56 protein-coding genes (2 of these 56 cut by a window edge) are annotated in these 54,642 nt (G+C 72.4%); 22 read left to right on the top strand and 34 right to left on the bottom strand.

Translation table 11 applies throughout. The annotated features are described in order from the left end of the window. Positions 1–213, bottom strand: the beginning of a protein-coding gene (locus tag ACFYYW_RS30790) for a helix-turn-helix domain-containing protein (RefSeq protein ID WP_352323776.1). 450 nt of this gene lie to the left of the window's left edge; only the first 213 of its 663 coding nucleotides appear in the window; the start codon lies at positions 211–213; its stop codon lies beyond the left edge, outside the window. Between the two features lie 164 nt (positions 214–377). Here ACFYYW_RS30790 and ACFYYW_RS30785 point away from each other — a divergent pair, with 164 nt between their 5' ends. Together ACFYYW_RS30785 and ACFYYW_RS30780 are read left to right on the top strand one after the other, a co-directional pair. Continuing rightward, complete coding sequence (locus ACFYYW_RS30785; RefSeq protein WP_387653739.1) at positions 378–1,328, top strand: ATP-binding cassette domain-containing protein; 951 nt, start codon at positions 378–380, stop codon at positions 1,326–1,328. Beyond that, the gene (locus tag ACFYYW_RS30780; protein WP_387653736.1) at positions 1,325–2,083 is read left to right on the top strand and encodes an ABC transporter permease; all 759 of its coding nucleotides are present in this window, start codon (positions 1,325–1,327) and stop codon (positions 2,081–2,083) included. The genes ACFYYW_RS30785 and ACFYYW_RS30780 overlap by 4 nt, the downstream gene beginning before the upstream one ends. On the opposite strand, the gene ACFYYW_RS30775 is transcribed toward ACFYYW_RS30780, so the two are convergent. The 10 genes from ACFYYW_RS30775 to ACFYYW_RS30730 form a co-directional block, all read right to left on the bottom strand. Then, positions 2,071–2,409: a DUF1048 domain-containing protein gene (locus ACFYYW_RS30775; RefSeq protein WP_364418803.1), complete on the bottom strand. Its 339-nt coding sequence runs from the start codon at positions 2,407–2,409 to the stop codon at positions 2,071–2,073. The two genes, ACFYYW_RS30780 and ACFYYW_RS30775, sit on opposite strands and share 13 nt — an antisense overlap. Before the next feature lies 1 nt (position 2,410). Then, positions 2,411–2,767, bottom strand: coding sequence for a DUF1048 domain-containing protein (locus tag ACFYYW_RS30770; RefSeq protein WP_387653733.1), 357 nt, complete (start codon positions 2,765–2,767; stop codon positions 2,411–2,413). Continuing rightward, positions 2,764–3,090, bottom strand: a complete 327-nt coding sequence (locus ACFYYW_RS30765; RefSeq protein ID WP_352323780.1) for a PadR family transcriptional regulator — start codon at positions 3,088–3,090, stop codon at positions 2,764–2,766. Before ACFYYW_RS30765 ends, ACFYYW_RS30770 begins: the two co-directional genes overlap by 4 nt. Positions 3,091–3,172: 82 nt before the next feature. Then, positions 3,173–3,601 carry a YbaB/EbfC family nucleoid-associated protein gene (locus ACFYYW_RS30760; RefSeq protein ID WP_387653730.1) on the bottom strand — a complete coding sequence of 143 codons (429 nt, stop codon included), beginning with the start codon at positions 3,599–3,601 and terminating at the stop codon, positions 3,173–3,175. A gap of 5 nt (positions 3,602–3,606) precedes the next feature. Next, entirely contained in the window at positions 3,607–4,482 is an 876-nt protein-coding gene (locus ACFYYW_RS30755) for a hypothetical protein (protein ID WP_387653727.1), read from the bottom strand. Next, the gene (locus ACFYYW_RS30750; protein ID WP_387653725.1) at positions 4,476–4,799 is read right to left on the bottom strand and encodes a hypothetical protein; all 324 of its coding nucleotides are present in this window, start codon (positions 4,797–4,799) and stop codon (positions 4,476–4,478) included. The genes ACFYYW_RS30755 and ACFYYW_RS30750 overlap by 7 nt, the downstream gene beginning before the upstream one ends. 121 nt (positions 4,800–4,920) lie before the next feature. Continuing rightward, a complete protein-coding gene (locus ACFYYW_RS30745; protein WP_387653722.1) occupies positions 4,921–5,532 on the bottom strand; it encodes a DUF1707 domain-containing protein in 612 nt (203 codons plus the stop codon). A gap of 48 nt (positions 5,533–5,580) precedes the next feature. Then, entirely contained in the window at positions 5,581–6,789 is a 1,209-nt protein-coding gene (locus tag ACFYYW_RS30740) for a cytochrome P450 (protein WP_387653719.1), read from the bottom strand. Between the two features lie 10 nt (positions 6,790–6,799). Next, positions 6,800–7,561: an ABC transporter permease gene (locus tag ACFYYW_RS30735; protein WP_352323782.1), complete on the bottom strand. Its 762-nt coding sequence runs from the start codon at positions 7,559–7,561 to the stop codon at positions 6,800–6,802. 11 nt (positions 7,562–7,572) lie between these two features. Further along, positions 7,573–8,337 carry an ABC transporter ATP-binding protein gene (locus ACFYYW_RS30730; RefSeq protein WP_387653716.1) on the bottom strand — a complete coding sequence of 255 codons (765 nt, stop codon included), beginning with the start codon at positions 8,335–8,337 and terminating at the stop codon, positions 7,573–7,575. 370 nt (positions 8,338–8,707) lie between these two features. On the opposite strand from ACFYYW_RS30730, the gene ACFYYW_RS30725 reads away from it, so the two are divergent. Next, the gene (locus ACFYYW_RS30725) at positions 8,708–8,959 is read left to right on the top strand and encodes a hypothetical protein (protein ID WP_387653713.1); all 252 of its coding nucleotides are present in this window, start codon (positions 8,708–8,710) and stop codon (positions 8,957–8,959) included. A 102-nt stretch (positions 8,960–9,061) separates the two neighbouring features. Beyond that, entirely contained in the window at positions 9,062–10,501 is a 1,440-nt protein-coding gene (locus ACFYYW_RS30720) for an LCP family protein (RefSeq protein WP_387653710.1), read from the top strand. 1 nt (position 10,502) lies between these two features. Here ACFYYW_RS30720 and ACFYYW_RS30715 read toward each other — a convergent pair whose 3' ends face one another. After that, positions 10,503–11,690: a serine hydrolase domain-containing protein gene (locus tag ACFYYW_RS30715; RefSeq protein WP_387653708.1), complete on the bottom strand. Its 1,188-nt coding sequence runs from the start codon at positions 11,688–11,690 to the stop codon at positions 10,503–10,505. Between the two features lie 122 nt (positions 11,691–11,812). Between ACFYYW_RS30715 and ACFYYW_RS30710 the strand changes: the two genes are divergently transcribed. The 5 genes from ACFYYW_RS30710 to ACFYYW_RS30690 all read left to right on the top strand — a co-directional run bounded on the left by ACFYYW_RS30710 (position 11,813) and on the right by ACFYYW_RS30690 (position 16,758). Next, positions 11,813–12,100, top strand: a complete 288-nt coding sequence (locus tag ACFYYW_RS30710) for a helix-turn-helix transcriptional regulator (protein WP_387653705.1) — start codon at positions 11,813–11,815, stop codon at positions 12,098–12,100. A 43-nt stretch (positions 12,101–12,143) separates the two neighbouring features. Continuing rightward, positions 12,144–12,773 carry a TetR/AcrR family transcriptional regulator gene (locus ACFYYW_RS30705; protein ID WP_364418813.1) on the top strand — a complete coding sequence of 210 codons (630 nt, stop codon included), beginning with the start codon at positions 12,144–12,146 and terminating at the stop codon, positions 12,771–12,773. Next, positions 12,770–14,389: an AMP-binding protein gene (locus ACFYYW_RS30700; RefSeq protein ID WP_387653701.1), complete on the top strand. Its 1,620-nt coding sequence runs from the start codon at positions 12,770–12,772 to the stop codon at positions 14,387–14,389. The genes ACFYYW_RS30705 and ACFYYW_RS30700 overlap by 4 nt, the downstream gene beginning before the upstream one ends. Further along, positions 14,386–15,174 (top strand): enoyl-CoA hydratase/isomerase family protein, encoded by a 789-nt coding sequence (locus ACFYYW_RS30695; protein WP_387653698.1) that lies wholly within the window; start codon positions 14,386–14,388, stop codon positions 15,172–15,174. Before ACFYYW_RS30700 ends, ACFYYW_RS30695 begins: the two co-directional genes overlap by 4 nt. A 207-nt stretch (positions 15,175–15,381) precedes the next feature. Beyond that, on the top strand, positions 15,382–16,758 hold the full coding sequence (locus ACFYYW_RS30690) for an amino acid permease (protein WP_387653695.1): 1,377 nt from the start codon (positions 15,382–15,384) through the stop codon (positions 16,756–16,758). Here the strand turns inward: ACFYYW_RS30690 and ACFYYW_RS30685 are convergent. Beyond that, entirely contained in the window at positions 16,729–17,517 is a 789-nt protein-coding gene (locus ACFYYW_RS30685) for an SDR family oxidoreductase (RefSeq protein ID WP_387653692.1), read from the bottom strand. The genes ACFYYW_RS30690 and ACFYYW_RS30685 overlap by 30 nt on opposite strands. Before the next feature lie 23 nt (positions 17,518–17,540). Next, positions 17,541–18,143, bottom strand: a complete 603-nt coding sequence (locus ACFYYW_RS30680) for a TetR/AcrR family transcriptional regulator (protein WP_387653689.1) — start codon at positions 18,141–18,143, stop codon at positions 17,541–17,543. 29 nt (positions 18,144–18,172) lie between these two features. On the opposite strand from ACFYYW_RS30680, the gene ACFYYW_RS30675 reads away from it, so the two are divergent. From ACFYYW_RS30675 to ACFYYW_RS30665, 3 genes are read left to right on the top strand one after another with little or no spacing between them, the layout of a single operon-like run. Next, positions 18,173–18,496, top strand: coding sequence for a hypothetical protein (locus ACFYYW_RS30675; protein ID WP_387653686.1), 324 nt, complete (start codon positions 18,173–18,175; stop codon positions 18,494–18,496). Beyond that, entirely contained in the window at positions 18,496–18,837 is a 342-nt protein-coding gene (locus ACFYYW_RS30670; protein ID WP_352327141.1) for a metalloregulator ArsR/SmtB family transcription factor, read from the top strand. Before ACFYYW_RS30675 ends, ACFYYW_RS30670 begins: the two co-directional genes overlap by 1 nt. After that, complete coding sequence (locus tag ACFYYW_RS30665; protein WP_387653683.1) at positions 18,834–20,528, top strand: SulP family inorganic anion transporter; 1,695 nt, start codon at positions 18,834–18,836, stop codon at positions 20,526–20,528. Before ACFYYW_RS30670 ends, ACFYYW_RS30665 begins: the two co-directional genes overlap by 4 nt. A gap of 81 nt (positions 20,529–20,609) precedes the next feature. On the opposite strand, the gene ACFYYW_RS30660 is transcribed toward ACFYYW_RS30665, so the two are convergent. After that, complete coding sequence (locus tag ACFYYW_RS30660; protein ID WP_387653680.1) at positions 20,610–21,557, bottom strand: helix-turn-helix transcriptional regulator; 948 nt, start codon at positions 21,555–21,557, stop codon at positions 20,610–20,612. A gap of 82 nt (positions 21,558–21,639) precedes the next feature. Here ACFYYW_RS30660 and ACFYYW_RS30655 point away from each other — a divergent pair, with 82 nt between their 5' ends. Beyond that, complete coding sequence (locus ACFYYW_RS30655; protein WP_387653677.1) at positions 21,640–22,347, top strand: alpha/beta fold hydrolase; 708 nt, start codon at positions 21,640–21,642, stop codon at positions 22,345–22,347. Between the two features lie 26 nt (positions 22,348–22,373). Here the strand turns inward: ACFYYW_RS30655 and ACFYYW_RS30650 are convergent, their stop codons facing one another. Both ACFYYW_RS30650 and ACFYYW_RS30645 read right to left on the bottom strand, forming a co-directional pair. Further along, the gene (locus tag ACFYYW_RS30650; protein ID WP_387653674.1) at positions 22,374–23,060 is read right to left on the bottom strand and encodes a response regulator; all 687 of its coding nucleotides are present in this window, start codon (positions 23,058–23,060) and stop codon (positions 22,374–22,376) included. A 17-nt stretch (positions 23,061–23,077) separates the two neighbouring features. Next, positions 23,078–24,256, bottom strand: coding sequence for a histidine kinase (locus ACFYYW_RS30645; RefSeq protein ID WP_387653672.1), 1,179 nt, complete (start codon positions 24,254–24,256; stop codon positions 23,078–23,080). Between the two features lie 140 nt (positions 24,257–24,396). Between ACFYYW_RS30645 and ACFYYW_RS30640 the strand changes: the two genes are divergently transcribed. Then, positions 24,397–25,944: an alpha/beta hydrolase gene (locus ACFYYW_RS30640; protein ID WP_387653669.1), complete on the top strand. Its 1,548-nt coding sequence runs from the start codon at positions 24,397–24,399 to the stop codon at positions 25,942–25,944. Positions 25,945–25,995: 51 nt separating this feature from the next. On the opposite strand, the gene ACFYYW_RS30635 is transcribed toward ACFYYW_RS30640, so the two are convergent. From ACFYYW_RS30635 to ACFYYW_RS30580, 12 genes are all read right to left on the bottom strand, one after another. Then, positions 25,996–28,185, bottom strand: coding sequence for an alpha-L-fucosidase (locus tag ACFYYW_RS30635; protein ID WP_387653667.1), 2,190 nt, complete (start codon positions 28,183–28,185; stop codon positions 25,996–25,998). Between the two features lie 108 nt (positions 28,186–28,293). Continuing rightward, a complete protein-coding gene (locus ACFYYW_RS30630) occupies positions 28,294–29,151 on the bottom strand; it encodes a GNAT family N-acetyltransferase (RefSeq protein WP_387653664.1) in 858 nt (285 codons plus the stop codon). After that, positions 29,148–30,122, bottom strand: a complete 975-nt coding sequence (locus tag ACFYYW_RS30625; protein WP_352327132.1) for a hydroxyacid dehydrogenase — start codon at positions 30,120–30,122, stop codon at positions 29,148–29,150. The genes ACFYYW_RS30630 and ACFYYW_RS30625 overlap by 4 nt, the downstream gene beginning before the upstream one ends. Further along, a complete protein-coding gene (locus ACFYYW_RS30620; protein ID WP_387653661.1) occupies positions 30,106–31,152 on the bottom strand; it encodes a dihydrodipicolinate synthase family protein in 1,047 nt (348 codons plus the stop codon). The genes ACFYYW_RS30625 and ACFYYW_RS30620 overlap by 17 nt, the downstream gene beginning before the upstream one ends. Further along, positions 31,152–32,174, bottom strand: a complete 1,023-nt coding sequence (locus ACFYYW_RS30615) for an NAD-dependent epimerase/dehydratase family protein (protein ID WP_387653658.1) — start codon at positions 32,172–32,174, stop codon at positions 31,152–31,154. The genes ACFYYW_RS30620 and ACFYYW_RS30615 overlap by 1 nt, the downstream gene beginning before the upstream one ends. Further along, a complete protein-coding gene (locus tag ACFYYW_RS30610) occupies positions 32,174–33,019 on the bottom strand; it encodes a carbohydrate ABC transporter permease (protein ID WP_352328755.1) in 846 nt (281 codons plus the stop codon). The genes ACFYYW_RS30615 and ACFYYW_RS30610 overlap by 1 nt, the downstream gene beginning before the upstream one ends. Continuing rightward, a complete protein-coding gene (locus ACFYYW_RS30605) occupies positions 33,016–33,870 on the bottom strand; it encodes a sugar ABC transporter permease (protein WP_352328753.1) in 855 nt (284 codons plus the stop codon). Before ACFYYW_RS30605 ends, ACFYYW_RS30610 begins: the two co-directional genes overlap by 4 nt. Then, positions 33,870–35,093, bottom strand: a complete 1,224-nt coding sequence (locus tag ACFYYW_RS30600; RefSeq protein ID WP_387653653.1) for an ABC transporter substrate-binding protein — start codon at positions 35,091–35,093, stop codon at positions 33,870–33,872. The genes ACFYYW_RS30605 and ACFYYW_RS30600 overlap by 1 nt, the downstream gene beginning before the upstream one ends. Before the next feature lie 12 nt (positions 35,094–35,105). Then, positions 35,106–36,326, bottom strand: a complete 1,221-nt coding sequence (locus ACFYYW_RS30595) for a Gfo/Idh/MocA family protein (protein ID WP_387653650.1) — start codon at positions 36,324–36,326, stop codon at positions 35,106–35,108. Then, positions 36,327–38,393, bottom strand: a complete 2,067-nt coding sequence (locus tag ACFYYW_RS30590; RefSeq protein ID WP_387653647.1) for a hypothetical protein — start codon at positions 38,391–38,393, stop codon at positions 36,327–36,329. It abuts the gene before it with no gap. Positions 38,394–38,404: 11 nt separating this feature from the next. Then, the gene (locus ACFYYW_RS30585; RefSeq protein WP_387653644.1) at positions 38,405–40,354 is read right to left on the bottom strand and encodes a hypothetical protein; all 1,950 of its coding nucleotides are present in this window, start codon (positions 40,352–40,354) and stop codon (positions 38,405–38,407) included. Positions 40,355–40,530: 176 nt separating this feature from the next. Beyond that, positions 40,531–41,328, bottom strand: coding sequence for an IclR family transcriptional regulator (locus tag ACFYYW_RS30580; RefSeq protein WP_352329134.1), 798 nt, complete (start codon positions 41,326–41,328; stop codon positions 40,531–40,533). Positions 41,329–41,489: 161 nt separating this feature from the next. On the opposite strand from ACFYYW_RS30580, the gene ACFYYW_RS30575 reads away from it, so the two are divergent. The 4 genes from ACFYYW_RS30575 to ACFYYW_RS30560 are packed head-to-tail and all read left to right on the top strand — an operon-like array spanning position 41,490 to position 45,585. Next, on the top strand, positions 41,490–42,827 hold the full coding sequence (locus ACFYYW_RS30575; protein WP_387653641.1) for an aspartate aminotransferase family protein: 1,338 nt from the start codon (positions 41,490–41,492) through the stop codon (positions 42,825–42,827). Continuing rightward, positions 42,814–43,995 carry a mandelate racemase/muconate lactonizing enzyme family protein gene (locus ACFYYW_RS30570; RefSeq protein ID WP_352329130.1) on the top strand — a complete coding sequence of 394 codons (1,182 nt, stop codon included), beginning with the start codon at positions 42,814–42,816 and terminating at the stop codon, positions 43,993–43,995. Before ACFYYW_RS30575 ends, ACFYYW_RS30570 begins: the two co-directional genes overlap by 14 nt. Next, the gene (locus tag ACFYYW_RS30565) at positions 43,985–44,827 is read left to right on the top strand and encodes an amidohydrolase family protein (RefSeq protein ID WP_387653638.1); all 843 of its coding nucleotides are present in this window, start codon (positions 43,985–43,987) and stop codon (positions 44,825–44,827) included. The genes ACFYYW_RS30570 and ACFYYW_RS30565 overlap by 11 nt, the downstream gene beginning before the upstream one ends. Further along, positions 44,824–45,585, top strand: coding sequence for an SDR family NAD(P)-dependent oxidoreductase (locus ACFYYW_RS30560; protein ID WP_387653635.1), 762 nt, complete (start codon positions 44,824–44,826; stop codon positions 45,583–45,585). Before ACFYYW_RS30565 ends, ACFYYW_RS30560 begins: the two co-directional genes overlap by 4 nt. Positions 45,586–45,621: 36 nt before the next feature. Here the strand turns inward: ACFYYW_RS30560 and ACFYYW_RS30555 are convergent, their stop codons facing one another. Further along, entirely contained in the window at positions 45,622–46,203 is a 582-nt protein-coding gene (locus ACFYYW_RS30555; protein WP_387653633.1) for an HD domain-containing protein, read from the bottom strand. Positions 46,204–46,317: 114 nt separating this feature from the next. On the opposite strand from ACFYYW_RS30555, the gene ACFYYW_RS30550 reads away from it, so the two are divergent. Genes ACFYYW_RS30550 through ACFYYW_RS30535 form a run of 4 tightly spaced genes read left to right on the top strand, consistent with a single transcriptional unit; the run spans position 46,318 to position 50,074 of the window. Continuing rightward, on the top strand, positions 46,318–46,599 hold the full coding sequence (locus tag ACFYYW_RS30550; RefSeq protein ID WP_387653630.1) for a metal-sensitive transcriptional regulator: 282 nt from the start codon (positions 46,318–46,320) through the stop codon (positions 46,597–46,599). Between the two features lie 22 nt (positions 46,600–46,621). Next, positions 46,622–46,834, top strand: coding sequence for a copper ion binding protein (locus ACFYYW_RS30545; protein ID WP_352330522.1), 213 nt, complete (start codon positions 46,622–46,624; stop codon positions 46,832–46,834). Further along, entirely contained in the window at positions 46,831–47,805 is a 975-nt protein-coding gene (locus tag ACFYYW_RS30540; RefSeq protein ID WP_387653626.1) for a hypothetical protein, read from the top strand. Before ACFYYW_RS30545 ends, ACFYYW_RS30540 begins: the two co-directional genes overlap by 4 nt. Positions 47,806–47,833: 28 nt before the next feature. Then, positions 47,834–50,074: a heavy metal translocating P-type ATPase gene (locus ACFYYW_RS30535; protein ID WP_387653623.1), complete on the top strand. Its 2,241-nt coding sequence runs from the start codon at positions 47,834–47,836 to the stop codon at positions 50,072–50,074. A gap of 83 nt (positions 50,075–50,157) precedes the next feature. Here the strand turns inward: ACFYYW_RS30535 and ACFYYW_RS30530 are convergent, their stop codons facing one another. The 4 genes from ACFYYW_RS30530 to ACFYYW_RS30515 all read right to left on the bottom strand — a co-directional run. Next, the gene (locus tag ACFYYW_RS30530; RefSeq protein WP_352331469.1) at positions 50,158–51,105 is read right to left on the bottom strand and encodes an NlpC/P60 family protein; all 948 of its coding nucleotides are present in this window, start codon (positions 51,103–51,105) and stop codon (positions 50,158–50,160) included. Between the two features lie 233 nt (positions 51,106–51,338). Then, positions 51,339–51,827 (bottom strand): universal stress protein, encoded by a 489-nt coding sequence (locus ACFYYW_RS30525; RefSeq protein WP_387653620.1) that lies wholly within the window; start codon positions 51,825–51,827, stop codon positions 51,339–51,341. A 31-nt stretch (positions 51,828–51,858) separates the two neighbouring features. Next, the gene (locus tag ACFYYW_RS30520) at positions 51,859–53,298 is read right to left on the bottom strand and encodes an MFS transporter (RefSeq protein ID WP_387653617.1); all 1,440 of its coding nucleotides are present in this window, start codon (positions 53,296–53,298) and stop codon (positions 51,859–51,861) included. Positions 53,299–54,095: 797 nt separating this feature from the next. Then, positions 54,096–54,642, bottom strand: partial view of a DUF4396 domain-containing protein gene (locus ACFYYW_RS30515; RefSeq protein ID WP_387653614.1) — the 3' portion only. The gene runs 23 nt beyond the window's last position; 547 of the gene's 570 nt are visible here — the last part of the coding sequence; its start codon lies beyond the right edge, outside the window — the gene reads right to left on this strand; the stop codon is at positions 54,096–54,098.

Below are 54,642 nucleotides of genomic sequence, written 5' to 3'. Positions count from 1 at the left end.
CCGGGGCTCGGCCGGACGCGCCGGGGCGCCGCGCCGCGCCCGCCGCGCCGTCGCCTGGTGCGCCCGCTCGGGACGGTAGTCGCCGGGGCCGCCGTTGCGGCTCACCTCGCGGCTGATCGTCGAGGTCGGCCGGTCGAGCCGCCTGGCGATCTCGGCGTAGGAGCGGCCTTCGGCGAGACCGGTCGCGATGCGCCGGCGGTCGTGCAGGGTCAACCTTCCTTGTGCCACGACCTCACTATTGCGTTCGTCTCCACACAATGCAACGTTTCATTGCATTCAGCTTCAGCGTCAATGTATCAGTTTATCCACTGTGAGCTGGGCTTATGTGTTTCCATTGATTGACATATTTTCTGAAAGCAACGTAGCTTTCAATTGTGATGAACACGTACTATCGCGACGGGTCGCGCGCTTTCGTGTCGGTGGCGGGGCTGCGCAAGTCCTACGGTCCCCACCGCGTCCTGGACGGCATCGACCTGTCCATCCCCCAGGGCACCGTCTTCTCGCTGCTCGGCCCCAACGGCGCGGGCAAGACCACCACGGTGCAGATCCTGTCCACCCTGATCAAGGCCGACGCCGGCGAGATCCGGGTCGCCGGGCACGACCTGTCCAGGGAGCCCGACAAGGTGCGGGCCGCGATCGGCGTCACCGGCCAGTTCTCCGCGGTCGACGGCCTGCTGACCGGCGAGGAGAACCTGCGGCTCATGGCCGACCTGCTGCACCTCGGCCGCGCCGAGGGCCGCCGCCGAGCCGGCGAACTGCTGGAGCGCTTCGACCTCACCGGCGCCGCGCGCACGCCCGCGGCCGCCTACTCGGGCGGCATGCGCCGCCGGCTGGACCTGGCCATGACCATGGTCGGCACGCCCAGGCTCATCTTCCTCGACGAGCCCACCACGGGACTGGACCCGCGCAGCCGCCGCACGATGTGGCAGTTCGTCCGGGACCTCGTCCGGCAGGACGGCGTGACCATCTTCCTGACCACCCAGTACCTGGAGGAGGCCGACGAGCTCGCCGACCGCATCGCGCTGCTCAGCCAGGGCCGGCTGGTGGCCGAGGGCAGCCCCGAAGAGCTCAAGCGCCTGGTCCCCGGCGGCCACGTCGTCGTGCGCTTCGCCGACCTCGACGGCTACCGCAGGGCGGTCTCCCTGGTGGGCGCGACCTCGTGCGACGAGGAGTCCCTCACGGTGCAGATCCCCGACACCGGCGTAGGCGCGTTACGCGAGCTCCTGGAACTGCTGGACGCGCAGGCCGTCGAGGTCGCCGAGCTGTCGATGCACACCCCCGGCCTGGACGACGTCTTCCTGGCCCTGACCGAGGAGTCCGCCCGATGAGAGCGATCACCGACTCGGCGACGATGTTGCGCCGCCAGATCAGGCACATGTGGCGGTACCCCACGCTGATCCTCACCTACGCGGGCGTACCGGTGGTGTTCCTGCTGCTGTTCGTCTACGTCCTCGGCGGCATCATGGGGGCCGGGATCGGCGGCGACCGCGCCGCCTACGTCGCCTACATCACCCCCGGCATCCTGATCATGACGATCGCCAGCGCCGCGCAGGGGACCGCGATCGCGGTGGCGATGGACATGACCGAGGGCATCGTCGCCAGGTTCAAGACCATGGCGATCGCCCGCGTCTCGGTCCTGACCGGGCACGTGCTCGGCGCGCTCGTGCAGAACTTCACCGCGATCGCGGCCGTGACGCTGACGGCCCTGTTGATCGGCTTCCGCCCCGCCGCCTCGGCGCTGGACTGGCTCGGGGTGGTGGGCGTGCTGGCGATGTTCACCTTCGCCATCACCTGGCTGTCGGCGGCGCTGGGCATGGTCACCAAGAACGTGGCCACGGCCAGCAACCTGCCGATGCCGCTGATGTTGCTGCCGTTCCTGGGCAGCGGCGTGGTCCCGCCGGAGTCGATGCCGGGCCCGTTGCGCTGGTTCGCCGAACACCAGCCGTTCACGCCGGTCATCGAGACCCTGCGCGCGCTGCTGGCCGGGCGGCCGGCGGGGCCCAGCCTCGCGGCGGCGGCACTCTGGAGCGCGGCCATCGCGCTGGGCGGGTACCTGTGGGCCCGCCGGCTCTACGACCGGTGAGGTTTGCCGGTGCCGCCGAGCTTCCGGCTGACGGACTCCTGATAGAGGTCCGCGTAGGTGCGCGAGTCCTTGATCAGCTCATCGGCGAAGGCGGCGACGTCCTCGCCGATGAGCTCCAGGACTCCCTTGCCGGCCGCGACGCCCTCCTCGAAGAAGTCGACGATCCCCGGCAGCAGGGGCCCGTCGGTCAGCCCGACCGGCCCGACCTTGAAGAAGTACCGCTGCATCTCCTTGTAGACGATCTGGTAGTCGGGCGGCAGGGCCTTGACCCGCGCCATGTGCGCCCGCCACTGCTTCTTGCCCTCGATGATGTCCTGGATGCCCACGTCAGCCTCCCAGCCGGCCCAGCTTCTTCGCGACGTTCCTGTTCAGCTGCTCGCGCCACCGGTCGCGGAAGCTGCGGCCCCCGGTCTCGCCGGCCAGGGCCGCGCAGAATCCCGGGATGTCGTCGCCCAGCACCTCGTGGATGTCCTGCCCGTCGGCCGCGGTCTCCTCCAGCAGGCCCAGAACGCCGTCGAAGATCGGCATCAGGTTCCGGCCGGTGAAGTCCGAGTAGTGGAAGAGATGTCCTTTGATCTGGTCCCATGCCGCCCGATGGTCGGCCGGCAGGGCCGCGGCCCGGGCTTCGAACGCCTTGTAGTCCCTGGTGAGATCGCTGCCGGTGATGGTCTCCCAGAAGCTCATTTCCCGCCCTCCTTGAGCTTGTCGATCCGGGACGTGATGTACGCCCATTTCGCCCAGAACGTCGCGAGCTCCGCGCGTCCCGCGTCGTTGAGCGCGTAGAACTTGCGCGGCGGGCCCTGTTCGGACGGTCGTTTCGTCACCTGGACGAGCCCGTTCTTCTCCAGCCGCAGCAGGATCGTGTAAACCGTCCCCTCGACGACGTCGGCGAAGCCGAGGTCGTTCAGCCGGCGGGTGATGGCGTACCCGTAGGTCTCCTCGCTGCCGATGATCTCGAGCACGCAGCCTTCAAGCGTGCCTTTCAGCATCTCCGTCAGATTCTCCATGGTGGCTCTTCTTCCGCCCCCTTCCGAAGTACTCAGTGGTACCGAGTACTACTACACAGTATCACAGAGTAGAGCCTTCGGGTCAGGGGCGCAGCAGTCTGCGTACCCGGTCGATCGTCGCCTCGGCCTGCTCCAGGTTCGCCGGCAGGGCGCCGGCCGAGTCGCGCAGCCGGGCGGCGACGAGCCCGCGTCCGGTCAGGAGCGCGTCGCCCGCGCCCAGGAACTCCTCCAGCCTGGCGCGTTCCGCGGCCTCGGCCTGCCGCCTGGCCTGGTGGATCAGGCCGAGGACGGTCTCGGCCAGGCGCGCCGACTCCATGCGCATCGCCCGCGGGTCCAGCCGCAGGTCCTGGACGCCGGACGCGCAGCTGTACTCGACGCTGACCCAGCCGTCCGGGGATTCGGCCCGGGCCGTGGCGGCCTCGCCGGGGAGCCGGCTCAGCCTGCCGAAGAGGTGGTCGGCGTCGGCCGCGAGCCGTTCGGGGTCGAGGCCGAGTGCCTGCTCGAAGTCCATGGCGGTCACTCCCAGGGGAACGAGTAGGAGCCGTCGGCGGCCTGCGCGGGCACGTACCGGCCGGTGATCGTCTGGCTGCCGCTGGTGACGTCGCCGAGCGCCTTGGCGCCCGCCGCCTGCGGGACGCCCTGGGGGAGTGGCCCGCCGGCGCCCGCGCGGCGGCCGGTGAGGCCGTGCGCGGTCAGGTCCCGTTCGATCCGGTTCCCGGTGCCCCAGACCAGCAGCGGGCCCTGGGCGAAGGTGGCGGCGGCGAGGTCGCGCAGCCCGCCGCCGTCGCCCCGGGCCGCCTCGGCGCCCGCGTCCACGGCCACCGCCGCGGACAGGGCGGCGGCGCAGCCGTGCAGCAGCGTGTCGAGCAGCGACTCCACTGCCCGGTAGTTCTCGTACAGGCCGGTCAGGCAGCGGGTGGCCGCGGTCCGGGCGGTGACCAGGCTGAGCGGCGTGAACGCGGCGGTCAGCACCCAGAGCGCCAGCGCGGCCATGGCCGCCGCTACCAGGAACTGGTACAGGATCATCGCGACGAGCGCGGCGCCGACGGTGCGCAGGACGAGGGCGGTGACGACCGCGCGGATCTCGATCGAGCGCAGGCCGGCCAGGTAGGCGTCCATGCGGCGGTCGAAGGCCCGGCCGTCCGCGCTCCGCCAGCTCGTCGTGGCCACCTCGCCGACCAGCGCCTCGACGTTCAGCCGGGTGGCCGCCACGTCGTCGTGCACGGCCAGCCAGGTGTCCGCGCCGTCGAAGAACGCCTGCGGGTCGTACTGGTGGACGTACATCCTGCCGACGAACGGCCAGGCGGCGGGCACGCCGAGCGCGGACAGCGTCACCGCCGCCCCCGCGCCCGTCAGCAGGGCCTCGCGGGCCAGCTCGGCGGCGTTCACCACATCCTCACGGTGGCGGCGGTCTCGGCGTCCTGCCAGGTGGTGACGGAGGTGTCCAGGTCGTCCTGGACGCGTGCGGCGTCGTCGAGGCGGCGGCGCACCTCGGTGATCGTGAGGGCCTCGACCTCGTTGTAGGCCAGCGCCAGCGAGTAGGTGAACGAGGTGAACGCCGACTCGGCCACGGTCAGCGACACCAGCTTGGGCACCACCTCGTCCAGCCGCCTGGCCGCCTCGGGCAGGCGCGATCGCATCTCCCTGAGCCGGGACCGGTCGATCTCGATCTCGTGCGGGCCGGAAGGTGTCCATGGATTCATCGGCATGCGGGGCTCTCGTCCGTGCGGGAATGATCTGTCCAGCCTGTCCCGCCGGGGCGTGAACCGCCGCAATCCTGACGAAATCCCTACGCGCCATCCCTACGCGCCGCGCCGCGTCACCGCCGCGTCACCGCCGTGTCGCCTGCCGGCGGACGGCGAGCCGGCCGTGCCGCATGCGGCCGGTCAGGCGGACGCGCAACACCTCCGGTGTGTCGTCGTCGGGTGCCCTGCTGATCGCCAGCGTGCCGTGCCGTACCGAGAGCTCGTCGCTCTCCAGCACCATGCCCGGCGCCAGGACCAGCTCCACGCTGCCGCCGCTCACCCGCAGCTCGATGATCAGCTCGGGCGCGCCGCGCACCGCCTTGGTCAGGTCCAGCAGCACGTCGCTCCACGCGGTGCGCACCGCCAGCCGGTGCGGCAACGTCCAGCGGCCGTCGCGGCGCACCGTGCCGTGCTTCTCCTTGATGGTGAGCAGTTCGGCGGCCGGAGCCCCGGCCGGCGGCAGCGCGAGCGCATCATGGCCGCCCGGTCCCGCGACCAGGTCGGTGACGAGCGGGGCCAGCGCGTTCACGGTGCGGGCGGACAACGCCACCTCCAGCCGCTCCTCGAATTCGGCCAGGTCGAGCCGGCCGTCGGCGACGGCCGTCCGCAGCAGTTCGGTGACGCGGTCGCGGTCCGCGTCGGAGGCCCGCAGCGCCGGTGAGGAGGGCTTCACGGGACCCGCCGGGAGGTCTGCCATGGGGTGGTTCCTCTCTGGAGCTCAGGGATCGGCGCCACCGGGGCGGGGTCAGGCGTCCCAGGTGACGGGGAGGCTCTTGACGCCGTAGATGTCGGCGATCTCCGGCCGCAGGGCGACCTGGTCGGCCGGTACGGCCAGGCGCAGGGTGGGGAAGCGGTTGAGCAGCGCGGGGAACGCGACGCGCATCTCGACGCGGGCGAGCTGCTGGCCCAGGCACTGGTGGATGCCGTGGCCGAAGGCCAGATGGCCGCCGTCCTGCCGGCGCAGGTCGAGGGTGTGGGGGTCGGGGAAACGGCCGGGGTCGCGGTTGGCGGTGTTGAGGGACAGGAGGACCATCGTGCCGGCCTTGACGGTCTGGCCGGCCAGCTCGACGTCCTCCAGGGCGACCCGGTAGAACTGCTTGGCGACCGACAGGTACCGCAGCAGCTCCTCGACGGCCTGGTCGGTGAGCGAAGGGTCGGCGCGCAGCGCGGCGAGCTGGTCCGGGTTCTGCAGCAGGGCGAAGGTGCCGAGGGCCAGCATGTTGGCGGTGGTGTCGAACCCGGCCGACAGCAGGATCAGGGCCATGCCCTGCAGCTCCTCGTCGGTCAGGTCGCTGTCGAGCAGGTCGCTGAGCACGTCGTCGGTCGGGTGGGCGCGCTTGGCGGCCACGAGTTCGCCCAGGTACTGCTGGGTGGCGAGGTAGGCGGCGATCAGTTCCTCGTCGCCGGCCTCGCCGCCGAGGAACTTGTCGATGTTCTCCTGGAAGCGGCCCCGGTCCTCGTACGGCACGCCCAGCAGCTCGCAGATGACGATGGCGGGGATGGGCTTGGCGAACGCGGTCACCAGGTCGGCGGTGGGGCCGGCCTGCTCCATGGCGTCCAGGTGTTCGGCGGTGATCTGCTCGACGCGCTCGGTGAGCAGCCGCATCCGGCGGACGGTGAACTTGCCGACGAGCGGCTTGCGGTAGCGGCTGTGCTGCGGCTCGTCCATGAGCAGGAACTCGCCGGGCGGGGCCGGGGGCACCTCGATGTCGCCGTAGTCGATGGTCGGGTGGTGGCTCATGAGCTCCTTGCGGGAGCTGAAGCGGGGGTCGGCCAGGATCGAGCGGGCCAGGTCGTAGCCGGTGACCAGCCAGCCCTGGTGTCCGTCGGCGAAGGGGAAGCGGCTGATGGGGCCGTGCTCGCGGGCCTCGACGAGCTCCTTCGGCGGGTCGAACGGGCAGCCGGGACGGCGTTCGGCGGGCATCGGCGTGACGGTGTGGAGGGAGTCGGTCATGGTCGTCCTTTCAGGAGATCTTGCGGCGGTAGGTGTTCATGGCGAAGACGTAGGCGACGACCAGGATGCCGACGCACCAGGCGAGGGCGATCCAGATGTCGTTGCCGACGGGCTGCTCGGCGAACAGGGCGCGGACGGCGTTGACGATGGAGGTCACCGGCTGGTTCTCGGCGAAGACGCGCACCACGGTGGGCATGGTGTCGGTGGGCACGAACGCCGAGCTGAGGAACGGCAGGAAGATGAGCGGGTAGGAGAACGCGCTCGCGCCTTCCATGGTCTTGGCCGACAGGCCGGGGATGACGGCGATCCAGGTCAGCGCCAGGGTGAACAGGATCAGGATGCCCGCGACCGACAGCCAGGCCGACAGGCCCGCGCTGGAGCGGAAGCCCATGAGCAGGGCGACGAGCATCACGACCACCAGCGAGACCAGGTTGGCGACCAGCGAGGTCAGCACGTGCGCCCACAACACCGCCGAGCGCGCGGTCGGCATGGACTGGAACCGTTCGAAGATGCCGCCCTTCATGTCCATGAACAGCCGGTAGGCGGTGTAGGCGATGCCGGAGGCGACCGTGATGAGCAGGATGCCGGGCAGCATGTAGTTCACGTACGAGTCCGACCCCGTCCTGATCGCGCCGCCGAACACGTAGACGAACATCAGCATCATGGCGATCGGCATGATCGCGGTCGTGACGATGGTGTCCGGGCTGCGGGAGATGTGGCGCAGGGACCGTCCCAGCAGGACGGTGGTGTCACCGAAGAAGTGCTTGCTCATGGTGGTGGTCCTTAGGCTTTCGTGCCGACGAGGGTGAGGAAGACGTCCTCCAGGGTCGGTTGCTTCTCGACGTACTCGACCTTGGCGGGCGGGAGGAGTTGCTTGAGCTCGGCGAGGGTGCCGTTGACGATGATCCGGCCCTCGTGCAGGATCGCGATCCGGTCCGCGAGCTGCTCGGCCTCGTCCAGGTACTGGGTGGTGAGCAGCACGGTGGTGCCCTGGGCGGCGAGCTCCTTGACGGCCTGCCACACCTCGATGCGCGCCTGGGGGTCGAGGCCGGTGGTCGGCTCGTCGAGGAAGATGACCGGCGGGTCGCCGATGAGGCTCATCGCGATGTCGAGGCGGCGGCGCATGCCGCCCGAGTACGTCGCCGCCTTCCGGCCGCCCGCCTCGGTCAGCGAGAACCGTTCGAGCAGGTCGTCGGCGATCTTGCCGGGGTTCTTCAGGTGGCGCAGCCGGGCGACCAGCACGAGGTTCTCCCGCCCGCTGAGGATCTCGTCCACGGCGGCGAACTGGCCGGTGAGGCTGATGGACTCGCGTACCTGGGCGGCCTGCCCGGCGACGTCGAGGCCGTTGACCATGGCCGTGCCGGCGTCGGCCTTGAGCAGCGTGGCCAGGATCTTCACCAGCGTGGTCTTGCCCGCGCCGTTCGAGCCGAGCAGGGCGAAGATGCTGCCCCGCGCCACCTCGAAGTCCACGCCGCGCAGCACGTGCAGTTCCTTGTACGACTTCTCCAGGCCGCGCACCTGGATCGCCGGAGCTTGTTGTGTCGTCATCACTTGGCCCTGTCTTCTCTTCCGGGGGTCTCGCCGTCGGCGGCCGCAACTACTCGGTGGTGCTGACTACCGGCTACATAGTGGCACGAAGTACTGGTACCTAGCAACACCGAATAGCTGTGATCGTCCAGATGTTCATGGCGTTCACCTTCGCGGGCGGCGCTGACACCGCGCGGACGCCGTGCTGACACGGCGCGGCCGCCTTCTGACGCCGTCAGGCGCGGCGGAATGAACCTTTCATCGCCTGCGGGACGTTCGCGCTGGTCGCCGGGGCCGCGCGAGGGCCGTTCTTGCGGTGCGGACAAGCCCTGTCGTGCAATGCACGGTGATCGCTTCTCACACAATCCGACCCTTGAAGAGGGGAGAGCCGATGCGTCGCGCAATCACCGCCCTGGCGCTTGCCGCGGTCAGCACCCTGGCGCCCGTCCTGGCCATGAGCACGCCGGCGGACGCCACGTCCACGCTCCAGGTCGTCTACACCAACCTGCCGTACGACGTCTGCGTCTCCTTCGGCCGGTCGGGCCAGCAGAACGGACGCTGGCAGACCTGGTGGTGCAGCACGCACTACCCGCAGAACTATCCGGGCTCCACCACCTACGACCTGTGGGCGTACGTGGACTGACGCCCTTCTTCCGCATATTCCGCCGGATAAGTTGCGTACACGGGTAATCAGCCCCGAACCTATGATCTCGGGGGACGTACCACATAGAGATCATGAGGGCGGATGGGCACCAAACGGGGCGCGGGGGCAGCCATCGGCTGGGCAGCGCTGTCGATCGTCATTCCGGGCGCGGCCCATCTGCGGGCCGGGTACCGCCTGCTCGGGTTCGGGCTGCTGGGGCTGTTCCTGACCGCGGGCGTGGCGGTGGCGCTCGTCGTGGCCTCGGCGGGCGGGGTGGCCATGGCGACCCAGGCCACCTGGGCCTCGGCGATCAGCGGTGGCGCCATCGGCGTCGGCGTCGCGTGGGGGCTGCTGGTGGTCGCCTCCTACACCGTGCTGCGGCCGCGGCGGCGGCTGGTCTGGTCGGACGGCGTGGCGCTGCTGCTGGTCGCGGCCGTCGTGTCGCCGTTCGTGGTGGCCTCGCAGACGGTGTCGGAGGTCGACGCCACGCTGACCGACGTGTTCAACGCGCCCGAGCCCACGCCCATCAACCACGCCGACCCGTGGGCCGGCCGCACGAGGGTGAACATCCTGCTGCTCGGCGGCGACGGCGCGCGCGGCCGCAACGGGACGAGCATCCGCACCGACAGCGTCAACGTCGCCAGCATCGACGTCAGGACCGGCGACACCGTGCTGTTCGCGCTGCCCAGGGAGATGGAGAACGCGCCCTTCCCCAGGGGGAGCGTGATGGGCCGGCTGTTCCCGCCGCCCAAGGGCTTCTACATCGCCGGGGCCGGACGGGAGTCGGAGGACCTGCTGAACGGCGTCTGGGCCTACGCCGACACCCACCCCGCGCTGTTCCGCAACTCGCCCACCCGGGCCCCGGACGCCGTCAAGGGCGCGGTCGGCGAGATCCTCGGCCTCAAGATCGACTACTACGTGCTGGTCAACATGTGGGGCGTGGCCCGGCTGATCGACGCGCTCGGCGGCGTGCGCATCCACGTCGAGCAGGACATCTGCTACGGCGTGGGCCGCAGCGACGGCGGCGTGATCAAGGCCGGCACCCGGCGGCTGAACGGCAACGACGCGCTCTGGTACGGCCGGGCCCGCGACCACGACGGCTCCAACTGCGCCGGAGGCGACAACCACACCCGGATGCGCCGCCAGCACTGCGTCATCTCCGCCATGCTCGACCAGCTCGACCCGGCCAACGTGCTGCTGAAGTTCAAGCAGCTGGCCGGGGCGGCCCGGCAGACGTTCCGGACCGACATCCCGCGCGGGCTGCTGCAGGACCTGGTGCCGCTGGCCGACAAGGTGAAGGGCGCCCGGGTGGGGACGTTGTCGATCGTCCCGCCGCGCTACAACCCGGCCTATCCGGACTTCCCGCGCATCCGGGCCGACGTCCGCAAGGCCATCGTCCGCTCGCACCGCGCGCCCGCCACCGTCGCCGCGGGCACGCCGTCCGCCCGGCCGACCCTCTCGCCGTCCGCCCGGCCGTCCGGCACGCCCACCAGGACGGCGATGGCGTCGTCGGGGAAGCTGGCCGACTCCTGCGTGGCCTGAGCTACGGGCGCGCGCAGGGGCCGGTGGGCGCCTTGCCGAGGCTCACCCGCAGGGCGTTCTCGATGAACTCGCTGTTCTGCTTCTTGGACACCGTCTCCGCCTGGGTGAGGGTGCCGGTCACCGCGAGCCGCTGCTTCGGCAGGTAGACCTGGAACGCGCCGAAGAAGCCGCTGTGCCCGTACACGGCTTCGCCCGTCGCGGTCAGCCGGGCGATGCCCAGCCCGTACGGCGAGCCGGCCTTGACGCTCTGCGGGGTGCTGCGCAGCATCGTCCGCAGCGTCGCCGGGTTCTTGAAGACCTTGCCCTCGAACAGGCCGCGCATGAACCGGTTGAGGTCGGCCCCGGTGGAGACCAGGCCGCCGCCGCCGAACGTGTCGAAGGTCGGGTTGTAGTCGTAGGTGTCGCGCTCGCCGAGGTAGTTGTGGGCGCGCGGGCCGCGGTGCGGCTCCCACCACTCCAGGTACGTGCGGTCCATCTTCAGCGGCTGGAGCAGCAACGACCGGTACAACCGGTGCAGCGGCTCGCGGCCGGCCTTCTCGATGACCATCCCGGCCAGGACGTAGCCCGTGTCGGAGTAGTGGTAGCCCTTGGCGGGAGCGAAGTAGGGCTTGCCCGACCGAAGCGCCCAGTCCACCAGCTCCAGCGGTTTCCACGTCTTGTCCGGATGGTCGAGCACGTACTGGAACCACTTCTCGTCCCCCACGTAGTCGTACAGACCGGCGGTGTGGTCGAGGAGCTGCCGGACGGTGATCCGCGACCCGTACGGGATGCGCGCGACCAGCTTCCGGTCCAGGTACTCGCTGATGCGAGCGTCCAGGCGCAGGTCGCCGCGTTCGGCGAGGCGGAGCGCGACGGCCGCGGTCATCGTCTTGGTGACGCTGGCCGCGCGGAAGGCGTCGGAGCTGCGCAGGGCGCGTCCGCCCAGCTCGTACACGCCGGCCGCGCCGTCGAAGGCCCGGCCGGGGCCGGTCACGGTGAGGATCGCGCCGGGCACGGGCGGCTTGACGACGCCGTCCAGCAGGCAGCGCAGCTGCTCGTCCGTGGCGTCGGTGGCGTTCCTGGCGTTCGTGGCGTTCGTGGCGTTCGTGGCGCTCCGGGCCGCGGTGGCGGGAGCGTGCGCCGTCCGGGCGTGGGCCGGGACGGCGAGGCCGCCGCCGAGCACCACGCCGACCAGGACGGCGCCGAGCACGCAGGTTTTCTGGGCATGGTGATGATTTTTTGACCGCATGGCCAGGATTTAATCCAGATGGTATGAGTGAGACAAGAGGTTCACCCGGATCTTGCGGTTTCCCGCACCGAGGAGGTGCCGCCATGCCCGACCCCGGCTGGGACGAGTCCCTGCTGCCCCGGGAGCGCGAAGTGCTCGCCCTGATGGCCGAGGGCTGGTCCAATACCGGCATCGCCGACCAGCTGTACGTCTCGCTGAGCGCGGTGGAGAAGCACGTCACCGCGGTGTTCGCCAAACTCGGCCTGCCCGCGTCGGCGGCCGGCAACCGCCGGGTGCTCGCGGTGCTGCACTACCTCGCGGCGACCGGCCGGCCCGGGGAACGGCCCCCGGCGCGGCCGGGCGCGGGGTGGGGGAAACCGCACAGTCGGTGAGCGGGGCTTGCCGCACGCCGCCCGCCGGGCTTGAATCCTGGCCATGCGGTCAAAAATCGATCAGGACGGCCAGAAGAAGGCCTCGTTCATCGAGGAGGCCCGGCGGCGGCAGATCGTGGAGGGCGCCATCTCCACCATCGCCACCGCCGGGCTGCCTCAGGCGTCGCTGGCCCGGATCGCCCAGGACGTCGGCGTCAGCAGGGGCGTGATCTCCTACCACTTCGCCGGCCGGGACGAACTGATCCAGCAGGTCGTCAACGCCCTGTTCACCGAGACCAACCGGTTCATCAAGGCCCGGGTGGACCGGGCGCCGGACGCCCCGCACCGGCTGCGCGCCTTCATCGAGGCGAGCTTCGAGTTCATGGCGGCCAACCGCGCCAACTTCGTCGCGCTGGTGGACATCTGGGGCAGCTTCGGATCGCCCGAGGCCAAGCGCCGCTTCAACGCCGACATGTACGACCCGTGCCGCCACCACCTGGAGGGCATCCTGCGGCGCGGCCAGGACAGCGGCGACTTCCGCGACTTCTCGCCGCGCACGCTGGCCGCCACCGTCCAGGGGGCGATCGACGGCGTCATGCTCCAGTGGGTCTTCGACGAGGAGGCCGTCGACCTGGCTGACTGCGCCGCCGAGCTGGTGATGATGTTCGACATGGCCACCCGGCGGCGGGCGTGACGGCCGCGCCGCCGCCCGGCGGGGGAGCGGCCGGGCCGATCGCGGGCGGCCCCGGCGGGGGAGCGGCCCGGCGGATCCCCGGGGGCCTCGGCGGGTTGCTCCGGGACCGGGCCGCCGCCCACGGCGACCGGGTGCTGTTCCGCTTCGACGGCGTCGAGACCACCGTCGCGCAGGTGGATCAGCGGACCGACCGGCTGGCGGAGGTGCTGGTCGCGCACGGCGTCCGCCGCGGCGACCGGGTCGCCGTGATGCTCGCCAACGGCGTCGGCTTCCCGGTCGCCTGGCTGGCGATCGCCAAGCTGGGCGCGGTGATCGTCCCGCTGAACCCCGGGTACCGCAGCGCCGACCTGGCCCACGTCGTCAAGGACTCGGCGCCGGTGCTGGCCCTGGCCGGCTCGGCCGCCGCGGCCGGGGCGCTGCTGGCGCTGGACCTGGGCGAGGTCGGGCTGCTCGACCCCGCCGACGCCGGGCCCGCGCCCGAACCCGTCCCCGCGGGCGCCTTCGACGCGGGGGCCGAGACCGTCGCCGCGCCCGGCGCCCCCGACCTGCCCGACGTCGGCTGGGACGACCTGCTCAACCTCCAGTACACCTCGGGCACCACCGGGTTCCCCAAGGGCTGCATGCTCACCCACCGCTACTGGCTCCACCTGGCCGAGCTGGCGGCCGACGTCGCCGCCGTCACCCCGGACGACGTGGACCTCACCGCCCAGCCGTTTCACTACATGGACCCGCAGTGGAACACGGTGCTGTGCCTGCTGACCGGCATCCCGCTGGTGATCCTGCCGCGCTTCTCCGCCTCCGGCTTCTGGCCGTCGGTGCGCGAGCACGGCGCCACCTTCTTCTACGTCCTCGGCACGATGCCGCTGCTGCTGCTCAAGCAGCCGCCGGACCCCGAACGGGACCGGGCCCACCGCGTCCGGCTCGTCCTGTGCTCGGGCATCGCGCCCGCCCTGCACGCCGCGATCGAGGAGCGCTGGGGCGCGCCCTGGCGGGAGGCGTACGGCAGCACCGAGGCCGGGGTCGTGCTGGCCGTCCGGCCGGAGGACACCGCGTGCGTCGGCACCGGCGCCATGGGACGGCCCGTGCCCGGCAAGGAGGTCAAGATCGTCCGTGAGGACGGATCCGACGCCCCGGACGGCGAGGTCGGCGAGATCATGGTCCGCGGCCGGCCGATGCTGACCGGCTACTGGAACCGGGACGAGCCGCTGCTGCGCGACGGCTGGTACCCCATGGGCGACCTCGGCCACCGGGACGCCCGCGGCCACTACCACCTGGTCGGGCGGCTGAAGGAGATGATCCGGCGCGGCAGCGAGAACATCGCCGCCGCCGAGGTGGAGGCGGTCCTGGCCGGCCACCCGGCCGTGCGCGCCGCCGCCGTGATCCCGGTGCCCGACGAGCTGTACGGCGAGGAGGTCAAGGCGTTCGTGCAGGTCGCCGAGCCCGTCGAGCCGCACGAGCTGGTGGCCTACGTCCGGGCGCGGCTGGCCGACTTCAAGACGCCGCGGTTCGTGGAGTTCGTCGAGGCGTTCCCGATGACGCCGTCCGAACGCATCGCCAAGCACCTGCTGCCGTCCGGACGGGACGGCGCCTACGACGCCCGGGAGGGAAACCGATGAGCACCGATCTGCGGGTGCGCCGCGCCGGCTCGGCCCTGGTGGTCGCCTTCGACCGGCCCGAGGTGCTGAACGCCTTCCGGCAGCGCACCTACGGCGAGCTGGTCGCCGTCCTGGACGAGGCCGCCCGCGACGACACGGTGGGCGCGCTCGTGCTCACCGGCACCGGCCGGGCCTTCTCGGCCGGGACCGACCTGAAGGAGGCCGGCGCCCAGCTCGCCGCCAGGTCGGACGCCGACCTGGTCGAACGGATCGCCGCCCTCCAGGACCTCACCCGCCGCTTCACCACCCACCCCAAGGTGATCATCTCGGCGGTCAACGGGATCGCGGTCGGCGTCGGCGTGGAGCTGGCCATCGCCAGTGACCTGCGGCTGGCCGGCCACGCCGCCTCGTTCGCCTTCAAGGAGGTGCACCGCGGCCTGTTCCCGAGCAACGGCGTGCTGTACTCGCTGCCCCGCCTGGTCGGCCACGGCCGCGCGGTGGACCTGCTGCTGTCCGGCGAGACCGTCGGCGCCGCCGAGGCGTACCGCGCCGGGCTGGTCAGCAGGCTGGTCCCCGACGCCGACCTGCTCGACACGGCGCTGGAGCTGGCCGAACGCGTCGCCGCCGCGGCGCCCACCCCGGTACGCCTGATCAAGCAGGCCATGCGGCAGGTCTGGGAGCTGGACCTGGAAGAGGTGCTCGACCTGGAGACCGAAGGGCTGCTGGCCTGCCTGCGCGGCCAGGACGTGCTCGAAGGCGTCCGCTCCTTCGTCGAACGGCGCCCCGCCGTCTACCGCGGCCACTGACCGCGATCCCTGACCGCGATCACTGACCGCGGCCACTGACCGCGGCCACTGACCGGCGCCGCCCGTACCGCCCCCGCGATCAACCAGACCCCGGCCCGTGCATGGGCCGGGGTCCGACCTCCCCTATCCGAGAACAGCAGGGAGCCGAACGCCATGACCGGGCACGACAGCGGGGGATCGCTCCACCGCGGACTCAAACGACGCCACATGACCATGATCGGGCTCGGCGGCGTCATCAGCGCCGGCCTGTTCGTCAGCAGCGGCAAGGTGATCGCCGACACCGGCCCGGCGGCGCTGGTCGCCTACGCCCTGGGCGGCCTGATCGTCGTCCTGGTGATGCGGATGCTCGGCGAGATGGCCGCCGCCCGGCCCTCGGCGGGCTCGTTCGCCGACTACGCCCGTACCGCGCTCGGGCCGCGCGCCGGGTTCCTGGTGGGCTGGTGCTACTGGCTGTTCGCGATCGTCGCCGTCGCGTTCGAGGGCGTGGCGGGGGCCAAGCTGCTGCACTCCATGTCCGGCGCCGTCCCCGTGCTGCCGACGGCCGTCGCGCTGCTGGCGGCGCTCACCGCGGCCAACCTGGTCTCGGTACGGCTGTTCGGCGAGACCGAGTTCTGGCTGGCCTCGGTCAAGGTCGTGGTGATCGTGGCGTTCCTCGCCGCCGGGGCGCTGTACGTCCTGGGCCTGTGGCCGTCCGGCGGGGGCGCCGGCCTGACCGCGCTGACCGGGCACGGCGGGTTCGCCCCCAAGGGCTGGGGGGCGGTCCTCACCGCGCTCGTCACCGTGCTGTTCTCCTACTTCGGGGCGGAGATCGTCACCATCGCGGCGGCCGAGTCGGCCGAACCGGCCAAGGAGGTCGCGCGGGCCACTCTGCGGGTGGTCTGGCGGGTGCTGCTCTTCTACGTCGGCTCGGTGCTGGTCATCGTGGCGGTCGTGCCGTGGGACCGCGTCCCGGCGGGCGGCGCGGACAGCCCGTTCGCCGCCGCCATCGCCGAGCTCGGCGTCCCCGGCGCGGCGACCCTGATGACGTGGGTGATCCTGGTCGCGGTCGTGTCGGTGATGAACGCCGCGCTGTACGCCGCCTCGCGCGTCCTGTGCGCGATGGCCGCCCGCGGCGACGCTCCCGCCGCGGCGGCGCGGGTGCGGGCGTCCGGGGTGCCCGCGCCCGCGCTGCTCGGCGGCGGCGCGCTCGCGCTGGCCCTGATGGCCGGCGCGTTCGCGGTCGGGGACGACGCCTTCGACCTGCTGATCAACACCGCCGGGCTGCTGGTGCTGCTGCTCTACGTCTTCGTGGCGCTCAGCCAGCTCCGGCTGCGGCGGCGTATGGAGGCCGAGTCGCCCGAACTGCTGCGGCTGCGCATGTGGGGCTTTCCCTGGCTGAGCCGGGTGGTGGTGGCGCTGCTGGTGCTGGCGTTCGCCGCCGTGGCCTCCTCCGCCGAGGCGTTGCCGGTGGTCGGGGCGGTCGCCGTGGCCGTCGGCGGCACCCTGCTCGCCTACGAGATCAGGTCACGCCGCCGCAGGCAGGGCCGGTCGGCGGCCCCAGGCGCGTCAGCGCCGTCAGCGCCAATGGAGGTCGCCGATCAGTGACGCCTCCGCGCCGCCGTCGGCGAAGATGATCTGACCGGTGACGAAGCGGTTGCCCGCGCCGGTGAGCCAGCACAGGAGCTCGGCGACCCACTCCGGCCGCCCGGGGAAGCCGCCGAACGGCTGCGGCGCCGCCGCCTCCACCGCGGCCCGCACCTTCTCGCTCGCGAAGATCCAGGCGGCCGCCGGCGTGTCCACGACCCCGGACGCGACGGCGTTGAGCGCGATGCCGGCGCCCGCCCACTCCGGCGTCGGGGCGGCCCTGCGCACCCATCGGTTCAACGCGCGCTTGGCGATCCCGTAGGCGCCGGCCGGGCCGCCGCCGGACGGGTCCGCCTCGACGAGGGCGACGGCGGCGGCTTCGTCGCCGTCCAGGCAGGCCCGCATGACGCGCTCGTCGGCAGGGGCCAGCGACGAGGTCGACGACACGACCACGGCCCGGGGAGCCTGACTCCGCGCCAGCAGCGGACGCAGACCTTCGAGCGTCGCCACCGCGCCGAAGTAGTTCGTCGCGAGCAGCCCCGTCCTGCCGCCCCCGGCGACGGCGAGCACCGCGTCGACGGCCCCGGCCGCGCTCACCTGCTCGACCAGCGACCGCCGGCCCTCGGGCGTGGACAGGTCGGCCTGCACGTCGGCGTCGTCGAGGTCGCAGCCGATGACCGTGGCGCCGCGGGCGCGGAGCAGGGCGGCGGTCGCGGCGCCGATGCCCGACGCCGAACCGGTGACGACGTATCTCCGCCCGGCGATCCCTTCAGCTGACATCGTGTTTCCCTTCCGCACCGGTCTCAGGACCTCTGGCTCGTACTGCGGTCGAAGAGCTCGACCAGTTCGTCCGCGCAGCGGCCGGGGTCGAGCCCGGCGGCGAGCAGCGGGACGACGCTGTCGATCGACGCCCGCAGCGCCGCCGCCATGACCCGCGGGTCGAAGGGGCGGAAGACGCCGGCGCGCTGCCCGTCCGTGAACAGGCCGGCCAGCCGGTTCAGCGACTCGGTGTGGTGCCGTTCCCAGACGTCTTGACCGCTGTTGAGCAGGATCTGCTGGAGCGCCCGGACCTGCGCGGAGTGGGCGGCGATGAACGCCACGTTCGCCCGGATGGCGGTGGCGAGCAGTTCGCGGGCGCCGGTCGCGGCCTCCACGGCGGGACGCACGTGGGCGTCGGCGTCGGCGGCGATCTGGTCGGCGACGGCCGCGAGCAGCTCGTCCTTGCTGGAGAAGTGGTAGGTGATCAGCCGGCTGCTGCTGAGCCCGGCCTCCTTGCAGATGGCGTCGAACGTGGTCGCCTGGTAGCCGCGCTCGCCGAGCAGGGTGATCGCGGCCCGGATGATCTGCTTCCTGCGGGCCGCGGTCGCCACCTGGTGAGGGCCTGGCGGGCGTTCGCTGTTATCCACGTAGATAACGTTATCTGGATAGATAACAAATGGGCAAGTTTCCGCTCTGTCGTATAGGAGTTGCGAATTTTCGCAATTCGTTTAACACTTATCTCGTCAAGACAGGCATGAAGGCGGGGGACAGTGTGAGCGAGGCGTTCGCTGCGGCGATCCGGCGCCGGGTGGATGAGGCGGCCGGCGCGCTGCGCGCGGCCGAACAGGACGGCGACGCCGACGCCGCGCTGTCCGCCGCCGGCGGGCTGGACGAGGTGCTGCGGATGGCCCGCGCGCACGGCGTGGACACGGACGAAAATCCCGGCGCAGACCCCGGCGCGGACCCCGCCTCGGCCCGCGAGGGACAGGCGGCGCGCTGATGTCCGTCCCCCTGTACGAGGCCAAGGCCGAGCTGTTCCGGCTGCTCGGACATCCGGTGCGGATCCGCGTGCTGGAGCTGCTCCAGGACGGCCCGATGCCGGTGCGCGACCTGCTGGCCGAGATCGAGGTGGAGCCGACCGGCCTGTCGCAGCATCTGGCCGTGCTGCGCCGCTCCGAGCTGGTCACCGCCCGCCGCGACGGATCGACCGTCGTGTACGCGCTGTCCGGCGGCGACGTGGCGGAGCTGCTGCGCGCCGCCCGCCACCTGCTGCAGGCCAAGCTCTCCGGCCGGCACGCGCTGCTGAACGAGCTGCTCGAGTCGGAGGCCGGCGAACGGTGACCTCAGTGCTCCGGGCGGGCTGGGCCCGTCTGCGCCCCGTCCTGCCCGGCCGGGCCGATCTGGCCGCCTTCGGCCGTCATCCGCGCCGCGACCTGCTGGCCGGGCTGACGGTGGCCATCGTGGCGCTGCCGCTGGCGCTCGGCTTCGGCATCTCCAGCGGGCTGGGCGCGCAGGCGGGGCTGGCCACCGCGGTGGTGGCCGGCGCGCTGGCCGCGGTCTTCGGCGGCTCGGCCCTGCAGGTGTCCGGTCCGACCGGCGCGATGACGGTGGTGCTCGTCCCGATCATGCACGCGCACGGCGCCACCGGCGTGCTGACGGTGGGGCTGCTGGCCGGGCTGCTGCTGCTCGGCCTGGCCCTGGCCCGGGCGGGCCGGTTCATGATGCTGGTGCCCGCGCCGGTGGTGGAGGGGTTCACCCTGGGCATCGCCTGTGTGATCGGCATGCAGCAGGTGCCCGCCGCGCTCGGCGTGCCCACGCCTGAGGGTGACAAGGTGCTGGCCGTGGCCTGGCAGGCGGTACGCGACTTCGCCGCCCGTCCGCACTGGGCCGCCCTCGCCATGGCCGCGGCGGTCGCGGCGCTGATCCTGGTCGGCGGACGCCGGCGGCCCGCTGTGCCGTTCTCGCTGCTCGCCGTCGCCGCCGCCACGCTCGTCGCGGAGCTGGCGGGGTTGCCGGTGACGCGCATCGGCGCCCTGCCCGCGGGGCTGCCCGCCCCGTCCCTGGAGTTCCTGGACGTCGCCGCGCTGAGCTCGCTCGTCGCCCCCGCGTTCGCCGTGGCCGCGCTCGCCGCGCTGGAATCGTTGTTGTCGGCCGCCGTCGCCGACGGCATGAGCGTCAACCACCGGCACGACCCCGACCGCGAGCTGTTCGGCCAGGGCGTCGCCAACCTGGTCGCCCCGCTGTTCGGCGGCGTCCCGGCCACCGGCGCGATCGCCCGCACCGCCGTCAACGTGCGCGCGGGCGCGTCCTCCCGGCTGGCCGCGCTCGCGCACGCCGCGATCCTCGGCGTCATCGTGTTCACCGCCTCCGGCCTGGTCGCCCGCATCCCGCTGGCGGCCCTGGCGGGGGTGCTGCTGGCCACCGCGGCGCGGATGGTCGAGGTCGGCTCGGTGACGTCGATGCTGCGCTCCACCCGGGCCGACGCCGTCGTCCTGGCCTCGACCGCGGTCGCCACCCTCGTCCTCGACCTGGTCACCGCGGTCATCCTCGGCCTGATCGTGGCCGGGGCGCTCGCGCTGCGCGCCATCGCCGGGAACGTGCGCCTGGACACCGTCACCCTGCACGCCGACCTGCCCGGCGACCACGACGCCGAGGAGCACGAGCTGCTGGCCGAGCACATCGTCGCCTACCGGCTGGACGGGCCGCTGTTCTTCGCCGCGGCGCACCGCTTCCTGCTGGAGCTGTCGGAGGTCGCCGACGTCTCGGTGGTGATCCTGCGCATGTCCCGCATCACCACGATCGACGCCAGCGGCGCCCTGGTGCTCGGCGACGCCATCGCCCGCCTGGAACGACGCGGCATCACCGTGTACGTCTCCGGCATCCGCGACGGCCACCACCGGCCGCTGCGCGCCCTGGGCGCGATCGCCCGCCTGGACGAGGCCGGCCAGGTGTTCGCCTCGACCCCGGAGGCCATCGCGGCGGCCCGCCGCCACCTCCACCGCACCGGCGTCCTCCCCGCCCCCATCGGCTGACCACCGACGAAGGCGGGACGGGCCGGCGTGGCGATCAGGGACGGACCCGGACGGACCCGGCTGGCGCCTTCGCCGGCCCCCTCATTCGGGGCTCTGGTCCAGCAGGCTCTGGGCCAGGCGGCGGACGGCTGTGCGCAGTTCCGGCGGCGACAGGATCGTGAACGGGAAGCCGAGCCCGGCGAGCATGGTGGCCATGCCGTCCAGGGACTCGGCGCGCATCCGCAGCAGGACGCCGTCCGGCGTCTCGGTGAGCGTGGCCACCGACGGCGGGACGCGACGGGCCGCCTCGGCGAGGGGCACGCCCAGGACGACCTCGACGGGATGCGCGTACGGCACCCGGGCCAGCGACGCGGTGACCTGCCGCACCGGGTCGGACTCCTGCGGGATCTCGTAGGAGGCCGTCCCCGGGACGACGGAGGAGATCCGGTCGAGGCGGAAGGTGCGCAGCTCGCCGGACAGGTGGTCGAGGCCGGTCACGTACCAGCGGCCGGAGTGGAAGACCAGGCCGTGGCCGTCCAGTTCGCGTTCGGTGGTGGAGCCCTTCCAGGAGCGGTAGCCCAGCGTGACCCGGCGGCGGTCGCGGATCGCGGCGGCCAGCGTCAGCACGGCCCGGCTCGCGGGCGTCCGCGCCGCGCGGGCGGCGAGGGTGAAGTCGAGGGTCTCCTCCAGCGCGCCGGCCTGCTGCCGCAGCGTGGCCGGCAGCACCCGGCGGATCTTGGCCAGGGCGGCCTCGGTGGCCTCGGCGGCCAGGCCCAGGCGGCGTCCGGCGAGCAGGCCGAGGACCACGGCGGTGGCCTCGTCGTCGGTGAGCATCAGCGGCGGCAGCTTGTAGCCGGGCATCAGCCGGTAGCCGCCGTACCGGCCGCGCTCGGCGGCGACCGGGATGCCCAGGTCGGCGAGCCGGGCGGCGTAACGGCGGACGGTCCGCTCGTCCACGCCGAGCCGCTGGGCGAGGTCGCGGCCGCCCAGCACGTGGTGCGCCTGGAGCAGTTCGAGCATCGCCAGCATCCGGGTCGCCGGATATGACACAGGTCACCCTCTCAATCCGGGCGGGTTCTGTCCGCTTTCGGCTTTAGCGTAGCGACATCGGCTCACTGGGAAGGACGACGAGATGGCGAACTACGTGCTGGTGCCCGGATTCTGGCTCGGGGCCTGGGCCTGGGACGAGGTGGCGCACGAACTGCGCGCCGCCGGGCACCAGGTGCGGGCGGTCACCCTGACGGGGGTGGCGGAGCGGGCCGGCGAGCTGTCGCCGGAGGTCGGCGTGGAGACGCACGTCGCCGACATCCTGGCGGCGATGGACGGCTGGGACGAGGTCGTCCTGGTCGGGCACAGCGGGGCGAACGTCCCGGTGACCGCGGTCGCCGACCGGCATCCCGAGCGGCTCAGCCGGGTCGTCTACGTGGACGCCGGGCCGCTGCCGTCCGGGGCGGCGGTGATCGACTTCAACGACGAGGACACCCAGAAGGCCTGGCGCGTCCAGGTCGGGGACGGCCACGCGCTCGAGGTGCCCGCCTACGAGCAGGGGGCGGGCAAGTTCGCGGGCCTGACCGAGGAACGATGGGAGCAGATCCGCGCGAAGGCGACGCCCCAGCCGTGGGGCGCGGCCGTGCAACCGGCGCAGCGGCCGGTGCGGATCCCGGCGACGCCGAAGACCCTGGTCGCCTCGACGATGCCGATGGCGGTGATCCGCGAGCTGATCGACTCGGGGAACCCGGCGTTCGCCGCGCTCGGCACGCCCGAGTGGACGTTCGCCGAGCTGCCGACCGGCCACTGGCCGATGTTCTCGCGCCCGGCCGAGCTCGCCGCGCTGCTCTGACGTCCCCGGGTGCCGGAAGGGCCGGGTCAGCGTGGCTTTCCGCGGACGGGGGGCTGCTCGGGCGGGCGCGGCGTGCCGTCCAGGTAGGCGAGCACGGCCCGGACGCGGCGGTGGCCGGAGTCGTCCGGGGACAGGCCGAGCTTGGCGAAGACGTTGCCGATGTGCTTGTGGACGGCGTTGTCGGAGATGCGCATGCGCTCGGCGATGGTGGCGTTGTCGTGCCCCTGCGCCATGAGGGCCAGGGACTCCCGCTCGCGGGCGGTCAGGGCGGCGAGGGGGTCGTCGGCGCGGCGGGCGAAGAGCTGGGCGACGACTTCGGGGTCCATCGCGGTGCCGCCCGCCGCGACCCGCCGCAGGGCGTCGACGAACTCGGCCACTCTGCCGATGCGGTCCTTCAGCAGGTAGCCGATGCCGCCGCGGCCGTCGGCGAGCAGTTCGCCGGCGTACTCGCGCTCGACGTACTGCGAGAGCACCAGGATCGGCAGCGGGCCGTGCTCGCGGCGGGCCCGCAGCGCGGCGTGGATGCCCTCGTCGCGGAACGACGGCGGCAGCCGCACGTCGACGATGGCGATGTCGGGGCGGTGCTCGGCGACGGCGAGCAGGAAGGCCTCGCCGTCGCCGACGACCGCGACGACCTCGCAGCCCCTGGCCGCCAGCAGCAGCTTCAGCCCGCCGGCCAGCAGGACGTTGTCCTCGGCGATCACGACCCGCAAGGGACCTCCTTCGACGGTCACGGCGCGCACGGCATCCGGACGGCGAGCGTGGTGGGGCCGCCCGGCGGGCTGTCGAGGCGCAGCGTGCCGTCGAGGGCGGCGACCCGCCGGCGGATCCCGGGGATCCCGGTGCCGCGGGCCTCGTCGGCGCCGCCCCTGCCGTCGTCGGCGACCTCGATGGACAGCACGTCGCCGGCCCGCTCGATCCGCAGGGACGCCCGCGTGGCGGCGGCGTGCTTGGTCACGTTCGTCAGCGCCTCGGCGATCACGTAGTAGGCCACCGTCTCCACGGACGGCGGCAGCGCGCCCAGGTCGGCGAGCTCGATGTGCACCGGCACGCTCGACCGGGCGGCCAGCGCCGTCAGCGCGCCGTCGAGCCCGCGGTCGGCCAGGATCGGCGGGTAGATCGTCTGGAGCACCGCGCGCAGCTCGGCCATCGCCTCCTCCGCCGTCTCGTGCGCCTCCTGGAGCAGCAGGGCGACCGTGTCCGGGTCGTCGGCGAGCGACTCGCGGGCCAGGCCCAGGTGCATGGCGATGGTGACCAGGCGGGCCTGCGTCCCGTCGTGCAGGTCGCGTTCGATGCGCTGGAGCTCGGCGCCGTGGGCGTCGACCACGCCGACCCGGCTCCTGGTCAGCACGTCGACCCGCTCGGTGAGCCGCTCGCGGGCCGACGGCGCCAGCAGCGCCAGGGACAGCCGCGCGTGCAGCCGGGCCAGCGCGGGCAGTCCCCACCAGGCCGCCGCGCCGAGGACGACGATCTGGGCCGCCCCTCCGGCCAGCGCGGTCGCCCAATCGTTGACGGGGACGTCGAAGAACGAGAACAGCGTGGGACGCGCGTCCGCCGGGAACGCCTGCCACGCGACCATCGCCACGGCGGCGACCACGATGTTGCCCAGGCACAGCAGGGCGGCCAGCCCGAGCGGGAACCCGGTGGCGACGTGCGCGAGCGCCCAGGCGAGATCCCGCCGCCCGCCCGGCGCCCCGCCGGCCGGGACGCCGAGCAGCCGGCCGGCCCGCCGGCGGTGCCAGGCCGCCCAGCCCCGCCCCGCCGCCGGCGCGAGCAGCACCGGGAGCACGAGCGCCGTGGCCACGGCGGTGGCCAGCGTGCCCAGCAGGTAGGCCGAGCCGGACGCCGGCCGGGCGAGCGAGCCGGACGACGGCCAGGACCTCGAACCGGGGAAGGCGCGGTCACGCATGCGCACCTCCTCCTGACCTGCGTACACCGGGGCACCAGTATCCCGTCACCGTTCGCGGCCGGACACTACAGCGGGCTGTACCAAGGGCGTGCGGCCGGCTGTATCGTGCCGGGCGGCCGGCCGGAATAGCGTCCCCGGCCATGAGATCGACCCGTGTGCGGCCGCTCGGCCGTCTGGTCCGGGCCATCGCCCTGATCGCCCCGATCGCCCTGTCCGCCGCCGTCACGCCCCCGGCCGCAGCCGCCGCCGTCGCGCCCGCGGCGACCGGCCGGAAACCTCCGGCACTCGACTGGAGACGCTGCTCCCAGGGCCCGGACGACGCCGTCGGCAGGCAGCTCGACCAGGCGGGCGGGCGCTGCGCGGAGCTCGCCGTCCCGCTCGACCACTCCAGGCCGGGCGGCCGCAGCATCAAGCTCGCACTGTCCCGCATCCCCGCGACCGACCGCGCCCATCGCATCGGCACGCTGGTGCTCAACAGCGGCGGCCCCGGCGAGAGCACGCTCGGCATGCCCCTGCGGACGCGCGCGGCCATGAAGGACGTCGCCGCCCGGTACGACATCATCGGCCTGGACCCGCGTTTCGTCGGACGCAGCACGCCGCTCGACTGCGGCTGGCCCATCGGCCTGTGGCTGCGCTCGGCCGGCTCGACCCGCGCCCGGTTCGACCACCAGGTGGCGGTGCAACGCGACCTGGCCGAACGCTGCGCCCGGCGGCACGCCGACGTGCTCCCGTACGCCAACACCCGCGACACGGCCCGCGACATCGACCTCGTGCGCCGCGCCCTGGGGGAGCGCCGGATCTCCTTCCTCGGCTACTCCTACGGCAGCTACCTGGGCGCGGTCTACACCCAGATGTTCCCCGGCCGCACCGACCGGGTGGTCCTGGACAGCGCGGGCGACCCGGACAAGTGGGGCCCGAGGGCCATGCGGGGCACCGAGGACGAGGCCGACCGCGCGCTGCGCGCCTGGGCGTCCTGGGCCGCCGGACGCGACGGCGCCTACGGGCTCGGCGCGACCCCCGCCCGGGTGCTCGCCACCGTGGACGCGATCGTCGCCGCCGCGGCGGAGCGTCCGCTGCGCGTCGGCGCGTACGAGGTGGACGACCAGGCGGTCCCGTACCTGCTGTCCGTCGGCTCCGCGAACGACCGTCCCGAGGCCCGCGCCGAGTTCGCCGCCACCGTCCGGACCCTGAACGAGGCCGCGCACGGCCGCCCGGCCGAACCCGGCGCCGAGCTGGCCGGGTTCCTCGCGTTCGTCCTGACCAGCGCCGGTTCGCCGCTGGCGAGCCCGGCCGCCGCGATCACCTGCGGCGACCGGGCCGCGCCGGGCGACCCCGACGTCTACTGGGACGACGTCCAGCGCAGCCGGGCGCGGCACCCGCTCTTCGGCCCGGTCAAGAACAACATCTGGCCCTGCGCCTTCTGGCCCGCCCCGCCGCGCGAGCGGCTCACGCACGTCGCCAACCCCACCCCCGCGCTGATCGTGTCCGCCACCGGGGACACCGCCACCACCTACGAGGGCAGCAAGGCCATGCACCGGGCGCTGACCGGCTCCCGCCTGCTCACCCTGCGCGGCGCCATCGCCCACGGGATCTACGGCGAGTACGGCAACCCCTGCGTGGACGCCAAGGTCAACGCCTACCTGGCCACCGGCGCACTCCCCGCCGCCGACCAGACCTGCCACCCCTGACCGCCCCGCCGATGGGCAGGCCGGTCAGGGGCCGGTGGTCCGCCGCCTGCGTCAACGGCCTCTCACCCGTACCTCGGCCAGGGCGAGCGGGTCGGTGCCGGAGGAGAGCTGGATGCGCACGTGCCGGCCGGTGGTGCCGGCGGGCAGCTTGACCGTGCTGGGCCGGCCGGCCTGTTCCTGCACGTGCACGGCGGTCACGCCCGGCGTCGTGCGGGCCGCCTCCAGGCCGTCGGCGGTGATCGGCTGCTCGGAGGACATCACCCAGTAGTCCCGCAACCGTTCGGCGCAGCAGTCGGTGCGGTTCCAGATCTCGACGCTGTCCAGGGCGGCCGAGGCCCCCAGGTCGACCTGCCACCAGGCTTCCCTGGCCGGTTCCTGGGTGTGGGTGACCGAGCCGTTCCAGAAGCCGCCGTCGGTGTTGCCGTCCACGGCCCGCGCGGCCGGGGCGTCGTAGCCGGTGCTCTGCTGGGTGGCCGGCTTGCCCTGGGCCAGGTTCGGCAGCACCACCGAGACGGGGATCCGGTACGCCGCGCGCAGCCGTCCGGACTTGAGCGTCGCCTGGATCCCGAGCGCGGCGGGCTGGGCTCCGGGCGGCACGGTCACGGTGACGGGCACCTCGGTGCTCGCCCCGGCGGCCAGGTGGCCGATCCGGGTGCTCGCCGGGGTGACCGTCCAGCCGTCGGGCGCGGCGAGGGTCAGCGTGGCCGCGCGCAGCGGCGTGGAGCCGGGGTTGCTGACGGTCACCTTGCCGGTGACGCTCTCACCGGCCTGCACGTGCTCGGGCAGATCGGTGCCGAAGCGCGGCAGGGCCGTCACGCCGGGCGTCTCGATCTTGAACGAGTAGGCGTACTGCCCGGTCTCGGCGGGCGTGGTGACGACCACCCGGCCCTGCTCGTCGCGCTGCCACGGCAGCGGGCCGGCGTCGGAGCCGAGCAGCGTGATCCGCGTCCCGGGGCCCGCCGGCACGTCCGCGCCCAGCGTCAGCTGCTCGCCCGGCCACTTCAGCGCGGTCGCGTAAAGGACGCCGTCCTTGACGGTGTACCGGACGTCGTCCGGGCCGCCCTTCTCCTCGGCGCGCGTCCAGTACGTGGTGCCGTACATGGCCTCGCCGTTGACCTTCAGCCAGGAGCCCATGTCCAGCAGCCGTTCGCGCTGCACGTCGGGGATGGTGCCGTCGGCCTTCGGGCCCACGTCCAGCAGCAGGTTGCCGTTCTTGCTGACGATGTCCACGAAGGAGTCCACGAGCTGGTCGGAGGTCAGGTAGTCCTCGACGGGCTCGTTCTGGTTGTAGCCGTAGGAGTGCGCGATGCCGCGGCTGGCCTCCCACTTGACGGGGTCGATGTCCGGCTTGACGGAGTACTCGGGCGTCTGGAAGTCCAGCTCGTGGCTCTCCAGCGCGCCGCTCTCGATCTTGCACCGGTTGGCGACCGCCACCTCCTTGCCCTTCTTGGCCGCCTGGTTGTAGTAGTCGGCGATCACCCCGGCGGTCTGCCACTGGGCGGCCGAGCGGTCCCACTGGCCGTCGCACCACAGGATGTCGGGGTCGTAGCCGTCGATCAGCTCGCGCATCTGCGGGAGCATGTAGTCCTTGACGTAGTCGCCCTGCTGCGGAGCCCCGGTGTAGGGCACCGGCTGCCCGGTGTACGGGTTGGTCGCCGGAGTGCCGGTGAACAGCGGGTTGTACCACTCCATGAGCGAGTAGTAGAAGCCCGCGCGCAGCTTCCCGTCGGCGCGGGCCGCGGTGAACAGCTCCTTGGCCAGGTCCCGCTTCGGGCCCAGCGCCATGGTGTCGCGCTCGCTCACCTTGCTGTCCCACAGGGCGACGCCCTCGTGGTGCTTGGAGGTGAGGACGAAGTACTTGGCCCCGGCGTCGTTGAAGAGCTTGACCCAGTCGGCGGGGTCGAACTTCTCGGCCTTCCACTGCTCGGCGAAGCGGTCGTAGGCGAAGTCCGGCCCGTAGGTGTCCCGGTGGTAGCTGTTGGTCGCGTTCCCGGGGGAGTTCATGTAGTACCAGTACCACTCGGCGTAACTGCCGCGCGGACCCCAGGCCGGGACGGAGTACGCCCCCCAATGGAGGAAGATGCCGAACTTGTCGTTGTTGAACCACTTAGGGGTCGGGTGACTGTTCAGGGATTCGACGGTGGGCTCGTAGGGGCCATCCGTGGCAGCCTGAGCAGGAGCGGGAAGACATCCGATGACACTGAGCATGGAGACGGCGAGAAGTCGACGTAAGCGGGCCATGTCCACTCCAAAGCGGTGAAGAGATTGGAGGAAAGGTAGCCCGATCTCCGTTCCCTCGGCAAGAGCTGCACGAAGATTCATCCGATGTCTGGTGGAGAAAAGCGGCTGTCAGAAGTAGTCCGCCGGCCAGTGGGCCGCGTTCTCCGCGCCCACCACGGGCCCCGGATCGCCCAGGATCGCGCGGGCCATCCCCGTGCGGTCCCGCTCCCGGACGACGCTCGCGAACAGGTGCGGCAGAGCCGGCTCGTCCCAGGTCAGCCTGGCCCGGCCGGCACGGACGCCCCGGGCCGCCGCCTCGGCGGCCAGCGCGGAGAGCACCCCGGCCAGGTCCCCGGCCACCTCCAGCACGTCGAGGACGCCGCCGTCCCACCGCACGGCGGCGTACCCGGCGTCCCCGGCCAGCAGCTCGACCGGGTCGCCGTACCAGATCGGCAGCCGGTCCCGCCAGTGCGCCTCGTCGCGCACGGCGGTCAGCGGACGCCGCGCGTTGTGCCGCTCGTACACCTCCCGCAGCACCGCCGCCTCGCCCGCCGGGATCCGGCGCAGCCCCCGCCCGGCCGGGCCGGTACGGCGCAACGGGCCGGACACGGTCCGCAGCTCGAAGCCGGTCCACTCCTTGTAGACCCCCGGCGTGCCGGTGAACAGCAACGACCACGCGCAGCCGTCGGCCGCCATCGCCTCGGCGGCCAGCGCCAGCAGCCGCCGGACGTGCCCGCGCCCGCGGACCGACGGATGGGCGGCGACGTTGGCCACGCCGCCTGCCCGCACCTCGCCGCCCAGGCCGTCGTGGAGCCGGCGCGGCAGGTAGTACACGCAGGCCGACACGTCGCCGGTCACGAACGTCCTGCCGTACCGGCCGGGGTCGGTCTCGTACAGGGGCACCACGTGCGGGGCGTCGAAGCAGGCGGCCCACAGCGCGTAGAGCGCCTCCCGGTCGCCCGGACGGGCGGTGCGCAGGGACGTCATCCCATCCTCCCCAGCAGCTCCGGCGTCACCTCGTGCGCCAGCGGCACGCCGCCGGCGTACCGGGCGATCTCCTCGACCACCACCCGGCCCTGCCGGGCCCGCCCCGAGTCGGTGCCGGCCGCCTGGTGCGGGGTGAGCAGCACGTTCGGCAGCGCGCGGAACGGGTGCCCGACCGGCAGCGGCTCCTCGTCGAAGACGTCGATCGCCGCGTCCAGCCGTCCCGCACGCAGCTCGGCCAGCAGGGCGGCCTCGTCCACCAGCCAGGACCTGGCGGTGTTGACCAGCCCGGCGCCGTCGGGCATCAGCGCCAGCTCCCGCGCCCCGAGCAGGTGGCGCGTCTCCGGCAGCGCCGGGGCGTGCACGGCCACGATCCGGCTGGTGGACAGCAGCTCGTCCAGCTCCACCGCGCCCTCGTGGTATGGGTCGGCGACGGTGACCTCGGCGCCGAGCGCGCGGACGAGGTCGAGGTAGGCCCGGCCGGTCCTGGAGGCGCCGATGACGCCGATCGGGCAGCCGAGGATCTCTCGCCTGGCCGGCGCCCGCTCGGCCGCCTCCCACGGCACGCCGCCGCGCAGGGCGTGGTCGAAGCGGTGCACCTGGTGCAGCAGCGCCAGCGTGAACGTCAGCGCCACCTCCGCCACCGACCGGGCCATGGCCGCGCCCGCCTGCGTCACCCGGACGCCCCGCGCCCACAGCTCGCCGGTGACGAACGGCTTGACCGTCGCCCCGGTGTGCGCGACCAGCCGCAGCTCCGGCGCCCGGTCGAGCAGGTCGGCGGTCAGCGGCGGCACCCCCCACGAGGTCACCAGCACCTCGGTGCCGGGCAGCGCCTCGGGCAGCGCGCGGTGGTCGTCGAGCAGCCGCACGTCGCCCAGGGCCAGCAGGGCCGCGGGGTCGGGGAAGAACTGCGCGCGCAACGACGGCGGAACGCTGACCAGGACGCGCACGGCGGAGTCAGCCGAGCCAGGCATCGCGGTGCTCCGCCACGAAGTCGTCGTCGGTCAGCCACGGGTAGGCGGCGCTGACCCGGGTCAGCTCCTCGGCCTGGCCGGGGGAGAGGCCCTCGTCCGGGTCCAGGCACCAGGTGCCGGCCAGCAGGCCCTGCCTGCGCAGCACCTCGTGCACGCCGGCGATGCAGCCGGCGAAGGCGTTGGCGCTGTCGAAGACGGCGGCGTTGGCGTCGGTGAGCGCCGTGGCCCGGCCCCACCACCGCGCCGGGTCGTCACGCAGGCCGTCGACCATCTCCACCGCCGCCCGGGTCCACACCGCCCACTGGCCCAGCAGGCCGCCGGCGAAGCGCAGGCCGCCGGGCAGCTCGGCCAGCAGGTCGCCGATGATGTGGTCGTCGTTGCCCGTGTAGAGGGTGACCTGGTCGGCCCGGTCGGAGGCGGCCACGCCGTGCGCCACGTCCAGCGAGCGGTAGCGGTCGAACGCCGCCACCTTCACCGCGACCGTGGAGGGCTGGTCGGCCAGGGCCCGCCAGAAGCCGCGCGACAACACCGGCCCGCCGATCGCCGCCTGGAGGTAGAAGCCGACCACCGGCAGCACCTCGCCCACGGCCCGCGCCCGCGCCAGCAGGTCGTCCTCGGAGGCGCCCGGCACGACCGGCGAGAGCAGCACGGCGTCGTACCCGAGCGAGGCGGCCAGCTCGGCCTCGGCCACCGCCTGCGCGGTCGGCCCGCACGCCCCGGCGACCAGCACCGGCCGCTCCCGCGCGGCCTCACGGGCGGACTCGTGAGCGACGTCGGCGGCCAGCCGGAGGACCGGCTCCAGCAGCCCGGCCCCGCGGATCTCGAACTGGGTCGTGTGCACGCCCACGGCCAGGCCGCCCGCCCCCGCCGCCAGGTAGTACCGGGTGAGCGCGGCCTGGCGGCGCTCGTCCAGCGTACGGTCCGCGGTGAGCGCCAGCGGGTGGGCGGGGATGACGGTCCCCGCCCGCAGGCGCGCCAGCGCGGGATTCGACAGCGCGGGATTCGGCAGGGCGGGATTCGGCGTGGGCATCAGAATCTCCCGTCTCGTACGGCGAACTTGGTGGGCTTGCCCGACGTCGGCAGTCCGGCGGCCAGCCAGTCGGCCTGCCATTCGACCAGCGTGCCCAGCGGCACGGGCGGGTAGCCGAACAGGCGGTGGCAGAGCGTGGCGTCGTTCAGCAGCGCCGTCGCGGCCTCCGACCCCTCGAACGACACCGGCCTGCCGAGGCGCGCGCCGAAGGCGGCGGCCACCCGGCGTACCGAGGCGGTCTCGGGGCCGGTCAGGTTCAGCGTGAACGGCGTGCCCGCCGTCGCGTGGGCCAGCGAGCGCAGCACGACCTCGTTGGCGTAGCCCTGCCAGACCACGTTGACGTGCCCGGTCGTCACGTCCACCGGAGCGCCGGACAGCACCCGCTGCCCGATGTCGGCCAGCACGCCGTACCGCAGGTCCACGGCGTAGTTGAGGCGGACGATCGTCACGGCCGTGCCGCGGGTGGCGGCCGCGTGCTCGAAGACGCGCTCGCGGCCGAGGCAGCTCATCGCGTACTCGCCCACCGGCCCGACCGGGTCGCCCTCGACGCTCCCGCCGGACGACAGGGGCACCAGCGGGTAGACGTTGCCCGTGGACAGCGCCGCGACGCGGGCGCCGCCGTACCGTTCGGCGACGCGGGCGGGCAGGGCCGCGTTGACGACCCAGGCCAGGTACGGCGCGGCGGACGTGCCGAACTTCGCCCCGACCATGAAGACCACGTCCGCGGCGTCGGGCAGCGTGCCCAGGTCGCCGTCGAGCAGGTCGAAGGGGACGACGTCCACGCCGTGCGCGGCGAGGGCGCCGGCCGCCGCGCGGTCGGACCACCGGGAGACGGCGAAGACGCGGTCGGCGCCGCGCCCGGCGGCGTCCAGGCCGCGCCGGGCCAGGCGGCACAACGTGGGCCCCATCTTGCCCCCGGCGCCCAGCACGACCAGGTCGCCGGAGCCGGCGGCGAGGTCGGCGACGAGCGACTCGGACGGGCGGGTGAGGTGTTCTTCCAGATCGTCGACGGAGGTGAACATCAGCCCTTGATCCCCGACATCGTGACTCCTTCGGTGAAATAACGCTGGCCGACCAGGTAGGCGGCGAAGATCGGTACGAACGCGACCGTGGCCCCGGCCAGCACGACGCTGAGCGGCACGTTCTCCGTCTGCAGGGAGGCGATGCCCACGGTCAGGGTGCGCATGTCGGCGCCGCCGCCGATGATGAGCGGCCAGAGCAGGTCGTTCCAGTGCCACAGGAAGACGAAGACGCCCAGCGTGGCCAGGATCGGCTTGCACAGCGGCAGGACGATCCTGATGAAGATCCGCCATTCGGAGGCGCCGTCGAGCCGGGCCGCCTCGAACAGCTCGTCCGGCAGGCCCATGATGAACTGCCGCATGAGGAAGACCGCCTGCGCGTTGGCCAGCGTCGGCAGGATCAGCCCCCAGTACGTGTCCACCCCGCCCAGCTCGGCGATGAGCATGAAGGTCGGGATGAGCGTCACGTGGTAGGGCACCATGACCATGGCCAGGAACGACCAGAACATGGGCTCGCGGCCGGGGAAACGTTTCTTGGCGAAGGCGTATCCGGCCAGCGAGGCCAGCAGCAGCACGGCCACCACGCTGACCACGGAGTAGATCAGCGTGTTGACCGTCCAGGTGATCAGGTCGCGGCCGCCCAGCACCTCGCCGTAGGCGCTGAAGTCGACCGGCCAGGGCAGCATGCTCTCCGGGAACGTCACGGCCGTGCCGGGCTTCAGCGACAGCACGACCATCGCGTAGAACGGGAACAGCGTGACCGGCGTGGCGACGGCCAGCAGGACGAACCTGGCGACCTTGCCGCCCCTGGTCGGCTCCAGCGCCTTGTACGGGCGGTATGTCGTCACTTCGACCTCCCGATCATCAGGCGCTGGATCAGCGCGACCACGAGGGTCATGACGAACAGCGCGACGCCGATGGCGCTGGCGTAGCCGAAGTCGAAGTTCTTGAACGCCTGCTCGTACAGGGCCATGACCAGGGTGAAGCTGCCGTGCGCCGGGCCGCCGCCGGTCATCACGTAGACCAGGTCGAACACCTGGAAGGAGTTCGTCGTCTCGATGACGGCGACGAAGAACAGCGCGGGGCGCAGCTGCGGGGCCACGATGTAGCGGAACCGCTGCCAGGTGGAGGCGCCGTCGGTGAGCGCGGCCTCCTCCAGCTCCCGCGGCAGGTCCTGCAGCCGGGCCAGGACGATGAGCATGCCGTACCCGAACCTGGACCAGACCGAGACGATCACCAGGGCCGGGATGACCAGCGTGGTCGAGGCCAGCCACGACTGCCCGGTGAGCTTGGTGATCGGCCCCTCGGAGGAGAACAGCCAGGTGAAGACCGTCCCGGCCAGGACCAGGCTGGTGACGACGGGCAGGAAGAAGACCGAGCGGAAGAAGGCCGCCCCGCGGAAGGCACGGCGCACCAGCAGCGCCATGCCCACCGAGGCGGCCATCGACGCCGGCACGTACAGGATCGTGTAGATCAGCGTGATGCGCAGCGACTCCCAGAAGACGGGGTCGGCGGCCATCCGCCGGTAGTTGTCCACGCCGGTCCACTCCGGGCTGGCGCCGATGGAGGAGTCGAAGAACCCCAGCAGCACCCCGGCGACGGACGGGCCGAACCGGAACAGCAGGAACAGCAGGAGGCACGGCAGGACGAACAGCAGTCCGGTCCGCGCCTCCCACCGCCTGACGTCGATCGCCGCCATCAGCCACCCAGCAGCGCGTCCGCGGCCTTGGCCGCGTCGGCGAGCGCCTGCTCGGGCGTCTTCTTGCCGATCAGCGCGGCCTGGATCTCGGGAGCCAGGACGCCCATCACGTCACGCGCCTTCTCGTGCAGCGGCCCGGCCGTGGTCAGGTCCAGCGCCTTCTCCACCTCGGCCTGCACCGGGTCGGCCGCGTACAGCGAGCCGGTGGACTTGCGCGGGGAGAAGTAGCCCGAGGCCAGGTCGTAGGCCTTGCTCGGGGCGGCGCCGGTGGCGAAGCCGATCCACTTGCCCGCCGCCTCCTTGTGGTCGGACGCCTTGAGCAGGGCCAGCGAGCCGACCGTGCCGTAGGCGACCTGCTTGGCGTCGGTCAGCGGCGGCAGGACCTTGATGTTCTCCTTGCCCCAGAACGACTCGACGTCGGCGGGCAGCTGCTGCCAGGTGCAGGCCACCTTGTTCTGCGCGGTCCTGGTCTGCTCGAACTTGGGCAGCCCGGTCAGCAGGTCCTTCTCCACGTAGCCGCCGTCGGCCAGCTTCTTCAGGAAGGTCAGCGCCTTGACGCCCTCGGCGCCGCCGAAGGCCGCCGCCTTGCCGTCGGGGCTGAACACGTCGCCGCCCGCCTGCCACAGCAGCGGGTAGAACGACTGGTTGAGGGTGGCGGCGGGGTCGGCCCAGTAGTTGGTGACGTCGATGTCCTCGGCCTTGAACTTGGGGGCCAGGGCGAGCACGTCGTCCCAGGTCTTGGGGAACTCGGTGACGCCGGCGGCGTCGAACGCCTTCTGGTTGCAGACCAGCGGGTTGGCCGACATGAGGATCGGCGCGCCCATGACCTTGCCGTCGATGGTGACCGACTTCAGGGCGTTGTCCCGGTAGTCGGCCTTGTCGGCGAGGTAGGCGTCCACCGGCTCCAGCGTCCTGGCGTACTTGGGGAGCTGGTCGGGGATGAGGTAGACCACGTCCGGCGCCTTGTTGCCGGCGATCGCCGTGGACAGCGCCTCGTCGCGCTTGGCCCACGGGTAGATCTCGACCTTGACGTCGATGTTCGGGTTGGCCGCCTCGAACGCCTTGGTCTGCTCGTCCCAGAACGCCTGGTGCTTGGGCTGGTCGGCGATGTTCGGGTAGATCCACATGGTCACGGTCTGCTTCTCGTCGCCTCCGGAGCCGCCGCCGCAGGCGGTCAGCGTGCCGAGGGCGGCCGCAGCGGCGGCCAGCGCGCGCAGTCGCATGATGGTTCCTTCCTAGAATGCGGGCACGGTGACGACCGTGCCGCTGTGCCGGGCCTTCTCGGCGGCGAAGACCGCGAGGTGGCTGTGGAGCGACTCGGTGGGGCCCGAGCGCACGTGTGCGGGGTCGCCGGTGGCCAGCGCGGTGACGAAGGCGTCCATCACGCCGTCGTCGCCGCCGCCGTGGCCGTCGCCGGCGTTCGAGCCGGTCTCGGCGACGCTGCGCCGGCTGCTGCGGCCGTCGCGGAAGTCGAGCACCTCGACCGACTCGCCGTCGCCGATCAGCCGCCCGTGGGTGCCGAAGATCCTGGTCTGGCGGTGGGTCTGCTCGGTGAAGGCGGTCATGGTGAAGGTCGCGGTCGCGCCGCCGGTCAGCTGCATGGCGAGCACCTGGTGGTCGACCACGTCGTTGTCGCAGGCGTAGACGCACCTGCCGTACGGGCCGGTGCGCAGGGCGTCCATGACCTGCTCCTCGTTCTCGCCGAGAACGCTGGTCGGCCAGTCGTAGCCGCGGTTCAGGTACAGGCGGGGAGCCGAGTACGGGCACCGGGGCTCCAGGACGCAGTCGAGGCAGCGGTCGGCGGCCTGCTCCGGGCGCCGCTCGGGCCTGAAGTGGCCGAGCGAGCCGAAGCTGGCGACCTGCTCGATCCTGAGCCCGGTGACGTAGGTCAGCCAGTCGAGGTCGTGGGAGGACTTGGCCAGCAGCATCGGGCTGGCCAGGCGCTCGCTGCGCCAGGGGCCGCGCACGTAGGAGTGCGCCTGGTGCCACCAGCCGACCGGTTCCAGGTGCTCGACGCTCATGACCTCGCCGAGCACGCCGCTGTCCACGGTCTGCTTCACCAGCGCGGTGTAGGGCGTGTAGCGCAGCACGTGGCAGACGGCGAGCAGCACGCCGGTCTCGCCGACGGCCGAGACGATCTCGCGGCACTCCTCCTCGGTCGGCGCCATGGGCTTCTCGACGAGCAGCGCGTAGCCCGCCCGCGCCAGGGCGATGGCGGGCTCGACGTGCAGGCGGTCCTGGGTGGCCAGGACGACGGCGTCGGCCACCCGCTCGCGCAGCAGGTCGCGCCAGTCGCCGAACTCGCGCACGCCGGGGCCGGCCAGCCTGGCCCGGCGGGCGGGGTCGGGGTCGGCCACGGCGACCAGCTCCGCGCGATCGGGGTGCGCGGCGATCCAGGAGGCGTAGGTCTGCCCCCGGTTGCCCGCTCCCGCGACCGCCAGCGTAATTTTTCGCACCTAAATCACCAGATTTCCTGATGTGAGGACCTTCGGGCCGTCGGCCGGCAGCTCCCTGGCGACGCCCTCCTCGACGTTGCCCGTGTGCTGGACCACCTCGAACGCCTTGATCGACAGACGGCCGCCGCCGAACTGGCAGCCGGTGGCCATGTAGCGGTTCCGGCCGGCGTCGAGTTGGACGTGGGCTCCGGCGTTCTGGCTGCGCACCCCGGCCAGCTGCCAGGAGACGAGCCCGGCGGCCTGCACCCGCGACAGCCCGGCCTCGGCCAGCTCGGTGCCGCCGTCGAGGCGGATGCGCTGGTCGGCCTTGCCGGCGGCGGCCAGGCCCACGTTCTTCACCGTGCAGCCGGTCAGCGACACGGAACCGGCCAGCACCAGCGGGGCCGCGCCCTCGGCGCCGTTCAGCGTCGAGCCGGACAGGCGCAGGTCGGCGCCGTTGAAGGCGTTGCCGTTCAGGCCGTGGAACGTGGTGCGGCTGACGTGCAGCGGCGCGGTCACGTTCGCCTGGACGATCTCGCTCTTGGCCGGGACGGTGAAGACGCAGCCCTCGATCAGGTTGGGCCGCCGCGACAGCTTCGACTGCTGGGAGACGATCAGCGTGTGGCTGGCCGAGCAGCCGCGCATCTGCACGCCGTCGGCGTTGACCCAGATCATGCCCGAGCCCTCCAGCGACGGCTTGCCGATGACCTGGAGGTCCTCCAGCGTCAGGTCGGTGACCTTCACCCGGGCCACGAACCACGAGCAGACGTGCTTGCGCACCGTGATGCGCTTGGCCGCCGAGCCCCAGGCCGCGCCGGAGTTGGCGAAGGTCATCAGGCCGGAGTTGCCGGTGTAGGTCAGGTCGTGCTCGTACTGGCCGTGGGTGACGAACGGGCCCTGGTCGTCGCCGTCGCCGTGGCAGTTCTCCACGTAGCAGTAGGCGCTGGCGGTGAAGTCGTTCAGGTGCCGGGCGTTGGCCGTGTGGCAGTCGCGGACGTGGCCGTACAGGCAGTAGATCTGCTGGGTCAGATAGCCCGCCCCGCCCCAGGTCACGCTGGCGGGGTTCTTCAGCGTGCAGCGCTCGGTGCGGAAGTGGGTGGCCCAGCGTCGCATGATCAGCGGCCAGAACGTGCCCGTGCCGTGGATGCCCTCGACGTCGCAGTGGACGGCGTACTCGTAGGCCAGCGGGTGCGAGCCGGTGTACTGGTCGCCGTCCGCGACGCCCTCGAAGCGCAGGTTGCGCACGTGCACGCGCTCGACCGGCTCGACCAGGGTCCAGGTGATCGTGCGGCCGGCGGCCAGCTCCCAGCCGTTCTTGTAGTTGACCCGGATGTGCGTGCCGTCGACGATCTGGGTGACCTCGACCAGCTTCTGCAGCTCGCGCTCCCAGCGGCCGGACAGCGCGTTGACCTCGGCGCTCCACCACTGCCCGACCTTGAAGGCGGCGGAGTCGGCCACCTCGAAGACGTCCGCCAGGTCGGGCACCGGGGCGCTCAGCTTGTGGCTGACCGTGGTGCTGGTGACCTTGCCGCGGAAGAACATCACCGCCGCGAACGGGTCGTCCTGGCCCGCCTTCTCGATGCCGACGGTGCGCATCGTGTGGCCGCCGAAGTCGAGCACCAGGCCGGAGCGCTGGAACTTGTGACGCTTGACGAAGTTGAGGTCGCTGTGGGCCTCGATCCTGGAGACGGCGGGGTCGTTGACCATGGCCTCCAGCGCGGCGTCGGCGGGGGTCTTGTCGTCGAAGACGCCGAAGGCGCGGAAGTCGAGGCAGCCGTCGTGCAGCTGGATCCAGCGGCCCTGGGGCGCGGAGCCGAGCACGGTGCCGCCGTTGGCGGGCGTGGTGGCGGCGGCGTCCCAGCGGACGAGCTTGCCGCCGCCGTCGCCCGGCTTGAGATAGCCCGCGACCTGCGCCAGCGTGCCGTCCGCCAGTTTGGCGGCCTCGAAGGCGAGCAGCTCGGCCACGGTGGCGACCGCGTGCACCTCGTCCTTGGGCTTCTTGTCCGGCTCGGCGAGCGCGGGCCTGGCCATCAGGACGGTGCCGACAGCCGCTAAACCGGTGACGCGCAGGATGTCACGACGTTCCATGGGGTGGTTCCTTACAGTGCGAGGGTGTCGGCGATGAGGACGCGGGGGCCGGCGGGCGGGAAGGCGCGCTCGACGCCCTCCTCGGTGCAGCCGGTGTGCACCAGGACGGTGGCGGCGGTCAGGTCGAGGCGGCCGCCGGTGAACCGGGAGCCGGTGGCGCGCCAGCGGTTGTCGCCGGTGGCGAGCTCGACGCGGGTGCCGGTGGCCGTGCAGGCGGCCAGTTCCCAGGTCAGGACGCCCGGACCGGCGGCCCGGCCGAGCGTGGCGTTCTCCAGCGTGACGCCCTCCAGGCGCAGCCGCTGGTCGCGGACGGCGCTCAGCTCGACGCGCACGCCGTCGAGCCGGCCGCCGCTGATCACGACGTCGGCCGAGCCCACCGAGACCGTGCCCGATCCGCTCAGGACGCAGCCGGTGAAGCGCAGCGGGCCGGAGCCGCGCAGGGTTGCGCCGTCGAGACCGGTGACGGCGCACTCCTTGAAGTGCAGCGCGTTGCTCACCGGCGTCTGCACCAGCACCTGATCCTTCGGCAGGTCGAAGGAGCAGCCCTCGATGACGTTGGGCCGGCCGGAGCGGTTGGACCGCTGGCCGATCGCGACGGTTCTGGCCGAGCAGCCGCGCATGTGCAGGCCGTCGGCGTTCACCTGGAGCGTTCCCGCCGGGTCGAACGTCGAGCGCGGGATCACCCGCACGTCCTCCAGCGTCAGGTCGGTGATCTTCGTTCCGGCGACGAACCACGAGCACAGGTGCTTGCGCACGGTGATGCGCTTGGCGCTGGTGCCCCAGAGGGCGCCGCTGTTGGCGATGTCCATCAGGCCGGAGTTGCCGGTGAAGACCAGGTCGTGCTCGTACTGGCCGTGGGTGGTGAAGGGGTTGCCGCCCTCGTCGTCGCCGTCGCCGTGGCAGTTCTCGACCGTGCAGTAGGCGCTGGCGGTGAAGTCGTTGAGATGGCGGACGTTGGAGGTGGTGCAGTCGGCGACGTGGCCGTACAGGCAGTAGATCTGCTGGGTCAGGTAGCCGGCTCCGCCGTACATGACGGTCGGGGGGTTCTTCAGGCTGCAGCGCTCGGTGCGGAAGTGGGTGCACCAGCGTCGCATGATCACCGGCCAGAAGCTGCCGGTGGCGTGCACGTCCTCGACGTCGCAGTGGACGGCGTACTCGTAGGCGACCGGGTGCGAGCCGGTGTACTCGTCGCCGCCCGGGGCCGCCTCGAAGCGCAGGTCGCGCACGTGCACGCGCTCGACCGGGTTGATCAGCGTCCAGGTCAGCGTGCGGCCGGCGGCCAGCTCCCAGCCGTTCTTGTAGTTGACCCGGACGTGCCGGCCGTCGATGACCTGGGTGATCTGGACCAGGCGCTGGAGCTCGCGCTCGTACGTGCCGGCCAGGGCGTTGACCTCCACGGCCCACCACTGGCCGACCCGGAACTGCCGGGAGTCGACCTCGAAGACGTCGGCCAGGTCGGGGAGCGTGGCCGTGAGCGTGCCGGTGACCGTCGTCCCGGTCCGCTCGCCCTGGAAGAACAGGACCGCGCCGAAGGGGTTGTCGTGGGAGTTCTTCTCGATGCCGGCGGTGGTCATGGTGTGGCCGCCGAAGTCGAGCACCAGGCCGGAGCGCCGGAAGGTGTGGCGCCTGACGAAGTTGAGGTCGGTGCGGGCCTCGATCCTGGAGACGGCCGGGTCGTTGACCATGGCCTCCAATGCGTCGTCGGCGGGGGTCCTGTCGTCGAGGACGCCGAAGGCGCGGAAGTCGAGGCAGCCGTCGTGCAGCTGGATCCAGCGGCCCTTGGGCGCGGAGCCGAGCACGGTGCCGCCGTTGGCGGGGGTGGTGGCGGCGGCGTCCCAGCGGACGAGCTTGCCGCCGCCGTCACCGGCGCGGTGGTAGCCCGCGACACGCAGCAGCGTGCCGTCGGCGAGTCGGGAGGCGTCGAGCGCGAGCAGGCGCGCGACGTCGGCTACATGGTTCATGGGGGGAGGCCTTCGGGGAACGGGGTGATGGGAAGGCCGGGCGACGTGCGAAGGCGGGCAGGCGGCGGTGCTGCAGCCCAGACGTCCGGCGCCGGGGGCCGCGGCGCTCGGAGTCGGATCTTCGCCCGAAACGATTGGCGAGGACGCTAGACAGTGGGAACGGATCTGTCAAGCCGTCACGGGGCGTGCCCGAGATGCTGGGAGATCATCGCCGCCGTCTCTCTCACCTCCCGGCCGAGCTCCTGGTAGCGCCAGGCGGGCAGGTCGCGCTTGAGCGAGGTGATGCTGATCGCGCCGACGCAGGCGCCGGTGTGGTCGCGCAGCGCGCTGCCGATGCAGAAGATGCCGTCGGCGTCCTCCTCGTCGTCGACCGCGTAGCCGAGCTCCCTGACCGTCTTCAGGTGGGCCAGCAGCACCGGCAGCTCGGTGATGGTGTTGCCGGTGCGGCGCGGCAGGCCCACGTGGCCGACGACCCTGGCGACCTCCTCGTCGCCCATCTCGGCCAGCAGCGCCTTGCCCAGCCCGGTGCAGTGGGGCAGCTCCCTGGTGCCCATCCGCAGGTCGACCTGGATGCGCTCGCCGTTGCTCACCTGGTCGACGACGACCGCCTGGCCGGCCTCGGGCACCGCGAGCCTGGAGTTCATGCCGGTGCGTTCGGTGAGCGCGACCAGGGCGGGGCGGGCCACGTCGCGCAGCGAGAGCTGCTCCTGGGCCCTGGCGCCCAGCCTGGACAGGGCCATGCCCAGCCGGTAGCGGCGGTTCATGCCCTCGCCGTCGTCGGCGACCAGGCTGTAGCCGCGCAGCGTGTAGAGGGTGGCGAAGGCGGCGCTCTTGCTCAGCCCGCAGGCCGCGGCGACCTCGGTCACGCTCATGCCGCCACCCGGCCCCACGCGGGACAGGACCTCCAGCACCTCGGCGGCGCGGGCGACGCTGCGGACCCAATATCGCGATTCCTCAGCAGCAGTGTTCGTCACAGCCGAACAGCTTAGCGGAATTCATCGTTGACCCCCACCCATTCTCGTGTTTCAATCTCCCTCACCTGTTCGGTATTGCCAAACACTGTTCGGAATTTGTGGCGGACGATCAGCGCTTCCCAGGCCGGGCCGGGCCGGGAGGCGCGTCGGAGGAGAGAGATTTGAAGCACCTAGCCGAGCGCGCACGCCAGGTCATCCCGGGCGGCGTGAACAGCGGGCAGCGCAGCATCCCCGGGCTCACCGACCTGGTGATCACCCATGCCGCCGGCGCCCGCTTCCGCGACTCGCAAGGACGGGAGTTCGTCGACTACCACGCGGCCTTCGGCCCGCCGCTGCTCGGCCACAACGACCCCGACGTCGCCGCGGCCGTCGCCGAGGCCGGCCGTACGGTGGACCTGTGCGGCGTCGGCGTCACCGCCGGCGAGGTGGAGCTCGCCGAGACGCTCGCAGAGCTCGTGCCGAGCGTGGAGAAGGTGCTCCTGACCAGCACCGGCAGCGAGGCCACCTTCCACGCCCTGCGCGTGGCCAGGGCCGCGACCGGCCGCCGGCTCGTGGTGAAGTTCCAGGGTTGCTACCACGGCTGGCACGACGCGGTCAGCCTCAACGTGATCTCCACGCCGGACAAGGTCGGCAGCCACGACCCCATCTCGACCGGCATCCTGCCCGAGGTGCTGCAGGCCACGCTGGTCCTGCCGTTCAACGACCCCGAGGCGGTACGCCGGGCGTTCGCCGAGCACGGCGACGACATCGCCGCCGTCATCCTGGAGCCGGTGCCGCACAACGTCGGCTGCCTGCTGCCCGAGCAGGAGTTCCTGCAGACGCTGCGCGCCGAGTGCACCAGGGCGGGCAGCGTGCTGATCTTCGACGAGGTCATCACCGGCTTCCGCCACCACCTGGGCGGCTGGCAGGCGATCTCCGGGATCACCCCCGACCTCACCACCATGGGCAAGGCGATCGCGAACGGCTACCCGGTGGGCGCGCTCGGAGGCCGCGCCGATCTCATGGAGCTGTTCAGCTCGCGGCCCGGCGGCCCGGCCTTCTTCGCCGGCACCTACAACGGCCACCCCGCCGTCGTGGCGGCCGCCCTGGCCACGCTGCGCAAGCTGCGCGAGGAGCCGGTGCACGAGCACGTCTTCCGCCTCGGCGAGCGGATCAGGACCGGGCTGGCCGAGGTGTTCGCCTCGCTGGACATCCCGGCGCTGGTCAGCGGGTACGGCTCGGTCTTCGTCGGATATTTCATGACCGGACCCGCCCGCACCTACGACGACCTGCTGCGCAATGATGCCAACATGTTCATCGGGTACCGCCGCCGGCTGCTGGAGCACGGCGTCTTCGAGCTGCCGCTGAACCTCAAGCGCAGCCACGTCTCCTACGCCCACACCGACGCCGACGCCGACCACCTGCTGGAGGCGGCCGCCATCGCGGCCCGGCACGCCCGCGGCGACGTGCTCGACCTGACCGACGCCAGCACCATGGGCGGTGCCGATGCTCACCGTTGACACCAGCCGCCCGGCCGGGCCCGCCGGCCGGATCAGCCGCGTCGAGACCCTCTCGCTGGGCACCGCCTGGCGCGACTTCTCCTACGTGCGCATCCACACCGACGAAGGGCTGAGCGGCATCGGCGAGATCACCCACCCCTACCGGGGCCGGGAGACCTGCTCGCTGACCGAGGCCATGGCGCAGCGCCACCTGATCGGCGCCGATCCCTTCGACGTCGAGGAGATCTGGCTGCGGATGTACCAGGGCGACTTCCTGCGCGGCGGCGACGTCGGCGGCATCGTCGTCTCCGGCGTCGACCAGGCGCTCTACGACATCATGGGCAAGGCGCTGGGCGTGCCCGCCTACCGGCTGACCGGCGGCGCCTGCCGCGACCGGGTGCGGGTCTACGCCAACGGCTGGTACACCGGCGAGCGCGATCCGCAGGTGTTCGCGGCCAAGGCCAAGGAGGTCGCCGCCCGCGGCTACACCGGGCTGAAGTTCGACCCGTTCGGCGCAGGGCTGGGCGAGTTGTCCCGGGCCGAGCTGCGGCTCTCGGTGGACATCGTCGCGGCGGTCCGGGAGGCCGTGCCCGACCTCGACCTGTTCGTCGAGGGGCACGCCCGGTTCGCGATGCCGACCGCCGTCCGGCTCGTGCGCGAGCTGGAGCCGTTCGACCTCGGCTGGTTCGAGGAGCCGCTGCCGTGGACGCACATCGAGCGCTACGCCGAGCTGCGCGCCCGCGCCGCCATGCCCATCTCCGGCGGCGAGCACTTCCACAACCGCTACGAGTACGCCCGGCTGTTCGCCACCGGCGCGGTCGACATCATCCAGCCCGACCTGTCGATGGCCGGCGGGTTCACCGAGATCAGGAAGCTGGCCGCGCAGGCCGACGTGCACGCCATGCTCGTCGCCCCGCACAACTCCAACTCCCCGCTGTGCACCACGGCCTCCGTGCACGCCGTGCTCGGCATGCCGAACCTGCTCGTCCTGGAGACGTTCGACGGCATGCTGGAGCCGTACGTCTTCGACGCGCTGAAGGGCGTCCTGCCCGTCGTCGACGGCCACGTCGGCCTGCCGGAGCGGCCCGGCCTCGGCGTCGAGCTGGCCGACGAGGTCTTCGCCGAGCACCCGCCGTCCCACCGGTTCTGGAACATGTTCAAGGAGGGCTGGGAGAAGCGTGATCGTTGACGTCCACTCCCACTTGTTCAGCTGCCCGGACGACGTCGGCGACCCGTTCGCGGCCGAGTCCGCCCGCGCGCACGGCGGTCACGTCGACCTGACCGTGCGCTGGGCGGACTACGCCGCCACCTCGCCGGCCGGCACCCGTACCGTCGTGGTGGGCGGCAAGGCCAGGCGGTCGGGCCTGTGGGTGGACGACGCCGCCGTGGCCGCCTACGCCGCCGAGCACCCCGACCGGCTCATCGGCTACCTGTCGCTCGACCCCACCCAGCCCGGCTGGCGCGACGAGCTGGAACACGGCCACCGCGACCTGGGGCTGCGCGGCATCAAGCTCATGCCGATGTACGCCGGTTTCGACCCGGCCGCACCCGAGCTGGACGACCTGTACGCCTACGCCGCCCGCCACGGCCTGCCGCTGCTCGTGCACACCGGGACCACGTTCGTCTCGGCCGCGCCCCTGCGCTACGCGCTGCCGGTGCACCTGGACGAGGTCGCCATCAGGCATCCGGAGCTGCGCATGGTCCTGGCCCACCTCGGCCACCCGTACGAGGGCGAGTGCATCGCGGTGATCCGCAAGCACCGCCACGTCTACGCCGACGTCTCCGCCCTGCACTACCGCCCCTTCCAGCTCTGGCACAGCCTGCGCCTGGCCCAGGACTACGGGGTGTGGGGCAAGCTGCTGTTCGGCAGCGACTACCCCTTCACCACGGTGGACGCCTCGGTGGAGGGGCTGCGGGCGGTCGGCGCCGTCTCCGGCATCCCCGGTCTGCCGCCTCTCGACCGGGAGGAGATCGAGAAGCTGATCCACCGCCCGTCGCTCGACCTGCTGGGGCTGTCATGACCGAACTGGCCGTGGTCACCGGGGCCGCCAGGGGCCTCGGCCAGGCCATCGCCGCGCGCCTGACGGCCGACGGCTACCGGGTGATCACCGTCGACCGGCCGGGCGCGGGCTGCGCCTACGGCTTCGACCTGGCCGACACCGAGGGCCTGGCCGGGCTGGCCGACGAGGTCCGCCGCGACCACGGGCCGATCCACGTCCTGGTCAACAACGCCGGGGTGGCCCGGCTCGAACACTTCAACGAGATCACCGTGGCCGGCTGGCAGGCCGTCATGCGGGTCAACTGCGACGCGCCGTTCTTCCTGGCGCAGCGGGTGGCCGAGCACATGATCGCGGACGGCGTGCGGGGGCGGATCGTCAACGTCTCCTCCAAGAACGGCCTCATGGCCGAGGCCGGGCTGGCCCACTACAACGCCTCCAAGGGCGCCCTGGAGCTGATCACCCGCTCGCTCGCCGCCGAGCTGGGCGCCCACGGCATCACCGTCAACGCCGTGGCGCCCGGCATGATCGCCACCCCGATCGACGGCGACTTCCCCTTCGACCGCGCGGCCTTCGAGGCGGCGTGGGAGGAGCGCATCCCGCTGCGCGGCGGGTACGGCAGGCCGGACGACGTGGCCGGCGCGGTGGCGTACCTGGCCTCGGAGTCGGCCCGCTACGTCACCGGCTCCACCCTCGTCGTGGACGGCGGCGTGCTGGCCGACCAGATGCCGAGGACGCGGTTCATGCCGCCGTACCGGAACTCGTTGCGGCCCGGTTCCTGACCTGCGGCGTCGCCGGGCTTGGAGCAGGGGCTCGGGTCAGCCGCCGTCCAGCGGGTTGGCGGCGATCCGCCCGGCGACGTCGTTCCGGACCGACGCGGCGGCGGCGCTGTCCGGCTTGCGCCTGGCCTGGTCCTCGAAGCAGGCGAGGAACTCGGCGCCGAAGCCCAGCCTGGGGTAGCGGGCCAGCAGCTCCGCCCTGGCGTCCGGCGCGAACTCCTCGGGCCGCCGCCCGACCACGTCCCAGCTCGTGGCGACCTGCAGCAGGTGGGACTCGGGGTCGTCGGCGGCGGACACGTCGGCGCGCATGTGCAGCCTGATGATCTCCGCGGCCCGCTCGGCCCGCTCCGCCGGCCAGCCGGCCGCCGTGCCGAACACCCAGGCGAGCTGCCCGCCCGCCTCCTCGAACGGCAGCCGGTGGCTGTCGAAGGGCTCGGTCAGCCCCATGTCGTGCAGCAGGGCCGAGACGTAGTAGAGCTCGTCGTCGAAGGCGATGCCGTGGGCCGCGCCGTACATCGCCCCCCACAGGTAGGCGCGCACGCAGTGGTTGAGCAGCGCGGGCGAGCAGTAGCGGCCGGCCACCGACAGCGCCGCGGCGGCGGCGGGAGTCTCCGGGAACATGCCCTCAGCCTTTCATCCGGCCACCGGAGCTCGTCGCGGGGGCCGCCACTTGCCTTCTGCATACCATAGGGGGGTATAGTGTGCTCAACGGCAACGAGCCGAGGGAGGGCTGACATGGCTGGACACGGCAGTAGCAAGCAGGACCAAGGGATGCGGTTGCGCCGCATCGAGGGGCAGGTCCGCGGCCTGCAGCGCATGGTCGAGGACGACAAGTACTGCATCGACATCCTCACCCAGGTGTCGGCCGCCACCAGCGCCCTGAAGTCGTTCTCCCTGTCGTTGCTGGAGGACCACCTGGCCCACTGCGTCGCCGAGGCCACCGCGAAGGGCGGCCCGGAGGCCGAGGCCAAGGTCAAGGAAGCCTCCGACGCCATCGCCAGACTTGTTCGTTCCTGACCGGATTGAAGGAGAGACCGATATGAGCACCACCACCTACACCGTCCAGGGCATGACCTGCGGCCACTGCGTCAGTTCGGTCAAGGAAGAGGTCGGCGAGGTCGCCGGGGTGACCGGCGTCGAGGTCGATCTGGCCTCCGGCCTGCTGACCGTCGAGAGTGACAGCCCGATCGACGCGGCGAAGATCGTCGCCGCCGTCGAGGAGGCCGGGTACGAAGTGGCGAACCAGTCGTGAACACCGCAGCCAAGCTCGGCTCCTACGCCCTGGGGCTGGCCGTCGTCTTCGGCGGCGCCCTGGGCGCCGGCAAGGCCGTGGGCCCGGTCGGGGCCGCTCCCGCCGCCGACCACAGCGCCATGACGGCCACCCCGGAGACCGCGCAGAGCGCGGGCCACAACCAGCACACAGCCCAGCAGACGACGACGAAGAAGAACGATACCCCCGGGGGGCTCCAAGTGTCCGAGAACGGTTACACCCTCAACCCGCTCACCACGTCGCTCAAGCCAGGCGAGCCCGCCGACTTCCGCTTCTCCGTGACCGGCCCCGACGGCCGCCCGGTCACCGACTACCAGGTCCAGCACGACAAGAAGCTGCACTTCATCGTGGTCTCCCGCGACCTGGGCAGCTTCCAGCACGTGCATCCGGAGATGTCGGCCGACGGCATCTGGTCGGTCAAGGTCACCTTCCCCGAGGCGGGCGGCTACCGGGCCTTCGCTGACTTCGCGCCGACCGGCGGCCAGGCCCTGACGCTGGGCGCCGACCTGGCCGTGGCGGGCGACTACCAGCCCAAGCCGCTGCCGGAGACCGGCCGCAGCTCGAAGGTCGACGGCTACGAGGTCACCCTCGACGGCGACCTGACGCCGGGCCAGGCCAGCAAGCTCACCCTCAAGGTCAGCAAGGACGGCAAGCCGGTCACCGACCTGCAGCCCTACCTCGGCGCCTTCGGCCACCTGGTCGCCCTCCGCGCCCGCGACCTGGCCTACCTGCACGTCCACCCCGACGGCGAGCCGGGCGACGGCAAGACGCAGCCGGGACCCGAGATCGTCTTCTACGCCGAGGTGCCGAGCGGCGGCGACTACCGCCTGTTCCTGGACTTCCAGCACGAGGGCGAGGTCCGTACCGCCGACTTCACGCTCGCGGCCGGGCCGCGGCCCGCCACCCCCGACGCCTCGGCGACGCCCGCCGGGCACGGCAACCACAGCCACTGAGAAAAGCCACTGGGAAAGGGGAACGGTGATGACCTCTGTCACCGATGACCGGCAGAACGCGGTCGAACTCTCGATCGGCGGCATGACCTGCGCCTCGTGCGCCAACCGCATCGAGCGCAAGCTCAACAAGATGGACGGTGTGACCGCCACGGTCAACTACGCCACCGAGAAGGCGAAGGTCACCTTCCCCGAAGGCGTCGATCCGCAGCAGCTGATCGCCCAGGTGGAGGCGGCCGGCTACACCGCCGCGCTGCCCGCGCCGCCCCGCTCCGAGGGCGAGCCGGGCGAGCGGGAGCCGGAGGACGAGCTGCGGCCGCTGCGCAGCCGGTTGATCACTTCGGTGGTGCTGGCGGTGCCGGTGATCGCGATGGCGATGATCCCGCCGTTGCAGTTCACCAACTGGCAGTGGATGTCGCTGGTGCTCACCGCGCCGGTCGTCGTCTACGCCGGCTGGCCCTTCCATAAGGCCGCCTGGACGAACCTGCGCCACGGCGCCGCCACGATGGACACGCTGATCTCGGTCGGCACCATCGCCGCGCTCGGCTGGTCGCTGTGGGCGCTGTTCTTCGGCACGGCGGGCACCCCGGGCATGACCCACCCGTTCGCGTTCACGATCGAGCGCACCGACGGGTCGGGCAACATCTACCTGGAGGCCGCGGCGGGGGTGACCGCGTTCATCCTGGCCGGACGCTACTTCGAGGCCCGCTCCAAGCGCCGGGCGGGCGCCGCCCTGCGCGCCCTGCTCGAACTGGGCGCCAAGGACGTCGCGGTGCTGCGCGACGGCGTGGAGACCCGCATCCCCAGCGACCGGCTGGCCGTGGGCGACCGGTTCGTCGTGCGGCCCGGCGAGAAGATCGCCACGGACGGCGTGATCGAGGAGGGCACCTCCGCGGTGGACGCCTCGATGCTGACCGGCGAGTCGGTGCCCGTCGAGGTGCGTCCCGGTGACGCCGTCACCGGGGCGACGGTGAACGCGGGCGGCCGGCTGGTCGTCCGGGCCACCCGGGTCGGCGCGGACACGCAGCTCGCCCAGATGGCCAAGCTGGTCGAGGACGCCCAGACGGGCAAGGCGCAGGTGCAGCGGCTGGCCGACCGGGTGTCGGGCATCTTCGTGCCGATCGTGATCGCGCTGGCTCTCGGCACGCTGGGTTTCTGGCTCGGCACCGGCGACGGCGTCGGCGCGGCGTTCACCGCCGCGGTGGCCGTGCTGATCATCGCCTGCCCGTGCGCGCTCGGCCTGGCCACCCCGACGGCGCTGCTGGTCGGCACCGGCCGGGGCGCGCAGCTCGGCATCCTGATCAAGGGCCCCGAAGTGCTGGAGTCCACCCGCCGCATCGACACGGTGGTGCTCGACAAGACGGGCACCGTCACCGAGGGCCGGATGACGCTCACCGGCGTGCACCTGGCCGAGGGCGAGGACGAGGCCGAGGTGCTGCGCCTGGCGGGCGCTCTGGAGCACGCCTCCGAGCACCCGATCGCGCAGGCCGTCGCCAAGGGCGCCGCCGCCCGGGTCGGCGACCTGCCCACCCCCGAGGACTTCGCGAACGTCGAGGGCCTCGGCGTCCAGGGCGTCGTGGACGGGCACGCGGTCCTGGTCGGCCGGCCGAGGCTGCTGGAGGAGTGGTCCCAGCACCTGCCGTCCGACCTGGAACGCGCTCTGCACGCCGCCCAGGCGGGCGGCAGGACCGCCGTGGCGGTCGGCTGGGACGGCAAGGCCCGCGCGGTGCTGGTGGTCGCCGACGTGATCAAGCCCACCAGCAAGGAGGCCATCCAGCAGCTCAGGGCGCTCGGTCTCACCCCGGTCCTGCTGACCGGCGACAACGAGGCCGTGGCCAGGACGGTGGCCGCCGAGGTCGGCATCGACGAGGTGATCGCCGAGGTGCTGCCCGCCGACAAGGTCGACGTCGTCAAGGAGCTCCAGGGCGAGGGCAAGGTCGTGGCCATGGTCGGCGACGGCGTCAACGACGCGGCCGCGCTCGCCCAGGCCGACCTGGGCCTGGCCATGGGCACCGGCACGGACGCCGCCATCGAGGCGTCCGACCTGACCCTCGTCCGCGGTGACCTGAGGGTGGCCGCCGACGCGATCAGGCTCTCCCGCCGGACGCTCGGCACGATCAAGGGCAACCTGTTCTGGGCCTTCGCCTACAACGTGGCCGCCCTGCCGCTGGCCGCGCTCGGCCTGCTCAACCCGATGATCGCGGGGGCCGCGATGGCCTTCTCCAGCGTGTTCGTGGTCAGCAACAGCCTGCGGCTGCGCCGCTTCAAGTGAACAACGGCCTCCAGTGAAGAGGGCTCCGGGCGCGACGCCTGGGGCCCCTTTCGCGTACCCGGCCCGTGCGCAGCCGTCGCCGGTCAGGGGCGGACGGCGCCGAGCAGTCGGGTGCGCCAGTAGTCGTCGAGGTCGACCACCTTGACGACGTCGCCGGTCTGGGGCGCGTGGACCATCTTGCCGTTGCCGGCGTACATGCCCATGTGGCCGAGTCCCTTGCTGAAGAGCAGGTCGCCGGGCTGCAACGCGTCGAGCGAGACGCGTCTGCTCGCGCCCCAGGCCCATTGCGTCCAGGTGGTGCGGGGCAGCTCGACGCCCGCGGTGCGCCAGGCGGCCTGGGTGAGGCCGGAGCAGTCGTAGGAGTTCGGGCCCTCGGCGCCGTACTGGTAGGGCTTGCCGACCTGGGCGAAGGCGAACTGCAACGCCTGGCGGGCGTTTCCCGAGGCCGAGCCGGTGTACCTGATGCCGGCGCTGTTGGGATCGCCCGCGCGGAAGGCGCCCAGCCTGCGCAGGAGCTTCGTCTGCGCCTTGACCAGCGTGTCGACCTTCGCCTTCTCCGCCCGCACCTTGTCGCGCGCCGCGTCGGCCTCGGCCAGCACGGCCCGGGCCTCGTCGCGCCGGGCGCGCAGGTCCTTGGTCGTCGCCTGGAACGCCGCCAGTTTCGCCGCCCTGGCCCGGGAGATCTGCTCCAGGGCGGCCATGCCGCTCAGCACCTCGTCGGGGGTGCCGTCGGCGACGAAGCGGCCCCAGGTCGTGAGCGGGCCCGACTGGTAGTCGCTGACCACCGCCGAGACGAGGTCCTTGCGTAATCCGTCCGCCTGGGCGTTCTTGCGTGCGACCTCGGCGTTGAGCGCGTCGTACTTCTGCTTGGCCTTCTTGTGCGCCTCGGTCGCCTGGTTGTACTGCTCGACCACCTCGTCGGCCCGCTCGTTCAGCTTCACCAGCCTGGCCCTGGCCTTGGCGGGCGACGGATCGGCCGAGGCGACGCCTGGGATGGAGACCGCCGCGACCGCCGCAAGTGTCACGGCCACTGCCGCTCGCCCCAGCCTCGTCGCCACGACCACTACGATGCCTCCTCGTACGCCTCCACGCCTGAGGCGGAATAGTACCGAAATGTGCCCTGCTTGTTGGCATTTCGCCGGTACTATCCCGCGTAACAGGCCGTCGTTCCGGCTCGTGTGGGGATACGCACGCCACGTCCGGCGCGTTCACCGGAACGCCGAAACGCCCGGCTCCGATAGGAGCCGGGCGTTTCCCGACGACCTCAGCGGGCCGCGCGGTGCTCGGCGGCGCGACGCGCGTCGGCCAGCGGCTTGGACGGGACGATCAGCGTGGGACGCGCGGTGGCGTGCATGACATGGGTGGACGTGCTGCCCGACAGCAGCGCCCGCAGCCCCTGCCGCCCGCGCGAGCCCAGGACGATCAGCGAGGCGTCGACCTCCTCGGCGGCGTCGACGATGGCGGCGGCGACGACCTCCTCCGGCACCGAGGCGACCCGCGGCTCGGCCCGCAGCCCGAGCGAGCGGGCCAGGTCGGCGCCCTCGGCGGCCAGCCGTTCCGAGGCGTCCAGGGTCCTGGCGTCGATGTCCCGCAGGTCCTCCAGGGCGGGATGCCCTTCGAGGTGGGCGGCCAGGCTCTCCAGGGGCTGACGGGCGTACAGCACCACCGCGGACGCGCCGGGGAACAGCCGGGCGGCCTCCTCGACGGCGTGGCGGGCGTCGGGTGAACCGTCGTAGGCGATGAGGATGGACATGGGTTCTCCTTCGGAGCTGTGAGCGTCGAGGTCAGCCGCGGGTGGCGGCGGTGGTCTCGGCGGTGTCGGCGGCCTCGGCGGGGGCGGCGCCCCGCGAGCGGAGCGTCAGCGCGGCGATCAGGGCGCCGGCGACCGCGATCCCGGCGGCTCCCACGAAGGCCGAGGAGAAGCCGTCGGTCAGCGCGGGCAGGTTCCCGAGCTGGGCGGCGCCGTTGGCGGCGGCGACGGCCGTCATGGCGGCCAGCCCGAGGGCCGAGCCGACCTGGTAGCTGGTGTTGACGATGCCGGAGGCCAGGCCGCCCTCCTCCGGACGGGCCGAGGAGATGGCGGTGCCGAGCGAGGGGATGAAGGCCAGCGACATGCCGAGCGCGGCCACCAGGCTGGCGGGCAGGACGTCGACCGCGAAGCTGCCCTCAGGGCTGATCAGCGACAGCCAGCCCATCCCGACGGCGAGCAGGCCCAGGCCCGCCACCGTGACGGCCTTCGGGCCGAACCGGTTGATGGCGCGCGGCGCCAGGACGATCATGCCGAGCATGATGAGGACGGTCATCGGCACCAGGGCCGCGCCGCTGGGGAAGGCGCTGTAGCCGAGGACCTGCTGCAGGTACAGGTTCAGGAAGAACCACATCGGGATCCAGGCGCCGCCGAGCAGGAGCTGGGTCAGGTTGGCGGCGGCCAGGTTCGGCGTACGGAAGATCGACAGCCTCATCAGCGGCTCGCGACGGCGGGCCTGGATCGCGAGGAAGGCGACGAGCAGCGCGATCGCGGCGGCCAGCACGCCCCAGGTCTGAGCGGAGCCCCAGCCGACCTCGGGCGCCCGGACGATGGCGTAGACGGCCGCGCCCAGCCCGGCGGTGACGGTCAGCGCGCCGAGGATGTCGATGGAGCCGCGCTGGGACTGACCGGCGGGCATCAGCGGACGGGTGGCGAAGAGCGCGACGAGCGCGATCGGGATGTTGATGTAGAAGACCCAGGGCCAGCTCAGGTACTCGGTGATGACGCCGCCGAGGAACACGCCCGCGGTGCCGCCCGCCGGGGCGGCCGCGCCGTACAGGGCGAGTGCCTTGGTGAGCTCCTTGGGGTCGTGGCCGAACAGCATCATCAGCAGGGTCAGCGCGGACGGGGCGATCAGGGCCGCGCCGACGCCCTGGACGGCACGTCCGGTGAGCTCGACCCACACCTCGGGGGCGATGCCGGCGACGAGCGAGCCGGCCAGCAGGATGAGCCAGCCGGCGCCGAACAGCTTGCGTGCGCCGAACAGGTCCGAGAGCCGGCCGCCGAGCAGCAGGAGCCCGCCGAAGGCGACGACGTAGGCGTTGAAGACCCACGACAGGTTCTCCTGCGAGAAGCCGAGGTCTTCCTGGATGCGGGGGAGGGCCACGCCGATGATCGACGTGTCCATGATGACGATGAACTGGGCCGTGGCGATCAGAGCCAGGGCGGTCCATCGCCGGGGGGATGGTGCGGACATGAGCATTCTCCAGCACTACGCCGTACCCCGGTGGGGGATGCGGGCGGGTCTTTTGGGTTCCTCTGAAATACCGGTAGGGGGTATCTGGCGATGAACATACATACACCGGGGGGGTATCTGTCAAGTCCGCGCTCCGGAGATCACCCGGGCCGTGCACCGGGGCGGCGGGTCCGCGTACGTCGCCGAGGCGGCACGACGCCTCGCGGGCGCCGGCATTCCCGCAGTTCGAGCGGCCTGTGCCTCAAGGCGTCGGGGCGTCACGGGGGCAAGGACGCGCATGTGACGCGGGCACGGGGTTGCGATGTGCCGCACTTGCCCGGATGGCGGGGTGTGCGGAGCTGTGGGGGCGGAGGTGCGGGATAGGGGCGCGGCATGGGGGGTGGGGGTATCGCGCGAGGCTGTGCGGGGCCGGTGGGGGCGGCGGGTGGGTGGTGAATGCGCGGGCAGGGCACGCGAAACGGGTGAGAGGGCCGAAGTGTGCGGGGGAGGGGTATGCGTGGCGCGTCGGGGGGCGCGGGGTGTGCGGGCCTTGCGGGCCGGGCCACCGGAGGCGCGGGCTGCACATGGCGGGAGGCGTCGCGCCGGGGGAGCGTCATGTCGCGCGGGAGAAGGACACACCGGGGGCGTCGCGCCGTCTTGGGTCGGCGTCGGGAGCCGGGATGTGCGGTGGTCGGAGAGGCCCGCTCATGAGGGCGGGACAGGGGGGCTGCGAGCGGGCCCGCCTCGCGTCCGGGATTCGTGGGGGATCTCGGAAGGCGGGCGGGTCGGCTCATGTCGTGCCTGGGGGCGGCGTCCGGTCAGTGGCCGTGATGGCCGTGATGGCCCTCGTGGCCCTGGTGGTCGTCGCTGCCCTGGTGGCCGCCGTGGCCCTGGTGGTACTGGTGGATCACGGCGTGGCCCTTGCCGCGGGAGATGAGCCACTTGTTCACCGGCGTCGTCAGCAGGAACGCCACCAGCAGCGACCCGGCCAGCGCCACCCAGAACAGCCAGTTGCCCAGCCCGGCGTCCATGGCGCCCGGCACGGTCACCATCACGGTGTTGTCCAGCACCTCCATCACCGCGATCGAGATGGTGTCGGCGGCCAGCGCCACCTTCAGCGCCGCCTTGAAGTCCACCCCGGCGCGCAGGACGCCGCGCATGGTCAGCGCGTAGCCGAACACGAAGGCCAGCGCCACCGAGATGATCACGGTGGCGAGGTTGGACAGGCCGAGCGCGGTGCCGATCACCATGCCGAGCACTTCGCCGATCGCGCACCCGGTCAGGCAGTGCAGGGTCGCCTGCGCGGCCATGGCCCATGTGGCGGCGGGCGGAGCGGCGTGATGGTGTTCCGGCGAGGAGGAGGGA

Source organism: Nonomuraea sp. NPDC001831 (assembly GCF_042892035.1).
In the GTDB taxonomy this organism is placed as follows: domain Bacteria; phylum Actinomycetota; class Actinomycetes; order Streptosporangiales; family Streptosporangiaceae; genus Nonomuraea.
The sequence above is the reverse complement of the archived record's forward strand: the minus strand, read 5'-3'. Positions and strand labels throughout refer to the sequence as shown.

Excerpts from the sequence above, each read along its gene's own strand:
- ACFYYW_RS30785 (WP_387653739.1), top strand. The coding sequence starts at position 378 with ATGAACACGTACTATCGCGACGGGTCGCGCGCTTTCGTGTCGGTGGCG.
- ACFYYW_RS30780 (WP_387653736.1), top strand. The coding sequence starts at position 1,325 with ATGAGAGCGATCACCGACTCGGCGACGATGTTGCGCCGCCAGATCAGG.
- ACFYYW_RS30770 (WP_387653733.1), bottom strand. The coding sequence starts at position 2,767 with ATGAGCTTCTGGGAGACCATCACCGGCAGCGATCTCACCAGGGACTAC.
- ACFYYW_RS30765 (WP_352323780.1), bottom strand. The coding sequence starts at position 3,090 with ATGGAGAATCTGACGGAGATGCTGAAAGGCACGCTTGAAGGCTGCGTG.
- ACFYYW_RS30760 (WP_387653730.1), bottom strand. The coding sequence starts at position 3,601 with ATGGACTTCGAGCAGGCACTCGGCCTCGACCCCGAACGGCTCGCGGCC.
- ACFYYW_RS30750 (WP_387653725.1), bottom strand. The coding sequence starts at position 4,799 with ATGCCGATGAATCCATGGACACCTTCCGGCCCGCACGAGATCGAGATC.
- ACFYYW_RS30745 (WP_387653722.1), bottom strand. The coding sequence starts at position 5,532 with ATGGCAGACCTCCCGGCGGGTCCCGTGAAGCCCTCCTCACCGGCGCTG.
- ACFYYW_RS30740 (WP_387653719.1), bottom strand. The coding sequence starts at position 6,789 with ATGACCGACTCCCTCCACACCGTCACGCCGATGCCCGCCGAACGCCGT.
- ACFYYW_RS30735 (WP_352323782.1), bottom strand. The coding sequence starts at position 7,561 with ATGAGCAAGCACTTCTTCGGTGACACCACCGTCCTGCTGGGACGGTCC.
- ACFYYW_RS30730 (WP_387653716.1), bottom strand. The coding sequence starts at position 8,337 with ATGACGACACAACAAGCTCCGGCGATCCAGGTGCGCGGCCTGGAGAAG.
- ACFYYW_RS30725 (WP_387653713.1), top strand. The coding sequence starts at position 8,708 with ATGCGTCGCGCAATCACCGCCCTGGCGCTTGCCGCGGTCAGCACCCTG.
- ACFYYW_RS30720 (WP_387653710.1), top strand. The coding sequence starts at position 9,062 with ATGGGCACCAAACGGGGCGCGGGGGCAGCCATCGGCTGGGCAGCGCTG.
- ACFYYW_RS30710 (WP_387653705.1), top strand. The coding sequence starts at position 11,813 with ATGCCCGACCCCGGCTGGGACGAGTCCCTGCTGCCCCGGGAGCGCGAA.
- ACFYYW_RS30705 (WP_364418813.1), top strand. The coding sequence starts at position 12,144 with ATGCGGTCAAAAATCGATCAGGACGGCCAGAAGAAGGCCTCGTTCATC.
- ACFYYW_RS30695 (WP_387653698.1), top strand. The coding sequence starts at position 14,386 with ATGAGCACCGATCTGCGGGTGCGCCGCGCCGGCTCGGCCCTGGTGGTC.
- ACFYYW_RS30690 (WP_387653695.1), top strand. The coding sequence starts at position 15,382 with ATGACCATGATCGGGCTCGGCGGCGTCATCAGCGCCGGCCTGTTCGTC.
- ACFYYW_RS30685 (WP_387653692.1), bottom strand. The coding sequence starts at position 17,517 with ATGTCAGCTGAAGGGATCGCCGGGCGGAGATACGTCGTCACCGGTTCG.
- ACFYYW_RS30675 (WP_387653686.1), top strand. The coding sequence starts at position 18,173 with ATGGGCAAGTTTCCGCTCTGTCGTATAGGAGTTGCGAATTTTCGCAAT.
- ACFYYW_RS30670 (WP_352327141.1), top strand. The coding sequence starts at position 18,496 with ATGTCCGTCCCCCTGTACGAGGCCAAGGCCGAGCTGTTCCGGCTGCTC.
- ACFYYW_RS30655 (WP_387653677.1), top strand. The coding sequence starts at position 21,640 with ATGGCGAACTACGTGCTGGTGCCCGGATTCTGGCTCGGGGCCTGGGCC.
- ACFYYW_RS30645 (WP_387653672.1), bottom strand. The coding sequence starts at position 24,256 with ATGCGTGACCGCGCCTTCCCCGGTTCGAGGTCCTGGCCGTCGTCCGGC.
- ACFYYW_RS30640 (WP_387653669.1), top strand. The coding sequence starts at position 24,397 with ATGAGATCGACCCGTGTGCGGCCGCTCGGCCGTCTGGTCCGGGCCATC.
- ACFYYW_RS30635 (WP_387653667.1), bottom strand. The coding sequence starts at position 28,185 with ATGGCCCGCTTACGTCGACTTCTCGCCGTCTCCATGCTCAGTGTCATC.
- ACFYYW_RS30630 (WP_387653664.1), bottom strand. The coding sequence starts at position 29,151 with ATGACGTCCCTGCGCACCGCCCGTCCGGGCGACCGGGAGGCGCTCTAC.
- ACFYYW_RS30625 (WP_352327132.1), bottom strand. The coding sequence starts at position 30,122 with ATGCCTGGCTCGGCTGACTCCGCCGTGCGCGTCCTGGTCAGCGTTCCG.
- ACFYYW_RS30620 (WP_387653661.1), bottom strand. The coding sequence starts at position 31,152 with ATGCCCACGCCGAATCCCGCCCTGCCGAATCCCGCGCTGTCGAATCCC.
- ACFYYW_RS30615 (WP_387653658.1), bottom strand. The coding sequence starts at position 32,174 with ATGTTCACCTCCGTCGACGATCTGGAAGAACACCTCACCCGCCCGTCC.
- ACFYYW_RS30605 (WP_352328753.1), bottom strand. The coding sequence starts at position 33,870 with ATGGCGGCGATCGACGTCAGGCGGTGGGAGGCGCGGACCGGACTGCTG.
- ACFYYW_RS30600 (WP_387653653.1), bottom strand. The coding sequence starts at position 35,093 with ATGCGACTGCGCGCGCTGGCCGCCGCTGCGGCCGCCCTCGGCACGCTG.
- ACFYYW_RS30590 (WP_387653647.1), bottom strand. The coding sequence starts at position 38,393 with ATGGAACGTCGTGACATCCTGCGCGTCACCGGTTTAGCGGCTGTCGGC.
- ACFYYW_RS30585 (WP_387653644.1), bottom strand. The coding sequence starts at position 40,354 with ATGAACCATGTAGCCGACGTCGCGCGCCTGCTCGCGCTCGACGCCTCC.
- ACFYYW_RS30570 (WP_352329130.1), top strand. The coding sequence starts at position 42,814 with ATGCTCACCGTTGACACCAGCCGCCCGGCCGGGCCCGCCGGCCGGATC.
- ACFYYW_RS30560 (WP_387653635.1), top strand. The coding sequence starts at position 44,824 with ATGACCGAACTGGCCGTGGTCACCGGGGCCGCCAGGGGCCTCGGCCAG.
- ACFYYW_RS30555 (WP_387653633.1), bottom strand. The coding sequence starts at position 46,203 with ATGTTCCCGGAGACTCCCGCCGCCGCCGCGGCGCTGTCGGTGGCCGGC.
- ACFYYW_RS30550 (WP_387653630.1), top strand. The coding sequence starts at position 46,318 with ATGGCTGGACACGGCAGTAGCAAGCAGGACCAAGGGATGCGGTTGCGC.
- ACFYYW_RS30545 (WP_352330522.1), top strand. The coding sequence starts at position 46,622 with ATGAGCACCACCACCTACACCGTCCAGGGCATGACCTGCGGCCACTGC.
- ACFYYW_RS30535 (WP_387653623.1), top strand. The coding sequence starts at position 47,834 with ATGACCTCTGTCACCGATGACCGGCAGAACGCGGTCGAACTCTCGATC.
- ACFYYW_RS30525 (WP_387653620.1), bottom strand. The coding sequence starts at position 51,827 with ATGTCCATCCTCATCGCCTACGACGGTTCACCCGACGCCCGCCACGCC.
- ACFYYW_RS30520 (WP_387653617.1), bottom strand. The coding sequence starts at position 53,298 with ATGTCCGCACCATCCCCCCGGCGATGGACCGCCCTGGCTCTGATCGCC.